The sequence below is a fragment of the Thauera sp. ZXT1-4 genome, assembly GCF_052598215.2.
The window spans coordinates 57672-113153 of the sequence record NZ_JBQWSN020000006.1 but is presented as its reverse complement, the minus strand read 5'-3'; the positions used below and the strand labels follow the sequence as shown (position 1 = coordinate 113153).

55 protein-coding genes and 1 riboswitch (2 of these 56 running past the window's edge) are annotated in these 55482 nt (G+C 67.2%); of the genes, 27 read left to right on the top strand and 28 right to left on the bottom strand.

Translation table 11 applies throughout. The annotated features are described in order from the left end of the window. The 8 genes from ACUH78_RS07125 to ACUH78_RS07090 all read left to right on the top strand — a co-directional run. Positions 1 to 168 carry the 3' portion of a prenyltransferase gene (locus ACUH78_RS07125; RefSeq protein WP_445333071.1) on the top strand. 792 nt of this gene lie to the left of the window's left edge, so 168 of the gene's 960 nt are visible here — the last part of the coding sequence; its start codon lies off the left edge, out of view; the stop codon is at positions 166 to 168. Continuing rightward, entirely contained in the window at positions 165 to 497 is a 333-nt protein-coding gene (locus ACUH78_RS07120; RefSeq protein ID WP_445333072.1) for a hypothetical protein, read from the top strand. The genes ACUH78_RS07125 and ACUH78_RS07120 overlap by 4 nt, the downstream gene beginning before the upstream one ends. Beyond that, positions 460 to 1596 (top strand): ABC transporter permease, encoded by a 1137-nt coding sequence (locus ACUH78_RS07115; protein ID WP_418363843.1) that lies wholly within the window; start codon positions 460 to 462, stop codon positions 1594 to 1596. The genes ACUH78_RS07120 and ACUH78_RS07115 overlap by 38 nt, the downstream gene beginning before the upstream one ends. A gap of 4 nt (positions 1597 to 1600) precedes the next feature. Then, positions 1601 to 2293, top strand: coding sequence for an ABC transporter ATP-binding protein (locus ACUH78_RS07110; protein WP_445333073.1), 693 nt, complete (start codon positions 1601 to 1603; stop codon positions 2291 to 2293). Then, positions 2290 to 3300, top strand: a complete 1011-nt coding sequence (locus ACUH78_RS07105) for a hypothetical protein (RefSeq protein WP_445333074.1) — start codon at positions 2290 to 2292, stop codon at positions 3298 to 3300. The genes ACUH78_RS07110 and ACUH78_RS07105 overlap by 4 nt, the downstream gene beginning before the upstream one ends. Positions 3301 to 3305: 5 nt before the next feature. Further along, positions 3306 to 3809 carry a TlpA family protein disulfide reductase gene (locus ACUH78_RS07100; RefSeq protein ID WP_435749989.1) on the top strand — a complete coding sequence of 168 codons (504 nt, stop codon included), beginning with the start codon at positions 3306 to 3308 and terminating at the stop codon, positions 3807 to 3809. 102 nt (positions 3810 to 3911) lie between these two features. Further along, positions 3912 to 4523, top strand: coding sequence for a nitrous oxide reductase accessory protein NosL (locus tag ACUH78_RS07095; RefSeq protein WP_435749988.1), 612 nt, complete (start codon positions 3912 to 3914; stop codon positions 4521 to 4523). Further along, positions 4520 to 5008: a nitrous oxide reductase accessory protein NosL gene (locus ACUH78_RS07090; RefSeq protein ID WP_418363848.1), complete on the top strand. Its 489-nt coding sequence runs from the start codon at positions 4520 to 4522 to the stop codon at positions 5006 to 5008. The genes ACUH78_RS07095 and ACUH78_RS07090 overlap by 4 nt, the downstream gene beginning before the upstream one ends. A 75-nt stretch (positions 5009 to 5083) precedes the next feature. Here ACUH78_RS07090 and ACUH78_RS07085 read toward each other — a convergent pair whose 3' ends face one another. Next, positions 5084 to 5584, bottom strand: coding sequence for a TlpA family protein disulfide reductase (locus ACUH78_RS07085; RefSeq protein ID WP_418363849.1), 501 nt, complete (start codon positions 5582 to 5584; stop codon positions 5084 to 5086). 262 nt (positions 5585 to 5846) lie between these two features. Between ACUH78_RS07085 and ACUH78_RS07080 the strand changes: the two genes are divergently transcribed. The 3 genes from ACUH78_RS07080 to ACUH78_RS07070 are packed head-to-tail and all read left to right on the top strand — an operon-like array spanning position 5847 to position 6963. Then, entirely contained in the window at positions 5847 to 6158 is a 312-nt protein-coding gene (locus tag ACUH78_RS07080; RefSeq protein ID WP_418363850.1) for an ElaB/YgaM/YqjD family protein, read from the top strand. A 4-nt stretch (positions 6159 to 6162) separates the two neighbouring features. Further along, on the top strand, positions 6163 to 6546 hold the full coding sequence (locus ACUH78_RS07075) for a phage holin family protein (protein WP_445333075.1): 384 nt from the start codon (positions 6163 to 6165) through the stop codon (positions 6544 to 6546). A 15-nt stretch (positions 6547 to 6561) separates the two neighbouring features. Continuing rightward, positions 6562 to 6963, top strand: a complete 402-nt coding sequence (locus ACUH78_RS07070) for a YqjK-like family protein (protein ID WP_445333076.1) — start codon at positions 6562 to 6564, stop codon at positions 6961 to 6963. On the opposite strand, the gene ACUH78_RS07065 is transcribed toward ACUH78_RS07070, so the two are convergent. Further along, positions 6896 to 8143 (bottom strand): uracil-xanthine permease family protein, encoded by a 1248-nt coding sequence (locus ACUH78_RS07065; protein ID WP_445333077.1) that lies wholly within the window; start codon positions 8141 to 8143, stop codon positions 6896 to 6898. The two genes, ACUH78_RS07070 and ACUH78_RS07065, sit on opposite strands and share 68 nt — an antisense overlap. A 121-nt stretch (positions 8144 to 8264) precedes the next feature. After that, on the bottom strand, positions 8265 to 8897 hold the full coding sequence (gene upp / locus ACUH78_RS07060; RefSeq protein WP_445333078.1) for a uracil phosphoribosyltransferase: 633 nt from the start codon (positions 8895 to 8897) through the stop codon (positions 8265 to 8267). 136 nt (positions 8898 to 9033) lie between these two features. On the opposite strand from upp, the gene ACUH78_RS07055 reads away from it, so the two are divergent. Continuing rightward, positions 9034 to 9591, top strand: coding sequence for a hypoxanthine-guanine phosphoribosyltransferase (locus tag ACUH78_RS07055; RefSeq protein WP_418363855.1), 558 nt, complete (start codon positions 9034 to 9036; stop codon positions 9589 to 9591). A 17-nt stretch (positions 9592 to 9608) separates the two neighbouring features. Further along, positions 9609 to 9956 carry a DUF1840 domain-containing protein gene (locus tag ACUH78_RS07050; RefSeq protein WP_418363856.1) on the top strand — a complete coding sequence of 116 codons (348 nt, stop codon included), beginning with the start codon at positions 9609 to 9611 and terminating at the stop codon, positions 9954 to 9956. A 138-nt stretch (positions 9957 to 10094) separates the two neighbouring features. Here the strand turns inward: ACUH78_RS07050 and ACUH78_RS07045 are convergent, their stop codons facing one another. Then, positions 10095 to 11198: an alpha-hydroxy acid oxidase gene (locus ACUH78_RS07045; protein WP_445333079.1), complete on the bottom strand. Its 1104-nt coding sequence runs from the start codon at positions 11196 to 11198 to the stop codon at positions 10095 to 10097. Between the two features lie 223 nt (positions 11199 to 11421). On the opposite strand from ACUH78_RS07045, the gene ACUH78_RS07040 reads away from it, so the two are divergent. Together ACUH78_RS07040 and trxC are read left to right on the top strand one after the other, a co-directional pair. After that, the gene (locus ACUH78_RS07040) at positions 11422 to 11865 is read left to right on the top strand and encodes a putative zinc-binding protein (RefSeq protein WP_445333080.1); all 444 of its coding nucleotides are present in this window, start codon (positions 11422 to 11424) and stop codon (positions 11863 to 11865) included. A gap of 56 nt (positions 11866 to 11921) precedes the next feature. Further along, on the top strand, positions 11922 to 12359 hold the full coding sequence (trxC, locus tag ACUH78_RS07035) for a thioredoxin TrxC (RefSeq protein WP_445333081.1): 438 nt from the start codon (positions 11922 to 11924) through the stop codon (positions 12357 to 12359). Positions 12360 to 12419: 60 nt separating this feature from the next. Here the strand turns inward: trxC and feoB are convergent, their stop codons facing one another. Both feoB and ACUH78_RS07025 read right to left on the bottom strand, forming a co-directional pair. After that, positions 12420 to 14438 (bottom strand): ferrous iron transport protein B, encoded by a 2019-nt coding sequence (feoB, locus tag ACUH78_RS07030; protein ID WP_445333082.1) that lies wholly within the window; start codon positions 14436 to 14438, stop codon positions 12420 to 12422. Next, positions 14435 to 14680 (bottom strand): FeoA family protein, encoded by a 246-nt coding sequence (locus ACUH78_RS07025; protein WP_435749985.1) that lies wholly within the window; start codon positions 14678 to 14680, stop codon positions 14435 to 14437. The genes feoB and ACUH78_RS07025 overlap by 4 nt, the downstream gene beginning before the upstream one ends. A 542-nt stretch (positions 14681 to 15222) precedes the next feature. Here ACUH78_RS07025 and ACUH78_RS07020 point away from each other — a divergent pair. Further along, the gene (locus tag ACUH78_RS07020) at positions 15223 to 15522 is read left to right on the top strand and encodes a DUF3817 domain-containing protein (RefSeq protein ID WP_445333083.1); all 300 of its coding nucleotides are present in this window, start codon (positions 15223 to 15225) and stop codon (positions 15520 to 15522) included. A 13-nt stretch (positions 15523 to 15535) separates the two neighbouring features. Beyond that, positions 15536 to 16561 (top strand): SLAC1 anion channel family protein, encoded by a 1026-nt coding sequence (locus tag ACUH78_RS07015; RefSeq protein ID WP_435749984.1) that lies wholly within the window; start codon positions 15536 to 15538, stop codon positions 16559 to 16561. Between the two features lie 32 nt (positions 16562 to 16593). Here ACUH78_RS07015 and ACUH78_RS07010 read toward each other — a convergent pair whose 3' ends face one another. After that, positions 16594 to 17274 carry a class I SAM-dependent methyltransferase gene (locus ACUH78_RS07010; RefSeq protein WP_418363866.1) on the bottom strand — a complete coding sequence of 227 codons (681 nt, stop codon included), beginning with the start codon at positions 17272 to 17274 and terminating at the stop codon, positions 16594 to 16596. Positions 17275 to 17280: 6 nt separating this feature from the next. Continuing rightward, entirely contained in the window at positions 17281 to 18150 is an 870-nt protein-coding gene (locus ACUH78_RS07005; protein WP_418363867.1) for a hypothetical protein, read from the bottom strand. A gap of 316 nt (positions 18151 to 18466) precedes the next feature. Here ACUH78_RS07005 and ACUH78_RS07000 point away from each other — a divergent pair, with 316 nt between their 5' ends. After that, complete coding sequence (locus ACUH78_RS07000; protein WP_418363868.1) at positions 18467 to 19177, top strand: flagellar brake protein; 711 nt, start codon at positions 18467 to 18469, stop codon at positions 19175 to 19177. A gap of 12 nt (positions 19178 to 19189) precedes the next feature. On the opposite strand, the gene ACUH78_RS06995 is transcribed toward ACUH78_RS07000, so the two are convergent. The 3 genes from ACUH78_RS06995 to ACUH78_RS06985 form a co-directional block, all read right to left on the bottom strand. Continuing rightward, positions 19190 to 20557, bottom strand: a complete 1368-nt coding sequence (locus ACUH78_RS06995) for an FAD-binding oxidoreductase (protein ID WP_445333084.1) — start codon at positions 20555 to 20557, stop codon at positions 19190 to 19192. Between the two features lie 140 nt (positions 20558 to 20697). Continuing rightward, on the bottom strand, positions 20698 to 21738 hold the full coding sequence (gene murB / locus ACUH78_RS06990) for a UDP-N-acetylmuramate dehydrogenase (protein ID WP_445333085.1): 1041 nt from the start codon (positions 21736 to 21738) through the stop codon (positions 20698 to 20700). A gap of 3 nt (positions 21739 to 21741) precedes the next feature. Further along, positions 21742 to 22362: a PACE efflux transporter gene (locus tag ACUH78_RS06985; protein WP_445333086.1), complete on the bottom strand. Its 621-nt coding sequence runs from the start codon at positions 22360 to 22362 to the stop codon at positions 21742 to 21744. Positions 22363 to 22595: 233 nt separating this feature from the next. Here ACUH78_RS06985 and ACUH78_RS06980 point away from each other — a divergent pair, with 233 nt between their 5' ends. Further along, entirely contained in the window at positions 22596 to 24203 is a 1608-nt protein-coding gene (locus ACUH78_RS06980) for an MFS transporter (RefSeq protein ID WP_418363872.1), read from the top strand. Here ACUH78_RS06980 and ACUH78_RS06975 read toward each other — a convergent pair. After that, positions 24142 to 25083, bottom strand: a complete 942-nt coding sequence (locus ACUH78_RS06975) for a sodium-dependent bicarbonate transport family permease (RefSeq protein ID WP_435749978.1) — start codon at positions 25081 to 25083, stop codon at positions 24142 to 24144. The two genes, ACUH78_RS06980 and ACUH78_RS06975, sit on opposite strands and share 62 nt — an antisense overlap. 147 nt (positions 25084 to 25230) lie before the next feature. Here ACUH78_RS06975 and ACUH78_RS06970 point away from each other — a divergent pair, with 147 nt between their 5' ends. After that, positions 25231 to 26160, top strand: a complete 930-nt coding sequence (locus ACUH78_RS06970; RefSeq protein WP_435749977.1) for a LysR family transcriptional regulator — start codon at positions 25231 to 25233, stop codon at positions 26158 to 26160. A 129-nt stretch (positions 26161 to 26289) separates the two neighbouring features. After that, the gene (locus tag ACUH78_RS06965; protein WP_435749976.1) at positions 26290 to 28080 is read left to right on the top strand and encodes an SLC13 family permease; all 1791 of its coding nucleotides are present in this window, start codon (positions 26290 to 26292) and stop codon (positions 28078 to 28080) included. A 42-nt stretch (positions 28081 to 28122) separates the two neighbouring features. On the opposite strand, the gene ydfG is transcribed toward ACUH78_RS06965, so the two are convergent. The 3 genes from ydfG to ACUH78_RS06950 form a co-directional block, all read right to left on the bottom strand. Continuing rightward, positions 28123 to 28869: a bifunctional NADP-dependent 3-hydroxy acid dehydrogenase/3-hydroxypropionate dehydrogenase YdfG gene (gene ydfG, locus ACUH78_RS06960; RefSeq protein WP_418363876.1), complete on the bottom strand. Its 747-nt coding sequence runs from the start codon at positions 28867 to 28869 to the stop codon at positions 28123 to 28125. A 167-nt stretch (positions 28870 to 29036) separates the two neighbouring features. After that, positions 29037 to 30353 carry a tryptophan--tRNA ligase gene (locus ACUH78_RS06955; protein WP_435749975.1) on the bottom strand — a complete coding sequence of 439 codons (1317 nt, stop codon included), beginning with the start codon at positions 30351 to 30353 and terminating at the stop codon, positions 29037 to 29039. A 158-nt stretch (positions 30354 to 30511) separates the two neighbouring features. After that, positions 30512 to 31672, bottom strand: a complete 1161-nt coding sequence (locus ACUH78_RS06950) for an MFS transporter (RefSeq protein ID WP_435749974.1) — start codon at positions 31670 to 31672, stop codon at positions 30512 to 30514. A gap of 220 nt (positions 31673 to 31892) precedes the next feature. Here ACUH78_RS06950 and ACUH78_RS06945 point away from each other — a divergent pair, with 220 nt between their 5' ends. Continuing rightward, positions 31893 to 32513 carry a DOMON-like domain-containing protein gene (locus tag ACUH78_RS06945; protein WP_418363879.1) on the top strand — a complete coding sequence of 207 codons (621 nt, stop codon included), beginning with the start codon at positions 31893 to 31895 and terminating at the stop codon, positions 32511 to 32513. 4 nt (positions 32514 to 32517) lie between these two features. Further along, entirely contained in the window at positions 32518 to 33741 is a 1224-nt protein-coding gene (locus ACUH78_RS06940; protein ID WP_445333087.1) for an exo-beta-N-acetylmuramidase NamZ family protein, read from the top strand. On the opposite strand, the gene ACUH78_RS06935 is transcribed toward ACUH78_RS06940, so the two are convergent. Continuing rightward, entirely contained in the window at positions 33729 to 35336 is a 1608-nt protein-coding gene (locus ACUH78_RS06935) for a SulP family inorganic anion transporter (RefSeq protein WP_445333088.1), read from the bottom strand. The two genes, ACUH78_RS06940 and ACUH78_RS06935, sit on opposite strands and share 13 nt — an antisense overlap. A gap of 218 nt (positions 35337 to 35554) precedes the next feature. Between ACUH78_RS06935 and ACUH78_RS06930 the strand changes: the two genes are divergently transcribed. Together ACUH78_RS06930 and ACUH78_RS06925 are read left to right on the top strand one after the other, a co-directional pair. After that, the gene (locus ACUH78_RS06930; protein ID WP_445333089.1) at positions 35555 to 36499 is read left to right on the top strand and encodes a ribose-phosphate diphosphokinase; all 945 of its coding nucleotides are present in this window, start codon (positions 35555 to 35557) and stop codon (positions 36497 to 36499) included. 133 nt (positions 36500 to 36632) lie between these two features. Continuing rightward, positions 36633 to 38270, top strand: a complete 1638-nt coding sequence (locus tag ACUH78_RS06925; RefSeq protein ID WP_445333090.1) for a methyl-accepting chemotaxis protein — start codon at positions 36633 to 36635, stop codon at positions 38268 to 38270. A 33-nt stretch (positions 38271 to 38303) separates the two neighbouring features. Here ACUH78_RS06925 and ACUH78_RS06920 read toward each other — a convergent pair whose 3' ends face one another. Together ACUH78_RS06920 and ACUH78_RS06915 are read right to left on the bottom strand one after the other, a co-directional pair. After that, positions 38304 to 38393, bottom strand: coding sequence for a hypothetical protein (locus ACUH78_RS06920; protein WP_445333091.1), 90 nt, complete (start codon positions 38391 to 38393; stop codon positions 38304 to 38306). A gap of 147 nt (positions 38394 to 38540) precedes the next feature. Next, positions 38541 to 38948, bottom strand: a complete 408-nt coding sequence (locus ACUH78_RS06915) for a tellurite resistance TerB family protein (RefSeq protein WP_445333092.1) — start codon at positions 38946 to 38948, stop codon at positions 38541 to 38543. Positions 38949 to 39103: 155 nt separating this feature from the next. Between ACUH78_RS06915 and ACUH78_RS06910 the strand changes: the two genes are divergently transcribed. Then, positions 39104 to 40003, top strand: coding sequence for a LysR family transcriptional regulator (locus ACUH78_RS06910; RefSeq protein WP_445333093.1), 900 nt, complete (start codon positions 39104 to 39106; stop codon positions 40001 to 40003). Between the two features lie 73 nt (positions 40004 to 40076). Here ACUH78_RS06910 and trxA read toward each other — a convergent pair whose 3' ends face one another. From trxA to metH, 3 genes are all read right to left on the bottom strand, one after another. After that, complete coding sequence (gene trxA / locus ACUH78_RS06905) at positions 40077 to 40454, bottom strand: thioredoxin (protein WP_445333094.1); 378 nt, start codon at positions 40452 to 40454, stop codon at positions 40077 to 40079. A 119-nt stretch (positions 40455 to 40573) separates the two neighbouring features. Then, positions 40574 to 43081: a TRAP transporter fused permease subunit gene (locus tag ACUH78_RS06900; RefSeq protein ID WP_445333095.1), complete on the bottom strand. Its 2508-nt coding sequence runs from the start codon at positions 43079 to 43081 to the stop codon at positions 40574 to 40576. Then, positions 43078 to 46839 carry a methionine synthase gene (gene metH / locus ACUH78_RS06895; RefSeq protein WP_445333096.1) on the bottom strand — a complete coding sequence of 1254 codons (3762 nt, stop codon included), beginning with the start codon at positions 46837 to 46839 and terminating at the stop codon, positions 43078 to 43080. Before metH ends, ACUH78_RS06900 begins: the two co-directional genes overlap by 4 nt. A gap of 76 nt (positions 46840 to 46915) precedes the next feature. Then, positions 46916 to 46990: riboswitch (S-adenosyl-L-homocysteine riboswitch) on the bottom strand. Between the two features lie 234 nt (positions 46991 to 47224). Between metH and ACUH78_RS06890 the strand changes: the two genes are divergently transcribed. Then, positions 47225 to 49837, top strand: a complete 2613-nt coding sequence (locus tag ACUH78_RS06890; protein WP_445333097.1) for a bifunctional diguanylate cyclase/phosphodiesterase — start codon at positions 47225 to 47227, stop codon at positions 49835 to 49837. A gap of 69 nt (positions 49838 to 49906) precedes the next feature. On the opposite strand, the gene ACUH78_RS06885 is transcribed toward ACUH78_RS06890, so the two are convergent. The 7 genes from ACUH78_RS06885 to ACUH78_RS06855 form a co-directional block, all read right to left on the bottom strand. Next, complete coding sequence (locus ACUH78_RS06885) at positions 49907 to 50521, bottom strand: hypothetical protein (RefSeq protein WP_445333098.1); 615 nt, start codon at positions 50519 to 50521, stop codon at positions 49907 to 49909. 13 nt (positions 50522 to 50534) lie between these two features. Continuing rightward, positions 50535 to 51029: an outer membrane protein assembly factor BamE domain-containing protein gene (gene bamE, locus ACUH78_RS06880; RefSeq protein WP_418363891.1), complete on the bottom strand. Its 495-nt coding sequence runs from the start codon at positions 51027 to 51029 to the stop codon at positions 50535 to 50537. A gap of 268 nt (positions 51030 to 51297) precedes the next feature. Beyond that, on the bottom strand, positions 51298 to 52503 hold the full coding sequence (locus tag ACUH78_RS06875; RefSeq protein ID WP_418363892.1) for an ABC transporter substrate-binding protein: 1206 nt from the start codon (positions 52501 to 52503) through the stop codon (positions 51298 to 51300). Between the two features lie 92 nt (positions 52504 to 52595). After that, positions 52596 to 53540 (bottom strand): branched-chain amino acid ABC transporter permease, encoded by a 945-nt coding sequence (locus tag ACUH78_RS06870; protein ID WP_418363893.1) that lies wholly within the window; start codon positions 53538 to 53540, stop codon positions 52596 to 52598. After that, positions 53540 to 54409 (bottom strand): branched-chain amino acid ABC transporter permease, encoded by an 870-nt coding sequence (locus ACUH78_RS06865; RefSeq protein WP_418363894.1) that lies wholly within the window; start codon positions 54407 to 54409, stop codon positions 53540 to 53542. The genes ACUH78_RS06870 and ACUH78_RS06865 overlap by 1 nt, the downstream gene beginning before the upstream one ends. Positions 54410 to 54424: 15 nt before the next feature. Then, positions 54425 to 55129, bottom strand: coding sequence for an ABC transporter ATP-binding protein (locus tag ACUH78_RS06860; protein WP_418363895.1), 705 nt, complete (start codon positions 55127 to 55129; stop codon positions 54425 to 54427). Then, positions 55129 to 55482, bottom strand: partial view of an ABC transporter ATP-binding protein gene (locus tag ACUH78_RS06855; RefSeq protein ID WP_418363896.1) — the final stretch only. Its footprint extends 486 nt past the window's final position; the window shows 354 of its 840 coding nt (coding positions 487-840); its start codon lies beyond the right edge, outside the window — the gene reads right to left on this strand; the stop codon is at positions 55129 to 55131. The genes ACUH78_RS06860 and ACUH78_RS06855 overlap by 1 nt, the downstream gene beginning before the upstream one ends.

The window sequence follows — 55482 nt, the reverse complement described above, 5'->3', positions numbered from 1 at the left end:
ATCGCCCTGCTGCCGCTGGTGTTCTCCGTCAACGCGGCGCGCCAGCTACTCGCCCATGCGATGTCGCCGCAGCGGCTGGTGCCACCGATCCGCAACACCATCGCCGCCGCGAACCTCAGCGGCCTGCTGCTCGCGCTCGGCCTGGGCGCGGCGCGCCTCCTGGCATGAGCAGACCGTCGAACCGGGTGCTCGGCACGGTGCTCATCGCCGCCGCCCTCTTCGGCGGCACCTTCCTCGACGCAGCGCGGCAGCGTGCCGCACACGAGCCTGCGCTGCAGCACACCGAAGCCCTGGTCGAGCGCCTGCGCCTCTCGGATATCGCGCTGTTCACCGAAGCGCGCTACACGCGCCACCTTACGCAGGCCGATCTGCACTCGCCCTTTCAGGACCACCCCGTGGCGCTGGAACACTTTCCCTCGGGCTCCCTGCTCCCGCCACCGAAGAATCTGCTGAGTCGCCATGAACCCCTGGATCGAGAAGCAGCGCCATCTGATTGACTTCACCGCCAGCTCGCTGGCCCGGCGCAAGTCCCGGAGCCTGGGCCTGCTGTTCGTCTATACCTTGCTGGTGTTCGTGCTCGCCTCGGTGGCGCTGTACACCCATGCGCTGCGCAACGAGGCCACGCGTGTGCTCGCGGGCACGCCCGAGATCGTGCTGCAGCGACTGATCGCCGGTCGCCACGACCTGATTCCGCCTGGCTACCTCGACGACGTCGGCCGCCTGCGCGGGGTGCAGAAGATCGAAGGGCGGCTGTGGGGCTACTACTACGACAGCGTGATGAAGGCGAACTACACCTTCATGGTGGCGACCGACCGCGAGATCGCAGAGGGCGAGATCATCGTCGGCCCTGCGCTGGAGCGCTCTCGCGGGCTGGCCGCCGGTAACGGCATCTCCTTCCGCTCGTATTCGGGCGAACTGCACACCTTCATCATCAACGATGTGCTGCCGCACGAGTCGGAACTCGTCAGCGCCGACCTGGTGCTGCTCAACGAGGCCGACTTCCGCCGCTTCTTTTCCTACCCCGAGGGCCACTACACCGACATCGCGCTGTGGGTGGCGAACCCGAACGAGGTGCGCAACGTCGGTCTCAAGCTGATGGAGAAGCTCCCGGATTCACGCCCCATCCTGCGCGAGGAGGTGCTGCGCACCTATGCCTCGATCTTCGACTGGCGCGAGGGCATGATGCTGGCGCTGCTGTCCGCCGCCATCCTCGCCTTCGGCATCTTCGCGTGGGAAAAGGCGGCGGGGCTGTCCGCCGAGGAGAAGCGCGAGATCGGCATCCTCAAGGCCATCGGCTGGGAAACCGGCGACGTGATCGCGATGAAGTTCTGGGAGGGCTTCCTGATCTCCGTGCTCGCCTTCCTGATCGGCTACATCGCCGCCTACGTACACGTGTTCCACGGAAACTTCGGCTTGCTGCAGCCGGTCCTCAAGGGGTGGGCGGTGCTGTATCCGAGCTTCTCGCTGACACCGAAGATCGACGGCCTGCAGGTGGCGACGCTGTTCCTGTTCACGGTGCTGCCCTACACCGCGGCGACGCTCGTGCCGATCTGGCGCGCTGCGACCACCGATCCCGACACCGTGATGCGGGGCTGAGACCATGCTCGAACTCGCCAACATCCGCAAGGCCTTCAACCAGGGCCAGCACAACGAATTCTGGGCGCTGAAGGGCATCGACATCGACATCCCGCCGGCGCAGGTAAACGTGCTCAAGGGTCCGTCCGGCTCGGGCAAGACCACGCTGCTCACCATTCTCGGCTGCCTCGCGCGGCCCACCGAGGGCCGGGTGCGGCTCAAGGGCGAAGACATCTCAGGCCTGCCCGAGCGCTTCCTGACCGAGATCCGTCGCAGCACCTTCGGCTTCATCTTCCAGCAGTTCAACCTGGTGCGGGGCCTGACGGCGATCGAAAACATCATCCTGCCCGGCTACCCCAGCGGCACGCCGCGCGCCTGTCTGCTCGAACGCGCCGAGGCGCTGCTCGCAGACATGCAGCTCTCCCACCGGCGCGACGCGAAGGTGGAATGGCTCTCCGGCGGCGAGCAGCAGCGCGTGGCGATCTGCCGCGCGCTGATCAACGACCCCGAGATCCTGATCGCAGACGAGCCCACGGCCAACCTCGACAGCAAGCTCTCGGCCGAATTCCTCGTCATCCTGCAGCGCCTCGCCGCAGCCGGCCGCACCGTGATCCTCACCAGCCACGACCCGCTGGTGGTCGAGTCCGATGTGGTGGACCGCGTGTATTCACTGCGCGACGGTGCGCTCATCGACGTGCACGACAAGGCCGCCGCATGATCTTCCAGCCCGCCATCATCGCCCTGCTGATGGCCGCCAGCCTGAGCCTGGTCATGCTGGTGGCAGCCTCACCCTTCGCCGTTAACCTGATCCGCCACTGGGACATCGGCAGCGGCAGCGAGCGCCAGCTCCGGCTCGAGCGTATGACCTACCTGTTCTCGATGCTGGTGGCACTGGTCTGCGGCCTGCAGTTGCTCGCCACCCTGCTGTTCGTCTTCAACGCCGACAAGATGTCGGTGATGTTCGTGGGTGCAATGTGCGCGGTGGGCGCGCTGAACGCCAATGAGTACGGTTTTCCGGCGCTGTACGCACAACTGACGCTGTTCTTCGTCGCCTCGACCTGGCTGGCCGTCAATCGACTGGACAACGCCGCGCGCGACTATCCACTCATCCGCATCAAGTACACGATGCTGCTCGCCTACGCCCCGCTCGCGGCGGTGGTGCTGTGGCTGCAGTTCAACTACTTCATCAACCTCGAGGCCGATGTCATCACCTCGTGCTGCGGCAGCATGTTCTCGGAAGAGGCCGACACCGTGGCCAGCGAGGTCAGCGCCATGGCGCCGCGCAGCGCGATGATCCTGTTCTACGCCGTGCTTTCGCTCGCCACCGCGATCGCCTTCTGGCACTGGAAGAGCGCCGGTCGCCGCATCTGGAGCGGACTTGCGGTGGGCGCAAGTTCAATCGCCGCCTTCTTCGTGGCACTGATGGGCGTGGTCGCGTTCATATCGCTGTACATCTACGAGCACCCCAACCATCACTGCCCGTTCTGCATCCTCAAGCCCGAGTACGATTACCAGGGCTATGCGCTCTACGTGCCGCTGTTCGCCGCGGCCGCAGCCGGCCTGTCGGCCGGCGTGCTCACACTGTTCGCGCATCGACCCAGCCTTTCCGAGCTGGCTCCCGGGGCGAGCGCACGCCTGGCCGGAATCGCCGCAGCGGGCTTCGCCATCTTCCTGGCGGTGGCGAGCTTCATGGTGCTGCGCTCCAACCTGATCCTGCTCGAGTGACGTCCATGCCGATGACGCGCCTGCTTGCCATGCTTGCCTGCACCCTGCTCACCGCCTGCGGCGGCCCCGACGCCGGCCCCGGAACGGGCAGCCCTGCCCCGCGCTTCGAAGCCGTCGACCTCGACGGCAGCGTGCGCAAGTTCCCCGAGGACTACGCAGGGCGTCCGGTCATCCTCGATTTCTGGGCGGACTGGTGCCGTTACTGCGCCAGCCACATGCAGCGCGTGGATGCCCTGCAGCGCGAGCATGCGGACAGCGGCCTGGCCGTGATCGCCATCAACGTCGCACAGGACCGCGCAACCGCCGCGACCTTCATCGAAAAGCTTGGCGTCAGCTACTCGAGCGTGCTCGACCCCGACTCGCGCATCACCCGTCAGTACGGTGTCCAGGGCCTGCCGATCACCTACTTCATCGACAAGGACGGGCGCATCGCCGGCAAGATCATCGGCGAAGCAGACGAGAAACTGCTCCTCAATCAGCTTTCTCTCATCCTTTCTGCACATGAGTAGACAAAGGTCAAGGCTGTTTCAGCCATTCGGAGGGACGATCCTCCGCGCGGCGCCCATTTTCCAATACCGCCGGCATGCACCGGCACACTCGAGGAGTGCAACATGGATCGCAGAGAAGCCCTGAAGATGTCCGTCCTGGCCAGCATCGGCATGGCCGCAGCCAGCAAGACCAGCGCGCAGACAAACTGTCCCGCCGACGGCACCCCGGCCCAGTTCATCCCCAAGACGGCGCCCGATGCCCAGCCCCAGGCCGACGACATCGCCAAGTATCCCAAATGCCCGTACTGCGGCATGGACCGCAAGCAGTACCACCACTCTCGGATGGTCGTGCACTACGCGGACGACCTCGCCGACGGCACCTGTTCCCTGCATTGCTCGGCGATCAGCCTGTCGCTGAACATCGACCGCGACCCGAAGGCGATCTGGGTAGGCGACAACGCCGTCGAAGGTGATACCAAACCGCTGGTCGAGGTCGAGAAAGCCAGCTTCCTGGTCGGCAGCAAGCTGCCCGGCGTGATGACCGCACGCAGCAAGGTCGCCTACGGCTCTGCCGACGCGGCCAAGGCCTCGCAGGCGGCCAACGGCGGCGAGATCACCGATTTCGACGGCGCGCTGCTCGCCGCCTACACCGACATGTCGGCCGACGTCAGCCGCATCCGCAAGAACCGCGCCGAGCGCCGGCGGAAGATGATGGAGAAGCAGAACAAGTCATGAAGACCCTGCTCGCTCTCGTGTTCGCGGCCTGGACGAGCCTCGCGCTCGCCCAGGCCCCCGCGGCGGATCTGCCCAAGCCGGGCGAGAAGGATCTGTGCCCGGTGTGCGGCATGCTCACCGCGAAGTACCCCAACTGGATCGCGACCATCGTCTACAAGGACGGGCATGCGCACTTCTTCGACGGAGCCAAGGACATGTTCAAGTTCTGGCATGACCCTGGCAAGTATGCCGCCGGCCACAGCCGCGACCAGATCGAGCGCATCGCCGTGACCGAGTACTACGGCCTCACCTCGATCGACGCCAAGGCTGCGTACTACGTCGTCGGCTCGGACGTACTCGGCCCCATGGGGCACGAGTTCGTACCGCTGGAAACCGAAGAGGACGCGGCCGATTTCCTCAAGGAGCACAAGGGTGTGCGCATCCTGCGCTTCGACGAGGTCAGCGCCGAATTGCCGGTGATGCTCGACAAGGGACTTTTCGAGTAAGCCCCGACCGGGCGCAAGCGCGCCTCGCGCACCCCAGGCCGGCCGCGAAACCCGTTTTCGCGGCCGGCTTTTTCGTCACTGCAACAGCAACGCGGCGGAAGCCTCCAGGTCCGCCCGTCGCACCACGCCCATCTTGCTGCCCACCGGCTTGCCGTCGCGGCCGATATATACGGTGAAGGGCAGGCCCGCCTGCGCGTTGCCCAGCGCCTTCATGAGCGGGATCCCATCCTTGCCCGCCACCGCCACCGGGTAGCTCATGTCATAGGCCTTGGCAAAGTCGCGCACGCTCTCGAGCTTGTCCTCGGCCTCCACCGAGACCCCGACCACCTCGATGCCGTCCTCGCCCTGTGCCTCGCGCAGCCGCACGAGCTCCGGGATCTCATCGCGGCACGGCCCGCACCAGCGCGCCCAGAAATTGACGATGAGCGGACGGCCGCGGAACTGCGCCATGTCGACCGGCGCGCCATCCAGACCGGTCATCTTCGCCGCGAAGAAGGCTTCGGTATCGATGCCCTCGGTGGCGTTTGCATTCATGAGGAGGCCGAAGCCGAGTACGGCGACAAGCTTGCGGATCATGGCGGGCGTTCCTTGAGTTCGTTCGGGTGAAATGGATTGAATGGCCCCAGCGGGTTGGCATGGCGGGCCTGCCTGCAGGGCAAACATGGCGCGATTGTGCCAAGCATGGTCATGGACCGCCTGGAGCGGGATCAATTCCCGCTAGGTCTTGTCAAAGACGCGTCGCAAGTGCTTACGCCGCCTGCATTGACTTCGGTCGATGCAGAGCGTAGCCTTTGTTCAAGCCTCAGCGCCTCTTTCAATGCAACACAGGAGACTCAACATGAGCACGACCGCCCAACCCTCGAAGGACAAACTCGTCGACGACCTCAAGCTACTGATTTCGGACGCAGAAGAACTCCTCAAGCTCACTGCCGACCAGCAAGGCGGCAAGCTCGACGATCTGCGCGCGCGCATCAACACCCGCGTCGCAGTTGCCAAGGATCGCCTGAGCGACGCCGAAGCCGCCCTCGTCGACTCCGGCAAGAAGGCCGTGCGGGCCACCGACGACTATGTGCACGAGAACCCCTGGCAGTCGGTCGGGGTCGCCGCCGGCGTCGCCTTCCTACTGGGTCTGCTGGTCAGCCGCCGCTGAGTCGATGAGCGACGGACCTCGGCCGCGCCTGGCCGACAGCCTGCACGGCATCCTCGACGCCGGCCTGCAGACGGCGCAGACGCGGCTCGAACTGCTCGCGGTCGAGTTGCAGGAAGGGAAGCTCCGTCTCACCGGCTTGGCGCTGAACACCGTGCTGGCCGGGCTGTTGCTCGGCTTCGGACTGGTGTTCGTGATGATCTTCCTGACCGTGCTGTTCTGGGAGGATCACCGCCTGCTCGCGCTCGGTATTTCCACTGCGATCTGCATCGGCGGCGGGCTGCTGGCCGCGAGCAACGCGGCGCGTGCCTTCCGCGCAGGCACGAAGCTGTTCTCTGCCAGCCTCGCCGAACTCGCACGCGACCGCGCCGCCCTCCGGAAACCGGACTGAGCTCCACGCCCACGCATGGACACCCGCCACCTCGACCTCGCGCTGCGCAAGCAGAAGCTTCAACTGCGTGCCGACGCGCAGCGCGAGGATCTTTCGCGCCGGCTCGACGGCATCGACGGCGCCCTAGATCGCGCCGATGGCCTGCGCGAGCACCTCGCATGGGCCAAGGAGCGCATTCCGGTGCTATCGGTGGCCTTGATCACCGTGCTGCTGGTGCGGCCGCGGTTCACGCTGCGCCTGGCCAAGCGCGCCTGGGTGGGCTGGCTGCTGGTGCGCCAGGTGCGCGGCGGCCGGCTGTCCGCCCTGCTGCCCGCCGCGGTGCCGTTGTTGCGCGGGCTGCTGGCGCTGATCAGACGCCGGCTCGAGCCTTCGGCAGGATCAGGTTCAGCAACACCGCGACGACGCCGCACAGGCTGACGCCCTGCAGCGTCATGCCGTCGAAGTTCAGCGCCAGACCGCCGATCCCCATCACCAGCACCGAAGACACGATCACCAGGTTGCGCGGCTCTTCCAGATCCACGCGCGCCTTGATCAGCGTGTTCAGGCCCACGCTCGCCACCGAGCCGAACATCAGCATCATGATCCCACCCATCACCGGCACCGGAATGGAGGCCAGCAGCGCGTTGAACTTGCCAAAGAAGGCGAGGATCACCGCCAGCACCGCCGCCCAGGTCATGATCGCCGGGTTGAAGTTCTTGGTCAGCGTGACCGCGCCGGTCACTTCCGAGTAGGTGGTGATCGGGGGGCCGCCGATCAGCCCCGCGAACAGCACGCCGGCACCGTCGCCCGCCAGGGTGCGGTGCAGACCGGGCTTCTCGGTGTAGTCCTTTCCGGTCACGCCGCCGATCGCGAGCACGTCGCCGACGTGCTCGATCGCCGGCGCCAGCGCCACCGGCAGCATGAACAGCACCGCAGCAAGCTCGAAGCTCGGGGTGACGAACTGCGGCATCACGAACCAGGGCGCCGCCCCCACCGCAGCGAAATCGACCAGTCCGAACAGGATCGCCGCCACGTAGCCCGCCCCCACCCCGCACAGGATGGGCACCAGCTTCAGGAAGCCGCGCGCGAACACCGCAACCAGCACCGTGGTCCCGAAGGAGATCCCTGCCACGATAAGCGCAGTGGCGTAGGGCACGAGCTCGATCTTGCCGTCGCCACTGCGCCCCATCGCCATGTTGACGCCCACGGCGGCGAGGGATAGACCGATGATCATGATGATCGGCCCCACCACCACCGGCGGCATGTAGCGGTGCACGATGTCGGCACCATGCTTCCACACCAGGCCGGCAAAGACGAAATACATCAGCGATACGCAAGCGAGCGCGCCCATGGTGGCGGGGATGCCCCAGGTCTGGATGCTGAAGATGATCGGCGCGATGAAGGCGAAGCTGGAGCCGAGGAAAATCGGCACCTGACGCCCGGTAATGAACTGGAACAGCAGCGTACCGACCCCCGCGCCGAGCAATGCGAGCGCGGGATTCAGCCCGGTGAGCAGCGGCACCAGCACCAGCGCACCGAAGGCGACGAACAGGATCTGGGCGCCGGAAATGACCTGCCGCCACAGGGGCTCGGCAGACTGGATGGGAATTTCACGCATGAGGGTTCTCCGCCGGACGCACGCGGCCGGGGTGCCGCGCAGCCGGCATGGTTGTCGTTATCGATGAAACGGTGATGATGCGGTGGCGGCAGCCGCACACGCGCCTGCCGTCGCCACAGGCTCAGTTGTGCCGCGTGCCGAAGATCTTGTCGCCCGCGTCGCCCAGGCCGGGGATGATGTAGCCGTGCTCGTTGAGGTGGCTGTCGATGCTTGCGGTGTAGATGTCGACGTCGGGGTGCTTCTCGTTCATCAGTGCGATGCCCTCGGGCGCCGCCACCAGCACCAGCGCGCGCACGTGGGTGCAGCCCTTGCGCTTGAGCATGTCTACGGTGGCCACCATGGAGCCGCCGGTGGCGAGCATGGGGTCGATGATCAGCGCCATGCGCTCATTCAGCTGGCCGACGAATTTCTCGAAGTAGGGCGCGGGCTGCAGGGTTTCCTCGTTGCGTGCGATACCGACCACGCTTACCTTGGCGCTCGGCACCATGTCGAGCACGCCGTCCAGCATGCCCAGGCCGGCACGCAGAATGGGCACCACGGTGACCTTCTTGCCCTTGATCTGCTCGATCTCGACCGGCCCGGCCCAGCCCTGGATCTCGACCGTCTCGAGCGGGAAGTCCTGGCACGCCTCGTATGCCAGCAGACGGGCGAGCTCGGCGGTGAGCTCGCGGAACTTCTTGGTGCTGATGTCGCCTTCGCGCATCAGGCCGATCTTGTGGCGCACGAGCGGATGGCGGATTTCGTGGATGGGCATGGCGGTTTCCGGGCGGCAGCGATGATGCGCCTTCTTTTACCGCGCCGTCGCATGGCGCACAAGCACCCCGACGCTGCAAACGGCTAAAATGCGGGGCCGAATTGAACGCAGCTCGAACGCCTGCAGGATTCAGCCCATGTCTCTCGACCTCGAAGAAATCCGCCGCGCCCTCGACGAAGCCGACTGCCTCGCCGATGCAGGCACCGTCGAAGCCGCCCTCGACCGCATGGCCGTGGAGATCACCGCGCGCCTGGCCGGCACCAACCCGCTCGTCTATGCGGTAATGAACGGCGGCCTCATCCTCGCCGGCCGCATCCTGCCGCGCCTGCCCTTCCCGCTCGAGGTCGCCTACCTGCACGCCACCCGCTACGGCCACGCGCTGCAGGGCACACTGCTCGACTGGCGGGTACGCCCCACGCAGGACCTGCGCGGACGCACCGTGCTGGTGCTCGACGACATCCTCGATGAAGGCCACACGCTCAAGGCCATCATCGAACACCTGAAGGAAGAAGGCGCCGCCGAGGTGCTGTCCGCGGTGCTGGTGCACAAGCTGCACGAGCGCAAGGCCGCCCCGGGCATGCGCGCGGACTTTTCCGGCCTCGACATCGCCGACCGCTTCCTGTTCGGCTGCGGCATGGATTACAAGGGCTACTGGCGCAACGCGCCCGGCATCTACGCCGTCAAGGGCCTCTGAGCCCAAGGGAGATCGATATGCTCGTTACTTTCAAGTCCCACGCCAGCGCAGACGTCATCATGTTCGGCGATGCTGCGAAGAAACTCATCAAGATCGTCGGCAAGGATCCGCTCGACGCCCAGGGCATCATCACCGCCCAGCAACTGCCCGACGCCATCGCACGGCTCAAGGCCGCGATCGAGGAAGACCGCGCCCGTGAGGCCGAGCTCGAACGCCAGCGCAACCCCGACCACGAGCAGACGGAGAAGGAAGCCGGTCACGCGGGCATGGCCGCACCCGTCGGGCTCGCCCAGCGCGCCTGGCCCTTGCTGAACATGATGGAAGCGTCGCTGCACGAGGAAGCCCCGGTGGTCTGGGGCGTCTGAGACTCGCCATCGCACCCACGCGCCAGTGCAAGCAACTGTCCGCGGGAGCCGACGCCCGATTTCACCGTGGGCGCGCCTTGCCTGCGGACATCCACCCTCTTGCGGCAGTTTTCGCGGCCATGGCCGCTCCCACGGACGTCAGCCGCGGCCAACGAAGCGCGCGTCCACCTCACGCATGCGCGCACAGCCGATCAAACCGAGCGTGCGCTCCATCTCGCTGCGCAGGATGTCCAGCCCCCGCGCAGCACCGGCCGAGCCCGCCGCAGCCAGTCCGTAGAGCGTCGCACGCCCTGACATCGCCGCATCCGCGCCGAGCGCGCGCGCCTTGACGAAATCGCTGCCGCGCCGGAAACCGCTGTCCACGATCACCGTCATCTCCGCGCCCACCGCCTGACGCACCGCAGCCAGTGTCTCGATCGGCGCCGGGGCACCATCGAGCTGCCGGCCGCCATGGTTGCTCACCACCACACCGTCCGCGCCCGCCTCTTTCGCCCGCAGCGCATCCTCAGGCAGCAGTACGCCCTTCACCAGCAGCTTGCGCGGCCACAGGGCGCGCAGCCAGCGCACGTCCTCCCAGGTGAGCGAGGTATCCATCTGCGCGGCGAGGAAGGCTGCGGCGTTCTTCGCGCTGTCCATACCGGGCGGCAGGAAGTCGCCCAGGTTGCGAAAGCGCGGCATGCCGTGCGGCACGAGCACATCCCAAACCCAGGCTGGATGCCGGGCCACATCGAACACGTTGCGCCAGCTGAGTTTCATCGGCGCTCGGTAGTTGCGCCGGTCCCACTCGCGGTTACCGAACACCGAAGCGTCGGTGGTAAGCACGATCGCCTCGCAGCCAGCGAGCTCGGCCCGCTTCACTACCGCGGCAAGGTTGTCGCGGTCCTTGAAAGGGTAGATCTGCATCCAGTGGCGCACACCGATCTCGGCGATCTCCTCCAGCGCCACCGTCGATACCATGCTCTGGCAGAACGGAATGCCGGCCACCTTCGCCGCCTCGGCCAGCACGCGGTCACCTGCGTGCGTCAGCAGCCCGTTGAAACCGGTCGGCGCGATGATCGCGGGCAGTGCGATGTCCACATCGAACAGCGGCACTGCGAGGGAGCGCTGCGACACATCGACCAGCGTACGCGGCAAGAGCAAAACCTCATCGAGCGCGCTGCGATTGCGCGCCAGCGTGAGCTCGTCGTCGGCGCCGCCCTCGACATACTCGAGGCAGAAGTTCGGCAGCCGATGTTCCGCCATGGCGCGCAGCTCGGCGATGCTCTGGGCACGTGCAGGGTTTCGCCCGCGATAGAGCTTTCGTCTTGAGGGCACGGATAGGAATGGATGAGCAGATGATGGTCGAATTGTAACCCCCGCGTCGCATGCTGCCTGCCTGCGCCTTGTGGGCCATCCCCAGGCTTGGTACCCACAGCCGGTGGGCGTACACTTCCACCGCATCCAACTTCTCCGCGAGGACTGCCGCATGGCCGGCCGCAAGAAGAACCTTCCGCTCGTCTATGCCTGCTCGGGCTGCTCCAGCGCCGCGCAGATGGCGAACCACGTCGCCCTGCGCCTGGACCATGAAGGCGAGGCGGAGATGTCGTGCATCGCCGGCGTCGGCGGCAACGTGCCGGCGCTGGTCAAGATTGCGCGCTCGGGCCGCCCCATTCTGGCGCTCGACGGCTGTGCGCTGGAATGCACGAAGAGCAGCCTCACCGAGCGCGGCGTGGCACCGTCGATCCACCTGCTGCTCAACGAGCAGGGGGTGAAGAAGCGCTATGCGAGCGACTTCGACCCGGAGGAGGCCGACGCCGTCTTCAAGCAGGCACGTACGCACGCACATGCCCTGCGCATGCAGATGGAGCAGGATGGCGTGGGCACGCCTCCCCAGCGGCCCGCAAAGGCAAACAAGAACGGGACGGCTTGAACTTGCGGCGCCCCGCACCGATATGAGCGAAGGCTGACTTTCACGGAGCGCCTGTCATGTCCGAAGCCCTGCACCTCGTCTGCCCGCACTGCCACGCGGTCAACCGCGTTCCTGCCGCGCGCCTGGGCGAAAACCCCGCGTGTGGCCAGTGCAGGCAACCGCTCTTCACCGCCCAGCCCCTCGAGCTCGACGCCCCCCACTTCGACCGCCACATCGGCCGCAACGACATCCCGGTGCTGGTGGATTTCTGGGCACCCTGGTGCGGCCCCTGCCGCATGATGGCGCCCGCCTTCGCGCAGGCGGCGAGCATGCTCGAGCCACAGTTCCGCGTTGCCAAGCTGGATACCGAAGCCCACCAGGCCATCGCCGCACGCCATGCCATCCGCAGCATCCCGACACTGGCCTTGTTCCGTGGCGGCCGCGAGATCGCCCGCCAGGCGGGCGCCATGGCCGCCGCCGACATCGTGCGCTGGGCGCGCTCGCATGTGGGCTGAGCACCACCGGACCGTCTGAACCGGCAGGACACCGGCCCCGCCGTGGGACCGGCCCGGCCTTCAGGCCGCGGCCAGCGCCATCCACCCCCAATACACCACCATCGCGCCCACGATCGACAACGCGAGATGCAGTGCCACGCTCACCATCGGCCAGCGCCAGCTGCCGGTTTCGGTGCGCATCACGACCAGCGTGGCGACGCAGGGGATGAACAACATGGTCGCGGTGAGGAAAGCCAGCGCCGAACCCACCGGGATACTCGCCGAGAGCACTTCGGCCAGCGCCTGGCCTTCGCCCTCGATACCGTACAGGATGCCGAGCGCGGCGATGGCGTTCTCCTTGGCGACGAAGCTCGCCAGCAGCGCGACGATGAGCCGCCAGTCGAGGCCGAGCAGCTCGCTCACCGGCGCGATGCCCTGGCCGAAGCGACCGAGCCAGCTCTGTTCCAGCCCCTCGCCGGGGAAGTAGGCGAGCGCCCACAGCACCACCGAGAAGATCAGGATCAGGCTGCCCGCATTGCGCAGGAAGGCGATCACGTGCCGGCGCACGAAGCGCCCGATGGTACGCACACTGGGCACGTGATAGAGCGGCATCTCCATGATGAAGAACACGCGCTTGCCGCGGAACAGGGAGCGGTTGAAGAGGCTCCCCGCCACCGCCACCAGCAGCAGGTTCACGCCGATGAAGGCGAGCGTCACCGCCAGCGCCACCTCGCCGAAGAACACCGGTGCGAGAAACGCGAGCACCAGCAGGCGCGCGCTGCACGGCACCAGCGGCGCAAGCAGGATGGTGAGCAGGCGGCCGCTGGGCGAGTCGATCACGCGCGCGCCCATCACCGCCGGCACGTTGCAGCCGAAACCCAGGCACAGTGGGAGGAAGCTCTTGCCGTGCAGGCCCATGCGGTGCATGTAGCGATCCATGACGTAGGCCGCGCGGGCGAAGTAGCCGGTGTCCTCGAGCAGCGCGAGCGCGGCGAAGAATACCGCCAGCAGCGGCACGAAGGTGATCACCGTACCGGCGCCGCCGAGCACCCCGTCGACCAGCAGGCCCGAGACCCAGGGCGGCGCGCTCGCCAGGCGCTCGCCCAGCCAGACGCCGAGCGGCTCGATCAGCCCGCTCTCGAGCCAGTCCTGCACCGGCCCGGCGAGCTCGAAGGTGAGCCCGAAGATGAGCGCGAACACGCCCATCAGCAGCACCAGGCCCCACACGGGATGCAGGGCGACGCGGTCGAGCCGGTCGGTCAGGCTCACCTGGCCGAGGCGGGGGCGTCGCACCGCGGCGCGCGCCATGCGCTCGATCCACTCGTAGCGCCCCGCGGCGATGTCGAGCACCGCGTCCTCGTGCTCGCCGAGCAGGGCCTCGATCTGCGCCCACACTGGCTCGGGCGCCCACTGGCGCGCCAGGTCGATGAGCTCACCGTCGCCCTCGAGCAGCTTCATCGCCACCCAGTGCGCCGGATAGGGAGCGGGCACGTGCCCCTCAAGCAGCGCATGCACCGCGGCGAGCACCTCGCGGTGCGGCGCGGCGATCTCCGGACGCACCGGCTTGCATGCCGATGGGTCAACGGCCAGACGCAACGCGGTGCCGACGAGCACCGCCACGCCTTGCGCCCGCCGCGCAACCAGCGGCACCACCGGCAGGCCGAGCGCCGCCGCGAACACCCCGGGGTCGATGTCGATGCCCTGCGAGGCGGCGACGTCGGTCATGTTGAGTCCGAGCACGATCGGCGTATCGAGCCCGAGCGCGAGCAGCTCGGCGAGCAGATAGAGGCTGCGCTCGAGCGCCGAGGCGTCGGCGATCACCATCACCACGTCGGGCTTCTCGAAGATCAGGAAATCGCGCGCGACACGCTCCTCGGGAGAATTGGCGGTGAGGCTATAGGTGCCGGGCAGGTCCACCAGCGTGGCCTCGACGCCCTCGTGGCGGACGGTGCCCTCGGCGCGCTCGACGGTCTTGCCGGCCCAGTTGCCGACGTGCTGTTCGAGCCCGGTGAGCAGGTTGAACACCGTCGTCTTGCCGACATTGGGCTGCCCGGCGAGGCCGATGAGCACGCGCTCGCGCCCGCTTGCCGCTGCGCTCATGTCGGGCAGGCCTCGACCAGGACCTTGTTGGCCTCGCCCCGGCCGAGCGCGAGCCGGGTGTCGCGCACGCGCACCAGCATCGGGCCGCGGCCGCTGTTCTGCATCACCTCGACCGATGCGCCCAGCACCATGCCCATCGCCGCGAGCCGGCTGGCGAACTCGTTGCCGCCGGACAGCTCGCGCACCACTGCGCGCGCATGCGCCGGCAGCCGATCCAGGGGAGAAAGGGAGATCGCGTTCATTCGTGCTCCGAAGCCGGTGCGATGCGCTCCATCGCCAGCCCGACACATGCGAGGGAGATCAATCCGGCGGCCCGGAAAACGAGGGGTCGAGTGCGCTTGTCGTTCATGTCCGGAGTGAAGCAATTTGGGTGCCACGAAACCCGTGAAAACGTGGCCGGTTTTCAGCGCCTCAGCCAGGATCGCAGCAAACAACTGCCACGCATTGCGTCAGACTGCGTCATGGCTACGTCAAATTTGTCTGCTTTCGGCAGACTGCCATTACTGCCTGCCAGGCCCTGCCACGCCAAACCCCAGCCACGCCATCGTGTGCGAGCGCCGCCCAGGAAAACCTCAACTGCTGGCACGCGGCTTGCGTGTAGAAGCGCGGCAGGAAGCCGACAACATAGTCGGCCCAGCGCAAGGTTTGCGTCTCCGTCCGCACCGCGAGGTTCGGCGAGTCGTGATCCACCGCCCCCACCCCAGGCCGCGCCAGCTGACGGACGTTCCAATGGAACCACACCGCCGGCGATGGCGCGGCACCCATTTCCGTAACAGGAGTACCCGTGTCCACGCATCGCAAACTGATTCACCGACTGGCCTTCGCCGACGGCATCGCCCTGCTCATGCTCGTCTTCGTCGCGGTGCCGGTGAAGTACATGCTGGACCAGCCGATCGGCGTAAAGCTCCTCGGCCCCGTACACGGCGTGCTGTTCCTGTCACTGGCGATCAGCACCATCGCAGCACTCGTTCGCGGCGCGCTCAAGCCTTCGCTCGGTGCAATGCTGCTGATCGGAGCGCTGCTTCCGCTCGGCGCATTCTTCGCCGACGGCCGACTCAGGAAGACCTACCCCGAACTTCGCTAGCCGGAGCCTCACGATGAACGCCCCTGTTCCGTCCGCCATTCCGTCCGCCCCCGCTGCGCCCGCACCATCCACATCTGCAGCCGCCGAGCCCCTTGACCGGCTGACGCATTTTCCGGTCGCCCTGTTCTCGATCGTGATGGGCCTCGCCGGACTCGCTCTCGCCTGGATCAAGGCCCACCACGTATCGGGCGCCCCCGAAGCCATCGGCGACCTGCTGCGCCTGCTCGCTTCAGGCATCTTCCTGTTCCTGCTCGCGGTGTATGCGAGCAAGCTACTGCGCCGCCCTCAGGCGGTGCGTGCCGACTGGATGCATCCGGTGAAACTGAATTTCTTCCCCGCCATATCCATCGGCCTGATCCTGCTCTCCGTGGCCTGGGGGCGCGACATGCCGGGTACGGCCGCGTGGATCTGGGGTCTCGGGGCGGCGCTGCACCTTGCGTTCACGCTCGCCGCGATGAGCAGTTGGATCCACCACCCTCGCTACAAGCTCGAGCACGCCAACCCGGCCTGGTTCATCCCGGTGGTGGGCAACATCCTGGTGCCGATCGCTGGCGTGGGCTTCGCACCAGTGGATGTGAGCTGGTTCTTCTTCAGCATCGGAGTGGTCTTCTGGCTGGTGCTGATGACCATCATCCTGCACCGCCTGTTCTTCAACGAGCCACTGCCGGCCCGCCTCGCGCCGACGCTGTTCATCCTCATCGCGCCGCCGGCTGCCGGCTTCCTCGCCTACGTGGCGCTGATCGACGGCCTCGACGTCTTTGCCCGCGTGCTCTATTTCACCGCGCTCTTCCTCACCCTGCTGCTGGCAAGCAACGCGCTGCGCTTCTTCCGCCTGCCGTTCGCGATCTCGGGCTGGGCCTACTCCTTCCCGCTCGCGGCGATGACGCTGGCGAGCTTCGAGATGGGCGTGCGCAGCGGGCTGGGCTTCTACACCTCGCTCGCCTGGCTGTTGCTCGCGGTGCTCACCGCAGTCGTGGCGCTGCTGAGCGTGAAGACGCTGGCGGCCGCCTCGAAAGGGAAGATCTGCGTTCCGGAGTAAGCGCCCACCCATACCGTAGCGGCGCAACGCGCCTAAACTGCATGCGCCGCGCCGGGTTTCTGCATCAGCACCACATCCTTGCACGGAATCTCGCACTGCCAGCCGAGCAGGCGGGCGATGTGGCGGAAGGTGGCCTCGCGGTAAAACACCACGTGGGTCGGGTCGCGCCGGTAGTGCCAGTTTGCGAAGCGCGCATCGTCGGTCTGGAAGCAGGTCATCAGCGCCAGCCAGCCCCCGGGGTGCAGCATGCGGTCAAAGCGGCTGAACTCGGTCGCAGGATCATGGAAGTGCTCGGCCACCTCGGTGCAGGTAATGAAGTCGTAGCGGCGCATGAGCACGGCTGCATCAGGTGCGAAGAAGGGGTCATAGAGCGCCACCCGATGCCCCGCTTCGCGCAGCATGGTCGCCAGCGCAGGCCCAGGCCCGCAGCCGTAGTCAAGTCCGTCACAAGCCGGCGGCAGGCGCACCAGCAAGGGCTCGGCCAGACGGAACAGGAAGCGCCGGTAGCCGATGTCCTGAAGATCGTTCGCATGCAGCAGGTACTCCGCCCGCTCATCGGCCTGCGCCGGTCGCTGCGCAGGCACGAGGAAGGTTGCCTCGCAGATCTCGCAGCGCCAGTAGTCACGCCCACCCACCGTGATGAAGGGTCGCGGCGCGGGGTCCAGACACACCGGGCAGGCCGGGCAAGACGGAGCGGCGCCAGACACGGACATCGGCGTTCAGAAATGCCAGGCGACCTGCAGCGTCGGCGCGTCGGTGTCGATACCCGGAAGCGGGCGCCCATCGGGATACGTCTGATTGCCGAACTTGTTGCGCCAGTATTCATAGCCGATGCCGACGAGCAGGGACTTCTTCCGGCCCCAGGCCATCTGCCCGACATCAATCATCAGCGCAGTACGCATGAGGGTCTCGGTGCCGGTGCGGGTGCCGGCGTAGTCACGCCCCTTCTCGCCGTTGATGGCGAGGAAGCCTTCGAACTGCAGCGGCACCGAGCCGGCCCGGAACGGAATACCCCACACCAGATTGACCACCCACTGCGGATCGAAGCCGATCTCGCGCTTCGGACAGACCGGCGCGTCGAGCCGGCAGCGGTTCCACTCCTTGCCCACCATCAGGCTCAGGTCAAGGTAGCCGGGCACGTCGAACTTGAAGGTGGGGCCGACCACGACGAAGCGTTTGCGCGGCGAAAACGCGGTGTCCTTGGTGTTGAGGTCGAAGCCAGCGCTCAGGGCCACCTCCTTCACCGGCCCGAACGCGAAGCTGCGCTCGAACGCCTTGCCCAGGTGGAGTTGGTGACGGTAGGCGAGATATACCTCGGTCGCGCCACGGCTGTGCCCTTTCTTCGGGTCGGTCGCGTCGGAGCGAAGGGCCTTGAGGCTGAGAAAATTCTGTCCGAGCGCGTAGCCACTCGCATGGGTGAACTGCACGATGTCCTTGCGCACCTCGCGCCGGTTGCCTGGCTCGGTAAACTCGGTGCCGCGGACGTAGGTGACGGCGTTGTCGTACCAGTTCGCGGCCTGGGTCGCCATCGGCATTCCCGCCAGCACAGCGGCGCATGCGAGGAACAGGGGATAGGGAGCCGTGCTCATGCGGTACCTGCGGTCCAGGGTGATCGTTCAACTGCCCAAAAATGCCGTCCTGCGCAGCGTCTCCAGCCGACGCACCAAACAATGCGAATCGGCGCCAGGCGGAGAGCGGGCACGAAAGAAGAGCGCGGATCATACATCACCGCAATGCACATTCAGATCGCCCGGACGCTCCAGGTGTCCGGCTTTTCCAGCCGCTATCCGCCCGCAGTATCCGAAATGCGCAATATGCACTTGCGCATTCGGGCCTCGACCGATTCAATGCGAGGCGCGGCAAACCTCTGACCTTTCCCGCACTCCTTTCTGCAGCGCGACTACGATGACCGAGCAAACAATCGAAAAAGGACAAGAAGCGAGCAGCAGTTTCAGCTTTGAAGACATGCGCCTGGCGGTTGGCGACCGGCTGCAGATCGAGTGCTCCGCCTCGACCGGGATGCAGCGCGCCTTCGTGCGCGTACTGGGCTACCTGGAAGGCGTCAGCCTGATGGTGACGGCACCGGCCGCGGGGCGGAACCGGATCGCACTGATCGAGAACGACCTGGTCATCGTGCGCGCCTTCTCGCGCCAAAGCGCCTTCGCCTTCCGAGCCTCGGTACTGCGCGCGTGCAAGCTGCCTTTCGATTACCTGCACCTGAGCTTTCCGACCAAGGCCCAGGGCACGCTGATCCGCAAGGCGATGCGGGTGCGCACCAGCATTCCCGCCCAGGTCGGGAAGGGAGACGGCGGCGAAATGGCTCAGGGAACCCTGCTCAACCTCAGCGCCACCGGCGCCCTGATCCACAGCCTCGTCCCGCTCGGCGAGGAGGGCGGGCTGGTGCGGCTGCGCTTCGAGACGAAGCTCCATGATGTGGAGTCGGTCATCGACGTGGCGGCGGACATCCGCAACGTTCAGGAAGGCGCGGCGGAGGGCGAGGACGACGTCGAGTACCAATATGGCGTCGATTTCCGTGATCTGTCACCCACCGACCGCATGCAGATCAAGAGCCTCGTCTATCAGATAGTGATCGAGCACCCCCGCCAGGTCATCTAGCCCCGATCGCGCTCACAGCATCTTGCCCGGGTTGAGGATACCCTTCGGGTCCAGCGTCGCCTTGAGGCTGCGCATCAGAACCAGTTCGGCCTCGTTGCGCGAATAGTGCAGCCAGTCGCGCTTGAGCACGCCGATGCCATGCTCGGCAGACACCGATCCGCGGCGGCGGCGCACTACGCCATAGACCGCTTCCTCGATCGCATGCCGTGTCGCTGCGTCCGCAGGCACACGGCCCACCAGCACATGCAGGTTGCCATCGCCCACATGACCGAAGAACAGCGCGGGCAGCTCCGGCCAGCCGGCCTGCAGGTTCTCGCGCACGGCCTGTGCGCAGGCGCCGATCTCCGCCACCGGCACCGAGACGTCGAAGTTCAGCGTCGGCGCGTAATCGCGCACGATCTCGGCGATTCCATCGCGGATCGCCCACAGCGCCTCGGCATCGGCCACCGACTGCGCCAGCGCCGCATCGAGCAGGAACCCCTCCGCCAGCGCCTCTTCCAGCATTGCCTCGAAACGTCGCGTGTCCGTCTGCGGCTGGCCACCCTGCATGTCGATCAGCACCAGGACCGGGTGGTCGTCCCCGAGCGGTCGCCGGCTACCCGTCGCAGCAAGCGCGGCCTCGAAGTAGTCGCGCCACATGATCTCGAACGCGCTCACCTGCCCGGACAGACTCTGCTGCGCATGGCGCAGAAAGCGTAGCGCCGCATCGAAGTCGGGCACCGCCACCAGCGCGGTGCAGGTGGCGCGCGGCAAGGGCTGCAGCTTCAGCACCGCACGCGTGACGACACCGAGCAGCCCCTCGCTGCCGATGAAGAGGTGCTTCAGGTCGATACCGGCGTTGTTCTTGACCATGCGGTTCATCATGTCGAGCACGGTGCCATCCGCCAGCACGACCTCCAGCCCCAGCACCGAGTCGCGCGTATTGCCGTAGCGGATCACGCGATTGCCGCCGGCGTTGGTCGCCACGTTGCCACCGATCTGGCACGAACCGCGCGCACCGAGGTCGATGGCGAGCAGCGCACCTGCGTCACGGCACGCATCCTGCACCGTCTGCAGTAGCGCGCCCGCCTGCACGGTCACCGTGCCTGAATCCACGTCGATTGCCTCAATCCGGTTCATGCGCTCGAGCGAGATCACGACCTCGCCCCCGCACGGCACAGCCCCCCCCACCAGCCCCGAGAGCCCACCCTGCGGCACCACGGCCTGACCATGCGCGTTACACAGCGCAAGCATGCGTGCAAGCTCGTCCGTGCTGCGCGGGCGCAGCACGGCCAGCGGCTCGCCACCCCGCAAGGCGCTCCAGTCCGTGCGGTGTCGGGGGTCGGCCTCGGCACTGGGGAGCACTTCGGTGCCGAACTCCGCACGCAACGCTGCGAGCACGGGCGCAGAGGCTGGGGGAGAGAGAGAGGGGGAGGCACCGAGGGCGGAGAGTCGAGCGGCGGATTCGTTTTTGGGCATCATCTATACGAGCGGGAAAGTAGCGGGCGGGCGGGAGCCGGGACTGGCGACAACACGCCCTTTCAGACGAAGACGGGTTCGGGCTCGAGGCACACGCCGAAGCGTGCTTCCACATCGGCCATGATGGCCTGCGCCAGACGCTGCACATCGCCCCCCGTGGCGCCACCGTGGTTCACCAGCACCAGAGCCTGGTGTGAATAGCTGCCTACCGGCCCCAGGCTTCGCCCCTTCCAGCCAGCCTGCTCGATCAGCCAGCCAGCAGCGAGCTTCTCCTGCCCGGAGGCCTGGGGGTAGTGTGGCATGCCCGGGTGGGCGGCCAGCAGCCGGGCGCATCGTTCTGCGTCGACCACCGGGTTCTTGAAAAAGCTGCCGGCATTGCCGATCTCGGCGGGGTCCGGCAGCTTGCGGCGCCGGACCGCGATCACCGCGTCCGAGACGGCCCGGGCCTCAGGTGCGCTGCAACCGCGCGCCGCAAGCTCGAGCGCGAGGTCTGCGTAGCGGGTGAGCGGCTGCCAAGGCCGCGGCAGGCGAAAGCGCACCGTACTCACCAGCCACCTACCCGGATTGCGCTTGAACACGCTGTCCCGATAGCCGAACCCGCAGGCCGCCAGGTCGAACATCCGCAGGGCACCCGTATCGAGATCGACCGCATCGAGCGACTCGAAGCGATCGGCCAACTCCAGGCCGTAGGCGCCGATGTTCTGGATCGGCGCGGCGCCGACCGTACCCGGGATCAGCGACAGGTTCTCCAGCCCCGGCCAGCCCTGGTCGAGCGTCCAGCGCACGAAGTCGTGCCAGCACTCGCCGCCCCCGGCCTCGATCGTCCAACCCTCGTCATCGACGCGCAGCAGGCGTCGACCAGGGATCTCGACCTTGAGCACCGTGCCGTCGAAATCGCCGGTGAACACCAGATTGCTGCCCCCCCCCAGCACCAGTCGGCGCCCCGTACTCCACTGCGGCGTGGCGATGGCCGCGCGCACGTCGGCGACACTGCGCACCTTGACCAGGCACGCGGCGCGCGCGCGCAGGCCGAAGGTGTTCAGCCTGCTGAGGTCTGCTGCGGCAACGGCGCCGAGCGTATCCAGACCATTCGATGGAGCCATTTCTCAGCGCTCCGCCGACACCGGGTCCGGCAGCCTGTCCCGGACCGGCTGGATCGGGAAGAAGCGGTCATAGCCGAGGTTGAATACGAAAGCGTAGAGGGTGTAGGTGATCGCCAGCGCGATGTCCGCGATGAGCGCATCGACCCAGCCCATGCCGGTCCACGCGACGATGACCGGCAGGGTCATCACCAGCAGACCCGACTCGAAACCGACCGCATGCAGTACGCGCAGCCGCAACGGACGACGGTCGGCGGTGCGACCCGTAAGTCGACCTTCCACCCAGTCGAAGCTGGTGTTGTAGCAGCCGTTCCAGATCGCGGCGACCAGGGCCAGCAGTGCCAGCAAGCCGATGGAGTCGGTCAGCGGAACCCCGCTTGCCCAGGCGAAGGGCGGCGTGATCAGCACCAGGCCGCCGAGTTCGAACATTGCGATCTGGCGCAGGCGATCCGGGAAGGAGCGAAGCTTGGGTTTGGCAGACAAGGGGAAACCCTTCGGGCGGACGCATCTCTCGCGCACACCCTCATCCAGCGGGTCGTCCCGCAAAAAAGGCCGACGTTCGCCGCGTGCATGCGCATGGCGGGCGGGGTCGTCCCCGCGTCGGTCCGGGTAAAGCAGACGGCGCATGATTGGCGCCGCGCACAATTCTTGCAAGACCCCCGCCACTTGGCAAGATATGCGGCGCCGCAACACCCGCACAATCCCGCGCACCGGACTTGCGCCCACCCCCGCCGGCCACGCTGAAACGGCCCGCGCAGGGGCATGGCTGGGCACGCCTGTTAGAATCCAGACACCGACGACCCTTCCACGGGCGCAGCGACCGCCCCCACACGGGGCGGACAGTCGTGTCCGCAATGCCCATGCTCCGCACCCTGGTCCCCATCGGCGCCCTGCTCACCGGCATCGCCCTCCTGCTGCTCGGCTCCGGGTTGCTCAACACCGTGGTCTCCCTGCGCGGCAGCCTGGAAGGCTTCTCGGACAACACCCTCGGCCTCATCGGCTCGACCTACTTCCTCGGCTTCTTCCTCGGCACCTTCGTCGCGCCGCGGCTGATCCGGCGCATGGGCCACATCCGCGCCTTCGCCTTCTTCGGCGCCACGGTCGCGAGCTGCATCCTGCTCCATGCGGTGGTCGTGGATGCCTGGTTCTGGATGGGCCTGCGGGTATTCACCGGCGTGGGCCTGGTGGGCTTCTACGCCGTCATCGAGAGCTGGCTCAACGATCAGACCGCGCCCGAGCGCCGTGGCCAGGTGTTCGCCATCTACATGGTGGTGAACCTCGCTGCGCTGGCGGCTGCGCAGCAGATGCTGCGCCTGGATTCACCGCAGAACTTCACCCTGTTCGCGATCGCCGCGGTGTTCGTCTGCCTGTCGCTGCTGCCGGTCACGATGACGCGCTTTCCACAGCCACAGATCGGCAGCCGCCCGCGCCTGAATCTGCGCATGATCTGGCGTGCGGCCCCTGCCGCCTTCGTCGGCGCACTCTCGTCCGGCCTGTCGATGGGCGCGTTCTGGAGCCTGACGCCGGTGTTCGGCGAGCGCATCGGCCTGGACGCGGCCGGCATCGGTCTGCTGATGACCACCGCAATCATCGGCGGCGCCGTGCTGCAGTGGCCGATGGGCCGCTTCTCGGACTCCGGCGACCGCCGCCTGGTGCTCGGCGTCGCAGCAGCCGGCGCCGTGGTGTCCGGCACCCTGGTCGCACTCCTCGGCCACATCGAATACGTGACCCTGGCCGGACTCTTCCTGTTCGGCGGCGCTGCATTCGCGGTCTATCCCATCGTGGTGGCCCACCTCGTCGACCACCTGCACCAGGACGAGATCCTGGCCGGCAATACCGGCGTGCTGTTCCTGCACGGCGTGGGCGCGGCGGCCGGCCCGGCCATCGCGGGCGCACTGATGGGCCATTTCGGCGCCATCGCGCTACCGCTGCACCTGGGCCTGGCGTTCGTGCCGCTGGCGATCTTCGCGATCATCCTTTCGCGTCGCACCACCGACGAGATCGTCGACGAACCCGCGCAGTTCACGCCGATGATGCGCACCTCGCCGGAGGTGCTCGAGATGGTCACACCGGACGAGAACGCCGGGAGCGCTCAGGACCCCGAAGCAGTTGAAGACAAGGTCGAGGATCAGGGCCCGCGCACCGCGCAGGACGCCTCCCCGGACGAAGCGCTCACGGCCGACGGCGATACCGAGGAGCCACAGACGATTCTGGCCCCGGAAGCCGCTCCAGCGCCCGGCGCAGCCCAGGCCGCGGCCGCATTCAGCGCAGAGGACTCCGAGGATCGAACCGGGACACCGCCGACGCTCCCGGCTGGCGTCGATCTGGCGCACGAGGGCGCAGACGCCGAAGGCTCAGCGGCGCAGGCCGCGCCGCCATCCGGCGAGCGCGACCCGGGCGCATTGCTCAAACCCCCGCCATCTTCTGCGCCCACCACAGGTATAGCGGAATCCCGAGCAGCAGATTGAAGGGGAAGGTGACCGCAAGCGCCGCGGCCACCCCGAGTGCGGGATTGGCCTCGGGCACGGCGATGCGCATCGCGGTCGGCGCCGCGATGTAGGAAGCGCTGCCGGCGAGCGTCATCATCAGCACCGTTCCGCCCACCCCCAGGCCCATTGCCTGCGCCACGGCCCAGCCTCCGAGCGCGAGCACCGGCGGCAGTGCAAGCCCGCAGGCCACCAGGAAGAAACCAGCGCGACGCAGGTCGGGCAATCGGTCGGCCGCGATCAGGCCCATCTCGAGCAGGAACAGGCACAGCGCGCCCTTGAACAGATCGACGAACAGCGGCGACAGCGGCTCCAGCCCCTGTGGCCCGGCGATCCAGCCGATCAGGATGCCGCCGCCAAGCAGCACCACGCTCTTGTTTGCGAACACCTCATGCACGAGCGCGCCCGCGGTGGAACTGCCATCCGCGGATTTCACGCCCCAGCGGGCGATCAGGGTGGCGACGATCAGGGCTGGCGCTTCCATCAGCGCGGCGAGCAGGGCGAGATGCCCCTCGACCTCGACCCCGCGTCCGGCCAGCACTGCTGCGCCAACCGCAAAGGTCACGATACTCACAGAGCCGTAGTGCGCAGACAGCGACGCCGCATCCGCACGCGAGAAGCGCATGCGAAAGAGCGGGAACACGAACAGCGGAATCGCTGCACCCAGGCCGATCGCGAGCAGGGCATCCAGCCACAGGGTCGCGCTCTCCGAGCGCGCAATCTCCACGCCCCCCTTCAGACCGATCGCCAGCAGCAGATAGATCGACAGGGTTTCGAAGACCGCTGCAGGCAGGCGCAGCCCGGAGCGGGCCAGGGAGGCGACGGCACCGAGGGCAAAGAAGAAGGGAACTGCATCGACCATGTGGGATTCCTTGCGGGGAGGTTCTTGCGACGGGGCCTTTACGACCGGACGCGTAGATTCTGCCGCAGCGCACACATGCAGAAAAATGATTTATTGTTGTAATGTAAATAGACTTTTCTCTATATCACCACTTTTACCTCTCCATCGATGCGTCTCACCTTCCATCAGCTGCGCCTGCTGCTCACCGTGTCGCGCGAAGGCACCGTCTCCCGCGCGGCGCAGCGGTTGCACCTTGCCCAGCCCACCCTGTCCGCACAGCTGCGCCAACTCGCCGACCAGGTCAGGCTGCCGCTGTTCGAGCGCATAGGCCGGCGCCTGCACCTGACGGCCGCAGGCAAGCTCGTGGTGGAAACCGCGGAACGCCTGGAGCAGGAGCTCGAGACCCTCGACGAACGCCTCGCCGGCTTGCGCGGTGACGTGGTCGGGCGCCTGCGCCTGGCGGTGGTGAGCACCGCGGAGACCTTCATCCCGCGCCTGCTCGGGGACTTCCGCCGCGAACGACCGGCCGTCGAGGTCTCGCTCGTGGTTCTCAACCGCGACGCGGTGATCCGCCGCCTGACCGACAACCTCGACGACCTGTACATCATGAGCCGCCCGCCCCAGGCGCCACCGGTGGTCGCCACGCCCTTCCTGTCCAATCCCCTCGTCGTCGTCGCGGCCGCCGATCATCCGCTGGCGAGCCGCGAGCGGCTTCCAATCGAGGCGCTCGCAGCAGAAGAATTCGTGCTGCGTGAGCACGGCTCGGGCACGCGCCAGGCCGCAGAGCAGTTTTTCGCAGCGCACGGCCTCGTGCTACGCCCCCGTCTGGAACTCGGCAGCAACGAGGCGGTGAAACAGGCGGTGGCCGGCGGGCTCGGGCTCTCCCTGCTATCCGCCCACGCCCTTGCCCATGCTGCAGACGAAGGCATCGCCGTCCTGCGCGTGAAGGAGACCCCCCTGCAGACACAGTGGCAGGTGGTGTACCCGGCGGGCAAGCAGCTCACCCCGCTCGCCGGAGCCTTCCTGGGCTTCCTGCGCGAGCGCGCCGCCGAGCTGGACCGCACCGCACAGGCGCGGCTGGCCGCTGCACGGCGCTAGGCCCTGGGTTTCACGTCGAGCGCGCAACTGCCTTCAAATTACCTTTTTGAATAACCTCTGCGCAATTTAGTCTTTGTGAAGCATAAAGGCCGGGATAAGCTGCGTCTTCTGCAAACCTCTCCCCGTCTCATGCTGATCCCGGAGATCCACGCCCCGCTTCTTGTCGGCCTCGTACTCATCGCCCTGTTCGCAGCCTTCGTGCGCGAATGGGTGAAGCCCGACGTGGCAGTGATGACTGCGGTCGCGGTGCTGCTCGCCGCGGGCGTGCTGGGGACGAAAGAAGTGCTCGGCGTGTTCTCCAACAGTGCGCCGATCACGATCGCCTGCCTGTTCATCCTCAGCGCGGCGCTGTCGCGAACCGGCTGCGTCGACCAGCTCGGCGAGTGGCTGGCGGCGGCAGCGGGCGGTGGAGAGCGCCGGCTGCTGCTGGCCCTGATCGTGGCCTGCGTGGCGGTGTCGCCCTTCATCAACAACACACCGGTGGTGATGGTGATGATCCCTGCGGTGATCGCTGTAGCGGCCCGCCAGGGCCTCGCGCCCTCGCGCCTGCTGATCCCGCTCTCCTACGCCACCATCCTTGGCGGGCTGATCACCATGGTCGGCACCTCGACCAACATCCTGGTCGACGGCGTAGCGCGCGAGCAGGGGCTGGCGCCGTTCTCGATGTTCGAGATCAGCCTGCCCGCGATCCTGATCGCACTCGTGGGCAGCGTCTTCATGCTGGTGTTGGCCCCGCGCGTGCTCCCGGTGCGCGAAACCCTGAGCCAGCAGTTCGGCAGCGCAGAGCGCTGGTTCATGACCGAGCTCTTCGTACCCGAGGGCTCACACCTGGCCGGCAAGACGTTGCGCGAAGCGCGCCTGTCCAATGGAACCATCAAGGTACTGAACCTGGTGCGCAACGACATGGAGCTGAAGGATCCGGCGCCTGAGACCCGGATCGCGGTCGGCGACCGCGTTGTGGTACACAGCCGTAGCGACGCAATGATCGCGCTGCGCTGCACCGACGCCGTCGGGCTACAGGCCGACGCGGGGCACGACATCGAGACGCTGCGCCGCCATGGCGTGGTGATGGTCGAGGCCATCGTCGGCCAGACCTCGCGCTACATTCAGCGCCCGATCCGCGACCTGGATCTGCTTGCGCGCTACGGCATCCATCTTGTCGCCGTGCACCGCCGCGACGCCTCGTTCGCGCAGATCGGCGACGATTTCCAGCTCCTGAGCGGCGACGTGCTGCTGGTGGAAGGCACGCCTGCGCAGATCAAGCGCTTCTGCGACAACGGCGACCTGTTCGCGATCACCGAGGGCCGCCAGATGGCGAGCCGCCGCCACAAGGCGCCGATCGCGCTGGCCACCCTCGCCGGCGTGATGCTGCTCGCCGCGCTGAACGTGATGCCGATCGAGGGCCTCGCGCTGATCGGTGCCGCGGTGGTGATCGCCACCGGTTGCGTCACCAGCGATGAAGCCTACAAATCGATCGAGTGGCCGATCCTGGTGCTGATCTTCGGCATGCTCGCGATCAGCATCGCGATGCGCAACTCGGGACTGGACCAGATGCTTGCCGGGCAACTCGCACAGTTCGGCGACGGGCTGTCGCCGTGGATGATGCTCTCACTGATGATCCTGATCACCTCGATCGCGACCGAAGCGCTGAGCAACAACGCGATCGCGGTGCTCTTCACCCCGGTGGCGATCGGGCTGGCGCAGCAGATGGGCGTGGACCCGCGCCCCTTCGTCGTCGGTGTGATGTTCGCCGCCAGTTGCAGCTTCGCAACCCCGATCGGCTACCAGACCAACACCCTGGTGTACAGCGCAGGCAACTACCGTTTCACCGATTTCGCGCGCCTGGGCCTGCCGATGAACCTTCTCACCTGGCTACTGTGCAGCGCACTGATCCCGCTGTTCTGGCCCTTCCACCCCTGAGCACGGGGCGCCCCTTTCGACACCCCGCCCCTGCCCCGACTCTCAGCCGCGGTGCACCGGCAGCGCACCGAAGGCCTGCGCCACCGGCATCAGCTCGATGGTGTTGATATTGACGTGCGCCGGCCGGGTGGCGATCCAGTACACCGAGTCGGCGATGTCCTCGGCGGTCAGCGGCTGCACGTCGGCATAGACTTTCGCCGCCTTGTCGTCGTCGCCGTGAAAGCGCACGTTGGAGAACTCGGTGCCGCCGCACAAGCCCGGCTCCACGTCGGTCACGCGCAGCGCGGTACCGATCAGGTCCGCGCGCAGGTTGAGGCTGAACTGGCGCACGAAGGCCTTGGTCGCGCCGTACACGTTGCCACCCGGGTAGGGCCAGCGCCCGGCGATGGAGCCGAGGTTGAAGATGTGACCACGATTGCGCGCCACCATGCCGGGCAGGAAGGCCCGCGTCACCTGCACCAACCCCGTGCAGTTGGTATCGATCATGGTGTGCCAGTCGTCCAGCGAGGCCTGGTGCGCCGGCTCGAGGCCGAGCGCGAGCCCGGCGTTGTTGACCAGCACATCCACCTCGGCGAAACCCGCCGGCAACGCCGCCGGCACGGCAGCGACCGCATCAGCGTCACGCACATCGAGCTCCACCGCCAGCAGCGCGTCGCCGAGCTCGGCGGCGAGCGCATCCAGTCGATCCTTGCGGCGGGCGGTGGCGACCACGCGGTGCCCTCCCTGGACGAAGCTGCGCGCGATGGCGGCGCCGAAGCCGGCAGAGGCGCCGGTGACGAAGACGATCATGAGTGGGACTCCTCGACGAATGCGATCAAGACTGTGCCACGCCCCTTGCGCGGAGCGGCACACGAACCGCCGATGGTAACGAAGCCGGGCACCGATGCCAAAGCTGGGTGCCCGGTGAGTCGGACACCCGGCAAACGGGTTTCCCGCACGCGGGACTGCACGACCCGCTACGCGCCTCCGTCGGCGAACGCCGCCAGCGCAGCGCGCAGCGCCGCCTCGTCCACGTCGTCCGCAAGCGCCGCGACCTGCGCACCTGCCAGCCACAGCGCCGCCTCCTTCATCTCGAAGGCGTCGCCCGCCTTGAGCGCGGCCACCACCGCACCCGCCTCGCGCGGCGAGGCGAAGCCCTCGCCCTGCAGCAGCAGGCGGCCATCGGCGTCGACGAGCTTGAAGTGGAAACGCCCATCCGCCTCACGGTACTGCTTGAACTGCGGCAGTGCAGCCTTGGCCTTTTCCGCCTTCGCCGCGCCGGCGACTGTGGAGAGCCGGCGCAGGCCGACGGCATGGCGCAACTCGGCAAGGAAGGGCGTGGCGATCGTGCGTGCCTTGGCGGCCCCTTCGTGCAACAGCTTCTCGATGCGCTCGGGCTCGGCAATCAGGGCCTCGTAGCGCGTGCGCATCGGCGCGACCGTGGCCTCGATCCTGTCGAACAGCGCCTGCTTGGCTTCACCCCAGGCAATCCCTTGCTCGAAGGCAGTGCGCATCGTGCGCGTCTCCTCCGCGCTGGAAAAGGCCTGGTAGAGCTGGAACAGCGCCGAGCCGTCGGCGTCCTTGGGCTCGCCGGGCGCCCGGGAGTCGGTGACGATCGAGAAGATCAGTTTCTTCAGATCGGTGGTGGGCGCGAACAGCGGGATGGTGTTGTCGTAGCTCTTGCTCATCTTGCGGCCATCCAGCCCGGGCAGGGTAGCGACCGAAGCGTCAATGGCGGCCTCGGGCAGCACGAAATGCTCGCCGTACAGGTGATTGAAGCTGCCCGCCATGTCGCGTGCCATCTCGATGTGCTGGATCTGGTCGCGTCCGACCGGCACGGAGTGCGCCTTGAACATCAGGATGTCGGCCGCCATCAGCACGGGATACATGTACAGGCCCATGTTCACTCCGGCATCCGGGTCGACGCCCTCGGCGGTGTTGCGGTCCACCGCCGCCTTGTAGGCATGGGCGCGGTTGAGCAGGCCCTTGCCGCAAACGCAGGTGAGCAGCCAGGTGAGCTCGGGGATCTCGGGGATGTCGGACTGGCGATAGAACCACACGCGATCGGTGTCCAGCCCGGCGGCGATCCAGGTGGCGGCGATCTCCAGCGTCGAGCGCTGCACGCGCAGCGGGTCGGTGGTCTTGATCAGCGCATGGTAGTCGGCCAGGAAGTAGAAGCTCTCCACCCCCGGCTGGCGGCTGGCAGCGACCGCCGGACGGATGGCACCGGCGTAGTTGCCGAGGTGGGGCGTGCCCGAGGTGGTGATCCCGGTGAGGACGCGCTGGACAGTCATGGATCGCTCCGGCTCAAACTGGACAAGGACCGCGAGTTTAACGACTTCGGCGAGCAGGGATAAGACGCAGATCGCTACGAAGCAGATCGTTATGCCCGTGCTGGACGCGCCGCAGCCCGCCATCGACGCGGGATCGGCTTCCGGAGCCGCATGCGGACCTACGATGACCGCAACAGCGGGCGCAAGGCCAGCAGGCCGAGCAAGGGTCCGGGCAGCAGCACCCAGGCAACGCGGTCACCGATCAGCGGCCACAGCCCGGTGGTGAGCTCGATCGAGGCCATGGTGATCGCGAATCCGATCGCATTCTGGAAGGCAAGCGCGCTGCCCACGCTTTCCTGTGGGCAGGCGCGCGCGGAAAGGGCGGAGAAGTGCGGCGAATCGGCCACCACACTTGCGCCCCACAGCAGCATCAGTCCCGCCAGCGCCAGCGGCGGCCAGGCGGTGGCAAAGGGATACAACGCGCAGCACAGCGCCGACACCGCCAGTGCCACCGCGGCCACCCGCGCGCTGCCGATGCGCCGGCTGAGCCAGCCACCGAGCACGCAGCCGACGGCACCGATGCCGATCACCGCGAAGGCCGGCCCGGAAGGCGCCCCGGCCTCGCCCCCCCGCGCTGCGCTCACCAGCAGCGGCACCAGCGTCCAGAAGGCATACAACTCCCACTGATGCCCGAAGTAGCCGAAGGCAGAAGCACGGAAGTCCGGTACCCGCAGCGCGTACAGCCCTTCACCCAGGCGCAGCTTCGGCGCACCGGCACGGCGGGGGAGATGCGGGCCGTCCCCGAGCGAGAAGATCATTCCCGCCGCCAGCAGCGCGAGGAGCGAGGACACCAGCAGCGTGGCTTGCCAGCCCCAACCGGAATCGAGCATGTGCACGCCGTGCGGCAGCGCCGTGCCCAGGGTCAACATGCCGACCAGCCACGCCAGCGCAGCCCCCGCCTGCTGAGGCACCCAGCTCACCACCAGCTTCATTCCGAGCGGATACACTCCGGCGAGCGCAAGTCCCACCGCAAAACGCCATACCAAGCCCTCGCCCAAGCCCTGGGCAAGCAAGGCAAAGCCGGCGTTGGCCATCGCCCCCGCGACCGCACAGACGGCGAAGATACGGCTCGCCGCAAAGCGGTCGGCCAGCCCGCTGAGTGAAAAGCCGAGCGTGCCGGCGATGAAGCCGAGTTGCACCGCGATCGTCAGCCGGCCAATGTCGGCTGGCTGCAGCCCCCAGGTGTACAGGAGATCCTCGCCGGCGGCGTTCGCGGAGAACCACAGCGAAGTGCCGAAGAGCTGGGCGAGGACGATGAGGAGAAGCGGAGGTGCACGCATGGCACCGCAGTGTGCGATGCCGGGTGCAGGGGCTCAAGCGGGGAAATCCCTCGCGCGGGACACCCAGGCCAGCACGCGGCGCGGCGCGCCCGAGCGGCGGCACCATGGGCGCGGCCGCCCGAACCGGTTAACATCGCACCTCCCATGCCGCGTGCGCGCCCCACCCCGTCCGGCAGCCGTACCCGCCCCCATCGTCAGCCCTCCGTTGCCAGCCCAGATCGTGATCCAGCCCCTTACCGAACGTCCCCGCGTCCCCGTCATCACCGTCGGCCTGCGCCCGCACCCCACCAGTCCGGATGCTGGCACGCCCGGCCAGGGTCCGGTGGGACGTCTGTTGGCGACGATGTACGCGCTACCGGAAGGCGGCGCCGTCTTCGAGTTCCGTATCGAAGGCGGCGCCCTCGATCAGCTCGTCATCCCGGCACCGCGTCGCCCCGCCGCAGCCGAGGCGTTGTGGGAGCACACCTGCTTCGAGGCGTTCCTCGGCCGACCCGGCGAGTCCGCCTACCGCGAGTACAACTTCTCGCCCTCGGGACAGTGGGCGGTATATGGGTTCCGGGCACCGCGCGAGCGCGATGAGGCCTACCGCCCCGCCACCCCACCGGAGATCCACTGCACGCAGGACGATGGAACGCTGCTGCTCGAAGCCCATGTCCCGGCAGCGCTGCTGCCGGACACAGGCGATGGCAGCGACCTGCAAGTTGGCCTCGCCGCGGTGATCGAGCGCCGGGACGGCCCGCTCGAGTACTGGGCGCTGCGTCACACCGCAGACCAGCCCGACTTCCACGCCCGGGATACGTTCGTCCTGAGCCTGACGGTCGGCGCAGACAAGGCGGATTGAAGGCATGGCCTCCCCTGTCCGCTTCGGCCTCGACCGTCTCCTCGCCGAGCCTGCCCTGCGCCGCCCGCTGGCCGGACGCCGGGTCGCGCTGCTTGCGCACCCGGCCTCGGTCACGCGTGACCTGACCCACTCCCTCGATGCGCTCGCCACCCTGCCGGACATCCGCCTGTCTGCGGCGTTCGGTCCCCAGCACGGCCTGCGTGGTGACAAGCAGGACAACATGGTGGAGTCGCCCGACTACACCGACCCGCTGCTCGGCATCCCGGTGTTCAGCCTGTACGGCGAGGTGCGCCGCCCCACCGCGGCGATGATGGACAGCTTCGACGTGCTGCTGGTCGACCTGCAGGATCTTGGCTGCCGCATCTACACCTTCATCACCACGCTGCGCTACGTGCTGGAAGAGGCGGCGCTGCATGGCAAGTCGGTGTGGGTCCTCGACCGCCCCAACCCCGCCGGAAGGCCGGTCGAGGGCACGCTGCTGCGCGAAGGCTGGGAGAGTTTCGTCGGTGCCGGCCCGCTGCCGATGCGCCACGGCCTGACCATGGGCGAACTCGCACACTGGTTCGTGGCCACGCTTGGGCTGGATGTGGACCTGCATGTGATCGACATGGAGGGCTGGCAGCCGGGCGTCGCGCCCGGACATGGCTGGCCGCTGGGCGAGCGGACCTGGATCAACCCCAGCCCCAACGCGCCCAACCTGTGGATGGCGCGCGCCTACGCAGGCACGGTGATGCTGGAAGGCACGACATTGTCCGAAGGCCGCGGCACCACCCGCCCGCTGGAGCTCTTCGGCGCCCCGGACCTCGACGCGCGCGCGCTCATCGCCGAGATGCGCGCCCTCGCCCCGAACTGGCTGAAAGGCTGCCTGCTGCGCACTTGCTGGTTCGAGCCCACCTTCCACAAGCATGCGGGCAAGCTGTGCGCAGGCGTGCAGATCCACGTCGAGGATGCCGCGCACTACGACCACGCCACCTTCCGCCCCTGGCGGGTACAGGCGCTTGCGTTCAAGGCCATCCGCCGCCTGTGGCCCGAATATCCGCTGTGGCGCGACTTCGGCTACGAGTACGAGTTCGACCGGCTCGCAATCGACCTGATCAACGGCTCGCCGCTACTGCGCGAATGGGTGGACGACCCGCACGCACCTGCGGAAGCGCTCAACGAAGCAGCGCGCGCCGACGAAGCGGCGTGGGAGCAGGCCCGCGCCCCCTTTCTGCGCTATCCGGCCTGAGCCGCCACGCGCTGTCGCGCCTCGGCGAGCGCACTGGGCAGATCGTCGCGCAGGATCGCCACCGGCAGGCAGGGCGCGCGCAGGCGTTGCAGCTGCGGGAGAATGGCCGTGGGCACCACCACCAGCGTCTCGATGTCCTGCGCGCGCAGACGCTCGATCATCTCCTCGAGCGCAAACTGCGCCGACAGATCCATGAAGGGCACCCGACTGCAGTCGAAGAGCGCAATGCGGGTTCCGATGACCTGATCCACACGGTCAAGCAACTGGCTCGCCGACCCGAAAAAGAACGCACCGTCGATCTCGATCACCCGGATACCGCTCTCCAGGTCCGCGCCACCGTCCCCCTCGAGCACGCGTTCGGCATGCGGCAGCGGACGCACATTGAAGCGGGCCTGGCGAACGAGCTGATGAATGATCAGCGCCATCGACAGCACCACCCCCACCCCGACCGCCACGATCAGGTCCACCAGCACGGTGAGCACGAACACCGCAAGCATCACCGCCACGTCGGTGCGCGGGGCGGTGCGCAGCAGGCGCAGCAGGCGGTAGTCGAGGATATCGATGCCGACCTTGATCAGGATGCCCGCCAGCACCGCGAGCGGGATCTCGCTCGCGAGCGGCCCCAGCCCCAACAGCAGCGCGAGCAGGAAGAGTGAATGCATCACCCCCGATGCGCGTCCACGGCCACCGGACTTGATGTTGACCACGGTACGCATGGTCGCCCCTGCCCCCGGCAGGCCACCGACGAAGGCGCACAGCAGGTTGCCCAGTCCCTGTCCGATCAGCTCGCGATTGGACTGGTGGCGGGTGCGCGTGATCGAGTCGGCCACGAGCGAAGTGAGCAAGCTGTCGATCGCACCCAGCATGCCGAGTGTGATACCGAGCACCAGCACGGTCGTCCACGTCTCCAGCGAAACAGAGGGAAGCATGAGATCGGGCAGCCCGGCGGGGATGTCTCCAATCACCGGCACGGAGAAACCGGCGGCGACCGATAGCGCCGTCATGGAGATGAGCGCCACCAGAGGCGCCGGCACGATCCGGCTCACCGCCATCGGCATGCGAAAGACCACCAGCAGGGTGAGGAAGCCGAGCAGCAGCGCCTGCCCGTTGAACGCCGCGATCACTTCCGGCAGCGCGAGTGCGGCGCCCAGGGGCGAGGGTTGCGGTGTTGCCCCGAGCAGCGGCGCGGTCTGCAGCAGCACGATGATGACGCCCACGCCACTCATGAAGCCGGAAACCACCGGGTAGGGGATGAAGCGGACCATGCCGCCTGCGCGCAGCAGACCGAGCGCGATCTGGACCAAACCGCCGACGAGGACCGCAGCCATGGCCAGCCCGATGTCGCCCCCGACGGCCAGCAGCGCGGACGCGAACACGACCGTCATCGGCCCGGTTGGCCCCGAGATCTGCACGCGCGTACCGCCGCACAGGGCCGCAACCAGACCGAGCACGATCGCGCCGTACAGCCCCGCCGCAGCGCCAGCCCCGGAGGCCACGCCGAAGGCGAGCGCCAGCGGCAACGCGACCACCCCAGCCGTCAGGCCGCCGAAGAAATCGCCGCGCAGGCGCCCGAACGCCTTACCCAGATCTCCCATGCACGTCTCCCGGTGTGGCGACGGAGGCCGCGGCGCATTCTATTGTGCGTCGTCTCGCCGATCCGCCGTCAGACCGGAAAGATGTGGGAAAAAACCTTGCCGCGCAAGCGGTCAGGAGGCGCCTGCACGCGGAAACTTCCCGTAGCATGAGGGCTGCGCGCGAGCGGCGCACGCCCTCCCTTCCGCATGCAGCCCCCGAGCACAGGAGACACGCCCCGATGATCAAGCATGGCCTTCAGATCTTCGCCTGCAACGCCAGCCGCGACCTTGCCTGCGACATCAGCCAACGCCTGGGCTTGCGCCCTGGACAGATCGATATCTCGCGCTTCTCGAACGACAACCTGCGCGTACAGATCCACGAGAACGTGCGCGAGCGTGACGTCTTCGTCGTGCAGTCCTTCACCGAGCCGGTGAGCGAACACATCATGGAGTTGCTGATCACGCTGGACGCCCTGCGCAGCGCCTCCGCACAGCGCATCACCGCGGTCATCCCCTACTACTCCTACGCGCGCTCGGACAAGAAGGACGCACCGCGCATCTCGATCACCGGCCGGCTGATCGCAGACCTGCTGCAGACCGCAGGCGCGAACCGCGTGCTGACCATGGACCTGCACGCCGACCAGGTGCATGGCTTCTTCAGCGTACCGGTCGATCACCTGACCGCCGTCTCCATCATCGCCGAACATTTCCGCAGCAATTACGATCTTTCGAACATGGTGGCGGTCGCCACGGACGCCGGTGGCGCCAAGCGCACCGGCCGCTTCTCGGAACGGCTCGGCATTCCGATGGCGATCATCGACAAGCGCCGGGTGTCGGACACGCAGGTGAAGCAGGGCTACGTGGTCGGCGAAGTTGCAGGTCGCGACATCGTGATCTTCGAGGACGAGATTGCCACCGCCGGCACGCTGGTGTCCTCGGTCGACACGCTCCGCGCGGCCGGCGCACGCAGCATCCACGCCGCAGCCACCCACGGCGTGCTGTGCGGGCCGGCGATCGAGCGCCTGCGCGAGGCCGCGATCGATTCGATCGTAGTCACCAATACCGTGAACCTGCCGGCAGAGAAGCGCTTCGACAGGCTCACGGTACTGAACGTTGCCCCACTCTTCGCCGCCGCAATCGAGCGCATTCACAGCGGCCAGAGCGTGGGCGCCCTGTTCGAATAAGACAATCGCATCCGAAGGGCAGGCCCCATGCCGACCGGCCATGTTCGAATTCTCTCAAGGCTGAGGGGGGACGGCCGTTAAACCAGGTTCACTCTTTGTACGATAACTAAAAAAATAACCTCTGGAGACCGAGATGAGCTGGTTCGACAATCTCAGCCTGCGAGCAAAGCTCGTGGTGAACTTCTTCGTATCGGGCAGCCTGCTGATTCTGGCGATTCTGGTCTGCTACGTTCAGATCGACGGGCTCCAGCAGCGCACGACCGAGATAACGGCGCAAACGATGCCCGCGCTCGCGCTGGCTGGAACGCTCAGCGAAACACGGATGCGCTACCGAATCCGCAGCCTCGAGTTCATGCTCGCAGAATCCGACGCCGAAAGGGAGAAGACCGAGAAATCGCTCCAGAGCATCGCCGCGACCTTGTCGGAGAAGATTGCCGAGTACCGGGGCTTCGTCAGCACGGCAGAAGAAGCTTCCCTGCTGGAGGCATTCGTCGCTGCGACCACTGCGTACGAGAACTCGGTCACGAAGGCGGTGGATCTTGTGCGCCAGGGGAACAGGTTCGAAGCCGACCGGCTCCAGAAGGAGGAATGGCTCGCCGCAGGCACCAAGGTGGCCAACGCCACATCCGCACTGGTCAAGCAGCAGAACGAACGCGGCAAGCAGATCCGTGACGCGAGCACGGCTGCAGCCGAGCAGGCGAAACAGATCGCGATCACCGCGCTGGTGGCCGGCAGCATTCTTGCGGCACTGCTGTCGATCTTGCTGGCGGGGCGAATCAGCGGGCGGCTTCGGCACGTGGTTTCGGCCGCCAACGATATCGCGGAGGGGCGCCTGGTCCCCACATCCGGGCCGGCGATCGCGCGGACCCGCGACGAAATCGGCCAGTTGCTCCAGGCGGTCGAATCCATGCGCAGTTCGCTGCGCGACACGATCGGCCAGACGCGCACCTCCTCCTCGACCCTTGGCGATGCTGCGAAAGACCTGGGCGACGGGATCGGGCAGCTCGAGCGAAGCGCAGACGCGCAGAGCAACGCGGCGTCCAGCATCGCGGCGAGTATCGAAGAGTTGACCGTCTCGATCAACGAAGTCTCCACGCGCACGGGCGAAGCCTCGAAGGCGGCCGAGGAGTCGGATGCGAAAGCGCGCACGGGACGCAGCGTACTGAAAAAGCTCGAACAGGAAATCGACCGGGTTTCGGTAGTCGTCAACACCGCATCCGAAGGCATCCGCAATCTCGCCGACGAATCGCGAAAGATTTCCGAGATCGTGAACGTGATCAAGGAGATCGCCGACCAGACCAACCTGCTCGCACTCAATGCGGCAATCGAGGCTGCGCGCGCGGGCGAGCAGGGGCGCGGCTTCGCCGTCGTGGCGGATGAGGTCCGCAAGCTCGCGGAACGAACCGCTCAGTCCACCGGGGAGATCACCTCCATGGTGGATTCGATCCAGCACTCCACCACACAGGTCGTCACACGAATCGATGAAGGCGTATCCGCGGTCGGTCGTAGCGTAGAGCATGCCAACGAAGCCGGGCAGAGCATCGAATCGTTGCTGGAGATCGCGCGTCGGGTCGCCGAACTCATCCACGACATCGATCTCGCCCTGAGCGAGCAGTCGACGGCCTCGACCGAGGTCGCCCGCAGCGTGGAGGGGATCGCCGGAAGTGCCGACGACATACACAACGTCACGAAGGAAACCTCTGCGGCAACGGGACGGCTGATGGAGATGTCAGCGCGCATGCAGGAACAGGTCAGCCGCTTCATCCTCTAGCGGATCGGGGCTTTCGGCCCCGTCCAGAGCGGCCTACTCGGCAGGCCGCGCAGAAACAAGCCAGTAGGTCACGCCGAGCGCGAGCACGATTACGCCGATCGCGAACAGGTACATGGCCTCCATGTGTGCTGAGGTCGAGGACGATCACCTTGCGCGCGATCGCCATCAGTGCGGTCGCGATCGCTTGATCCCGCTGCAGTCCATCCTGGCCTCCCTTGCCGCAGGGCTGGCGGTCACGCCCTAGTCCCGAACCTGGCCGCCAGCCAGCCATCAGTTGAGCGCCCGCGCGTGCGGGCGCCTGCTCCACTTCTCGAGTGCCCTCGCCAACACTTCGACCTCAGTCGAGGTTTCCACACCGTCGGCGCTGACGATCTCCTGCATCGCGCGCAGCATGGCCTGCTGCAGCGCCGGGTCGGTGATGTCCTCCAGCAGGAGGTCGAGGACCTCGTCGGCCAGCTTCAGGCGCAAGCCGTCCATGTGGTGGGCGCTCGCCAGCAGGTCTTCGCAGTACTCGCGCAGGATGCGTTCGAATTCGACGCTGCCGATGCCGAGTCGGCGGGCAAGGTCGGTGTGCATCATGGCCTCGATCTCGTCACGGTCCAGCCCGCCGTCGGCGAGCACGGTGAGGGCGAGCAGACGGGCTGCCGCCGGGGTGCTGTCGGTTTCGTAGTGGCGCATGGCGTGGTCTCCTTTGGTATGCGGTCTCTTCGTTCGCCACCAGGCCCTGGATCGGGAGCACTGCGGCGACGGATGCAGACTACGGCAACTCGAATGCTTTAAAAAGTCGACTACGATTAGTTGAAAGATCGATTTTTTGGATGGAACTACTACCCATGACCGCTACCGAACTCAACTTCAAGCACCTGCGCTACTTCTGGACGGTCGCCCGCGCCGGCACCATCGCCGAGGCCGGGCGCCTGCTCGGGCTGGCACCACATTCGATCAGCGCCCAGCTCGCCACCTTCGAGGGCGCGCTCGGCGTCACGCTGTTCCGGCGCAGCGGGCGCCGCCTGGTGCTGACCGAGGCTGGCGAACGCATCTTGGGCGACGCCGAGCGCATCTTCGCGCTCGGCGACCACATCCTCGAGAGCGTGCGCGAAGACAGCCTGCGCCGCAGCCTGCCGTTCCGCATCGGCATTCCCGACTCGATGCCCAAGTCCGTCGTCCATCGGTTGATCGAACCCGCCTTGCACACCGAGCGCCCCGGCCGCCTGGTATGCCGCGAGGCACCGCTCGCCGAACTGCTGGCCGAGCTCGCGCTGCGCCGGCTCGACCTCATCATCGCCGACCGGCCGATCCCGCCTACCGTCAGCGTGCGCGGCCACAGCACCCTGCTCGGCGAGAGCACGCTCACGGTGTTCGCCGCGCCCGCGCTGGCCGCCCGCCTCGCGGACGGCTTTCCGGCCTCGCTCGACGACGCCCCCTTCCTGCTGCCGGGCGAGGACGTCACCCATCGCGCCGGGCTGCTGCAGTGGTTCGATGCGCATGGCGTGCAGCCTTCGGTCGTGGCCGAATTCGACGACAGCGCACTGATGAAGGCCTTTGGCCAGGCCAGTGCCGGCGCTTTCGCAGCGCCAACGATGATCGCCGACTATGTCTGCCGGCAGTACGGCGTACAGGCGCTGGGGGAGGTCGCCGGCGTCACCACCCAGGTGTATGCGATCACCACTGAACGCCGTCTGTCGCACCCGGCCATGCAGGCGATCCACGAAGCGGCCGGGAAAATGGGCTGACCTTCAAACGCGCATGCCGTCGACATCCGCGTTGGTACAGACTCCGCCGGCGCACTAGCCGGCGCGCACCGGATCAGCCGGCCTGCTGGCCCGCCTGCTGCTGGGCGATCTCGGCACGGACCTGATCCATGTCGAGGCCACGCACCCCCTCGATCACCTGGGTCAGCGCGCTCGCCGGCAACGCACCCGACTCGCGGAACACCATCACGCCCTCGCGGATCACCGCAATGGTGGGGATGGAGCGAATCTGGAAGGCGGCTGCGAGTTCCTGCTGCGCCTCGGTGTCGATCTTGGCGAAAACGATGTCAGGATGGACGTCGGACGCAGCCTCGTAGGTCGGCGCGAAGTTGCGACAGGGACCGCACCAAGCCGCCCAGAAGTCCAGAAAGACGATCGGATTCTTCTCGACGGTTTCGTTGAAGTTGTCGGAGGTCAGTTCGAGGGTTGCCATGTGTGCCCCAGGGAAATATTAGTGACGGCTCATGATACACCCGGTACCGCACGCTGTCCCGGCGCGGTCACCGCCCGCGCCAACCTTGCTGCCAGGCCCCGACAGGCCCTGCGGTGCGCTCACGCAGCCCACCGGCGCACGCGCTGTCGCCGCCACACCCAGGCCACGAGGGCGAGCGCGGACAGGTACAGCCACTGCGCCGAAGGCCCATGCCGGTCGCGTTCGAGCGCAACCAGGCGATCGCCAGCCAGCACCCCGATTCGCTCCGCAGTGCTGCCGAAGCTCACCTCCGCCACGCGCGCACCCGAGGCCTCGGTGACCAGCCGCATGCCGATCGCCTCGAAGCGCAATGACCAGCGCGCACCCGCCGCGATGGGCAGCATCACCACCCGCTCCCCGGGCGTCGCCTCACGCACACGCACGAAGACGAGTCGCAATTGCTCGCCCGCTGGCGCCGCCTCGATCGCGGCCGTCATTGCCTCGCCGTCGACGCGCTGGTGGGGAGGCCAGAACGGATTCACGAACATCGCCGGGTTGAACAGCATGAACGAGGCCACGAGCAGGGTCAGGCGCTCCGGAAGCGTGGTCTTCATCAGCAGCCAGGCCTGGTTGAAGCAGATGAACACGAAGCCCCCCGCGGTGGCGGCCGCGACGGTCAGCACCGCATGCAGCGGATGATCGACGCCGATCAGCAGCAACTGCGGGTTGAACACGAACATGAAGGGCAGCACCGCCATGCGCATCGAGTAGCGAAACGCGCGCACGCCGGTCTGCAGCGGATTGGCGCCCGCGATGCTCGCCGCGGCATGCGAGGCAAGCCCGCCCGGCGGCAGCACGTCGGCAAGCAGGCCGAAATAGAACACGAACAGATGCGCGGCGATGAGCGGCACCGGGTGGCCGTATTCTGCGCCCAGGGTCACGATCACCGGCGCCATCAGCGCGGACACGACGATGTAGTTCGCGGTGGTCGGAAGACCCATGCCCAGGATCAGGCAGACCAGCGCCACCAGCGCGAGCATCGCCAGCATGGAGCCGCCCGCGAGCACGCCGACGACCTCGGTCATCACCAGCCCGATGCCGGTCAGCGACCCGACCCCGACCACCACCCCGGCCGCGGCAGTCGCCACCGCCACCACCAGCATGCCGCGCGCACCCGCATACACGCCGTTCGCCAGGTCCTCGACGCCCTGCCGCCACGCCGGCCGCAGCGCCGCGCGGGGCTGGCCGCGCAGCCAGACCAGCAGCGGACGCTGCGTGAGCACGATGAAGGCGAGGAACACGAGTGCCCAGAACACCGCGAATGCGGGCGCGTCGTGCTCAACCATCAGGTTCCACACCAGCAGCCCGACCGGGAGCAGGAAGTACAGGCCGGCCCGCAGTACTTCGCCCGGCCGCGTGCGCAGCCCCGAGACCAGCCCCGCGCCGGGGTCCTCCAGTGCGCTCGCCGCACCGAAGCGCAGCAGCAGCAGATAGGCCAGCACCAGCAAGCCCCCCACCACCAGCGGCCCCACCGCCGGCACCCACACCCTGGCCAACGGCACCAGCGCCGCGAGCAGCGCCAGCACCGCCGTCATGCCTACCAGGCCGCGCAGAAGGCGGCGCAGCGACGCCTGCCAGCGCACCGGCTCGCGGGGCAGGCCCTCGATGCCCGCCTTCACCGCCTCGAAGTGCACGATGATCAGCAGCCCGACATAGGCGACCAGCGCCGAGATCAGGGCGTGGCGCAGCACATCGGTGTAGGGGATGCCCACGTACTCCACCATCAGGAAAGCCGCTGCGCCCATCACCGGCGGCATCACCTGGCCATTGACCGAGGACGCCACCTCGATCGCCGCGGCCTTGTCGGGGGCATAGCCGATGCGCTTGATGAGCGGGATGGTGAGCGGACCGGTCGACACCACGTTGATCACCGACGCCCCGGAGAACAGCCCCGTCGCCGCAGACACGCCGACCGCCGCCTTCGCCGGCCCGCCGCGCATGTGGCCGACGAGCGCAAGCGCACTGCGCACGAAATACGCCCCGCCGCCCCCGCTCTCGAGCAGCGCGCCGAACAGCACGAAGAGGAAGATGAACTCCGCCGAGATGCCGAGCGCAACACCGAACACCGCGTCCGTTCCCAGCCACAGCCGGTCCATCATGTGCGCAAGCGAGGCGCCCTTGTGCGCGATCAGGTCAGGCGCGAGCGGCCCGAGCAGGACATAGGCGAGCAGCACGAGCAGGAAGATCACCAGCGGCCAGCCGAGCAGGCGGCGCGCGGCCTCGAACAGCAGCAGCAGCCCGGCGAGCGAAATGGCGACGTCGATCGCCCACGGATCACCTGGCCGCGTGGAGAGCTGGGCGTAGAAAATGAAGGTATAGCCCGCACAGAAAGCGGCGAGCACGCCGAGCATCGGGTCGACCAGTCGCACCACCCGCTCGTGCCCGCGCCACGTCGCGGGCACGAGCAGGAAGCACAGCAGCAGCGCGAAGGCCAGATGGATCGAGCGCGCCTGCCCCACGGCGAACTGGCCGACGCCGAGCGCCACCGGCAGCGGCGACGCCACCCACAGCTGAAACAGCGTCCACAGGATCGCGACCCGGGCGGCGACCACCGTCCTCGACGGCGTGCCCCGGGTCGCTCCGGTCACAGCAGCGGAGCGAGCCAGCGCGCCGCTTCACCCACCTCCATGCCGGTGCGACGGGCCCAGTCCTCGAGCTGGTCGCGGCCGATCTTCGGGATGGCGAAGTACTGGCTTTCGGGGTGCGCGAGGTAGAAACCGCTCACCGCCGCAGCCGGCGTCATCGCATAGCTCTCGGTCAGATCCATGCCCGCATTGTGCCGCGCATCGAGGAGCTCGAACAACGCCCCCTTGACCGTGTGATCCGGGCAGGCCGGGTAGCCCGGCGCCGGGCGGATGCCGCGGTAGCGCTCGGCGATCAGCGCCTCGTTGTCGAGCGCCTCGTCGGCGGCGTAGCCCCAGCACTCGCGGCGCACGCGCTCATGCAGCCATTCGGCGCAGGCCTCGGCGAGGCGGTCGGCCAGGCTCTTGAGCATGATCGCGTGGTAGTCGTCGTGCGCGGCCTCGAACTCGGCGAGCTTGGCCTCGATGCCCAGGCCAGCAGTCACCGCGAAGGCGCCGATCCAGTCCGGCACGCCCGACTCCTTGGGTGCGACGAAGTCCGTCAGGCACCAGTGCGGTTTGCCCGCCGGGCGTTCGTGCTGCTGACGCAGGCCGTGCCACACCATGGCAAGGTGCTTGCGGTCCTCGCCGGTGTAGATCTCGATGTCGTCGCCGACCGCGTTGGCCGGGAACAGACCGAACACCGCCTTGGCCTGCAGCCAGTTCTCGGCGACGATCTTGTCCAGCATGGCCTTGCCGTCCGCGAACACGTTGCGCGCCGTCTCGCCCACCACTGCGTCGTCGAGGATGGCGGGGAAGCGGCCGGCGAGGTCCCAGGTCTGGAAGAAGGGGCCCCAATCGATGTAGCTCACCAGCTCGCCCAGCTCGACATCGATCGCCTGCACGCCGAGCATGTTGGGGCGCGGCGGCTGGTAGGGCGTGAACCCGGCCTGGTGGGCAGTGCTGCACGCCGCCACACGCTCGGCAGTCCAGTCAGTGCGGAAAGCGTTGGCACGCGCTGCCTCAAGGCCGACCAGCTGCATGCCCTTCTTGCCGGCGTGCAGGACGCGGATCTTCTCGTAGTCGGCGGCGACCTCGGCCTTGAAGGCTTCGCTCTGGCCCTCCGACAGCAGTGCGGTGACCACGCCCACCGCGCGTGAGGCGTCGGGCACGTACACGACAGGCTGGTCGTAGTGCGGGGCGATCTTGATCGCGGTGTGGTTGCGGCTGGTGGTGGCACCGCCGATCAGCAGCGGCACCTCGAAGCCCTGGCGCTTCATCTCTGCGGCAACGTGGGCCATTTCCTCCAGCGAAGGCGTGATCAGGCCCGACAGACCGATCGCCTGCGCGCCGTGTTCCTTCGCCGCCTCCAGGATCTTCGCTGCCGGCACCATCACGCCGAGGTCGATCACCTCATAGCCGTTGCAGCCGAGCACCACGCCGACGATGTTCTTGCCGATGTCGTGCACGTCGCCCTTGACCGTGGCCATGATGATGCGGCCCTTGCTGCTGGCGCCGGTGCGCAGCTTCTCGGCCTCGATGTAGGGGATGAGGTGGGCGACCGCCTGCTTCATCACCCGCGCCGACTTCACCACCTGCGGCAGGAACATCTTGCCCGCGCCGAAGAGGTCGCCGACGACGCTCATGCCCGCCATCAGCGGGCCTTCGATGACCGCGAGCGGCGGCTTGCCCTCGGCCTCGAGCCTGGCACGTACCTCCTCGGTATCGGCGACGACGAACTCGGTGATGCCCTTGACCAGCGCGTGGCTCAAACGCTCCTCGACCGGCCACTCGCGCCAGGCCAAGTCCTGGGCGGACTCCTTCGCCTGACCCTTCACCGTCTGCGCGAACTCAACCAGGGCCTCGCCCGCGCCGGGCCTGCGGTTCATCACCACGTCCTCGACCTTCTCGCGCAGTTCGGGCGCGAGCTCGTCATACACGCCGAGCTGGCCGGCATTGACGATGCCCATCGACAGGCCAGCCTTGATCGCGTGGTACAGGAACACGGTGTGGATCGCCTCGCGCACCGGATCGTTGCCGCGGAAGCTGAAGGACACGTTCGACACCCCGCCCGAGGTCTTGGCGTAAGCCAGGTTCTCCTTGATCCACGCCACGGCGTTGATGAAATCGACCGCGTAGTTGTCGTGCTCCTCGATGCCGGTGGCGATGGCGAAGATGTTGGGGTCGAAGATGATATCTTCGGCCGGGAAGCCGGCGCCGCCTTCGGCCACCGGCTTGGTGAGCAGCTTGTAGGCGCGCTCGCAGATCTCGGTCTTGCGGCGGAAGGTATCGGCCTGGCCCTGCTCGTCGAAGGCCATCACGATCACCGCCGCGCCGTAGCGGCGCGCGAGGCGGGCCTGGCGCAGGAACTCGGCCTCGCCTTCCTTCATCGAGATCGAGTTGACCACGCCCTTGCCCTGGATGCACTTGAGGCCGGTCTCGATCACCGACCACTTCGACGAGTCGAGCATGATCGGCACGCGCGAGATGTCGGGCTCGGTAGCGATGAGCTTGCAGAACCGCTCCATGGCGGCGACCGAATCGAGCATCGCCTCGTCCATGTTGATGTCGATGACCTGGGCGCCGTTCTCGACCTGCTGGCGCGCCACCGCGAGCGCGTCGTCGAAGCGGCCCTCGAGGATCATGCGCGCGAAGGCCTTGGAACCAGTGACGTTGGTGCGCTCGCCCACATTGACGAACAGCGCGTCGCCGCCGACGTTGAAGGGCTCGAGGCCCGACAGGCGCAGCTTCTTCTCGATGGTGGGCACGACGCGCGGCGCGAGGCCCGCAACGGCTTCGGCGATCGCCGCGATGTGCGCCGGCGTGGTGCCGCAGCAGCCGCCGACGATGTTCACCAAGCCACTCTGCGCCCACTCGCGGATCTGGCCGGCGAGATGCTCGGGCGTCTCGTCGTAGCCGGTAGGCGACAGCGGGTTGGGCAGGCCGGCGTTGGGGTGGGCGGACACGTGGGTGTCGCAGGCGTTGGACAGTTCCTCGACGTACTGGCGCAGCTGGTCGGCGCCGAGCGCGCAGTTGAGGCCGAAGCTGATCGGCTGCGCGTGGCTGAGTGAATTCCAGAACGCCTCCGCGGTCTGGCCCGACAGCGTTCGGCCGGAGGCATCGGTGATGGTCCCAGAGATCATCACCGGCACGCGCTGGCCGCCGCTTTTCTCAATCTCGTCGAACAGCTTCTCGATCGCGAACACCGCGGCCTTGGCGTTGAGCGTGTCGAACACCGTCTCGATCAGCAGGATGTCGGCGCCGCCTTCGAGCAGGGCCTTGGCCGAGTCGTAGTAGTCGTCGGCCAGCGCATCGAAGCTGATGTTGCGGAAGCCGGGATCGTTCACATCCGGCGAGATCGACAGCGTGCGCGAGGTCGGCCCGAGCACGCCGGCACAGTAGCGCGGCTTGGCGGGGTTCTTCGCGGTGTACTCGTCGCACAGCTCGCGCACCAGGCGCGCGCCCTCGACGTTGAGTTCGTAGGCCAGCGCCTCGAGCCCGTACTCCGCCTGCGACACGCGGGTGGCGTTGAAGGTGTTGGTCTCGATGATGTCCGCGCCGGCCTCGAGATAGGCGCGGTGGATGCCGACGATCACGTCCGGGCGCGTGAGCACCAGCAGGTCGTTGTTGCCCTTGAGGTCTTTCGGGTGGTCGAGGAAGCGATCGCCGCGGTAGTCCGCCTCGCCCAGCTTCTCCTGCTGGATCATGGTGCCCATCGCGCCGTCGAGGATCAGGATGCGGTCGGCGAGAAGCTGGCGAAGTTCGGTACTGCGATCGGATTGCATGGCTGGGTCCTCGGTCGTTCGACGGTCGCCGGGCAACGCCACGCACAAAAGCGAACGGCGCCACAAACCGGCTGAAGGTTTGTGAGCGCCGTTGATCGGTTGCCGAGCCTGGCCCGCACAGGTTCGGTGGGTCGCAGCGCTCCTCGGCAAGCTTTGGATTCTAGTCCCTGCGCAAAACGCTGCCAAGGCAGAATGGCGAGGAAATCTCGCCACACGGAGACGCCCCAGGCCTCGTCCGGACGAGCGTCACCACCGCACGGGCACGCTGTCAGCGCGGATCCGCACTGTTCGTTCTGCCGTCCGCAATGACGAATGTCACACACCACACTACGCTCAACTGGCAGCATAGAGCGCCACGACCGCACCCGGAACACCCATCCTCGAGATGCAGCAACGCACCACACTTCGCAGCGTCCTCTTCACCCGCCTGATGATGCTCGTCGGCAGCGCGGTGGTAGCGCTTGCGCTCGGGTTCGCGATCTTCGGCCTGCAGCCCCTGCACGACACCCTCGCCTCCAAGGAATTCACCCGGGTGGCCGATGGCGTGCGCAATGCCCTGCAGCAGACGGTTGCGCTCCCTGCCGCCCTGCTCGCACCGTCGACGAGCTGGATCGCGGATCTGCCGCCCGAACTCGACGACCCGCTCAAGATCGAGCGTCGCTTCAAGGCGTTGCTGACCCATGTTCCGAACCTCAGCTCGGTCGTGCTCGGCACCGAAGACGGCAGGGGCTGGGTGCTGATCCGCCTGCCGGATGGCAGCTGGCGCAGCCGGGTCACGAATCGGGCGAACTGGGGCGACATGCACCTGATCATCGAAGAGACGCCGGAAGGCGAGCGCAGCGAGGCGCTGGAGCGCTTCGACTACGATGCCCGCACCCGCCCCTGGTACATCGGCGCGAAATCGAACGCGGACGGCGCGGCGCACTGGACAACCCCCTACACTTTCTTCACCACGGGAGACCCGGGGGTGACCACCTCGCGGCGCTTCCAGCTTGGCGACGGGACGCAGGCGGTCCTCGGCCTGGACATCATGCTGCGCGACCTGTCGATCTCCACGCAGCAGGCGCGCGTCGGACAGAGCGGGCTGGCCCTGATCCTCACCAGCGACGAGCGGGTGCTCGGCCTGCCCCGGCGCCCCGAGGACGTTTCCTCGGACGAATGGCTCGGCAGCCTGCTCCTGCCGGCGAGTGCACTCGGTCTAGACAGCGTGAACAAGGCGCTGGTCGCGTGGCGGCAAGCCGGACGCACCGCGTACTCGGAGCGGCGCATCGACAGTGGCGGCGAGTCATGGCTCGCCGCCATGCACGAGCATCGTCTTGGAGAACAGCGCCTGTGGGTGCTCACCCTGGCGCCCGCCGCCGAGTTCGCTGCGCCCTGGTCACGCGTGCTGCTCGGCACGGCACTCGCCCTCACCGTGCTGATGATCCTTGCTGCGGCCGTGGCGCAGCGCGTTTCGCGCCGCATCGCCGCACCGCTCGAAGCACTCGCCGCCACCGGCAAGCGTATCGGCAAACTGGACTTTTCGCCGACACCCCCGCTATCCACGCACATCGAAGAGATCGCACAACTCGATCGCGTCCTTGGCGACATGCGTGCCCGGCTCGCCAACAACCAGGCTTCACTCGACCAGCAGTCGATCCGTCTGCAAGCCCAGGTTGAGGAGCTGCGCACAGCGGAGCATCGCATCCACGCGCTCGCCTACTACGACCCGCTGACCCATCTGCCCAACCGGCGCCTGATGATGGACCGGGTGAATCACGCCATCTCGAGCAGCCAACGTCGGGGCACGCACTGCGCACTATTGCTGCTCGACCTCGACAACTTCAAGACCCTGAACGACACCCTGGGCCACGACCACGGCGACGAACTGCTGCGCGAGATCGCGGAGCGCCTCGCCCGCAGCACACGCAAGTGCGACACCGTGGCACGTCTGGGCGGGGATGAGTTCGTCGTGGTGCTCGAGGACCTGGGCACGGACCCCGAGGAAGCACGGGCGCAAGCCGAGGCCATCGGGCACAAGATCCTGCTCGCCGTGGAGCATGCGTACCGCTCGGGCCATTTCGAGACGCGGATCTCCGCCAGCATCGGCGTGACCCTGTTCGGTAGCGCCCCCGACAGCGCCGATGCACTGCTCAAGCATGCCGACATGGCCATGTATCGGAGCAAGGCGACTGGCCGGAATTGCATGCATTTCTTCGGCCCCGAGATGGAGCAGGCGCTCTCCGAACGTACCCAGCTCGAAACCGAGCTACGGGCGGCACTGCCGGGCAGGAGTCTCGCGCTGCACTACCAGCCCCAGGTCGACGCTTCCGGCCGGATCGTCGGCGCCGAGGCGCTGCTACGCTGGACGCATCCCCAGCGCGGCCCCATCTCGCCTGCCGAGTTCATCCCCATCGCGGAAGAAAGCGGCCTCATCATCGCGCTCGGCGCCTGGGTGCTGGAAACCGCATGCGCGCAACTGGCCGCATGGGCGAGCGATCCACGTCTGCCGCCGATCGAGATCGCCGTCAACGTCAGCGCCCGCCAGTTCCGCCACGAGGGCTTCGCCGACATGGTGTCCAGCGTCGTACGCCACGCAAACATCCCGCGCGGACGCCTCAAGCTCGAGCTGACCGAGAGCCTGCTGCTCGAAGACGTGGAATCGGCGATCACGCGCATGGAGGCGCTGAAGGCGCTCGGGGTCGGCTTCGCGCTCGACGACTTTGGAACGGGCTATTCTTCCCTGACCTACCTCAAACGCCTGCCGCTGACGAATCTGAAGATCGATCAGTCCTTCGTGCGCGACGTCATGACGGACCCCAACGATGCGGCGATCGCACGTACCGTCATCGCGCTCGGCCGGACCCTGGATCTGATCGTGATCGCCGAAGGCGTCGAGCAGCCCGCGCAGTTCGCGTTCCTTGCCGACGCCGGGTGCGACCGATTCCAGGGCTACTTCTTCGGCCGCCCGGAGCCTGCCGAGGCTTTCCAGCAACGGCTGCTGGACGCACCGGGCTGACGCGCCACAGTCCCCGCGCTGCCGCCTCCGCTCCGAACGCAATCCGGACACGGGGAAAGCGGGGTGGCCCTACCAGAACCAGGGGTGCGCGAAGGGGTGCGGATAGAAGGGGCGCGGATAGCCCCAGAAACCCGGCCCCCAGCCCCAGGGGTAGGGAGGATAGGCTCCCCAAGCGCCCCATCCCGGGCCCTCGCGCGGATAGACGTAGGTCTGGCTGGTACGGACCACCTTGTCATCGATGAAGTGAACGTTGAACAAGGTTGCGATGCCCGGGCCGTCATTGCGCACATTCCAGTCCCAGACCTCTTCGCCCGAGTTTCTGAAGCGCTGCTCCGAACGGTGGGCGCCGAGCAGGCGGGAGACTTGCTCCTTGTCCATTCCACGCTCCACACGCGCCAGGTTATCCGGCGCCAGCGCATCCCACTGGCGCAATACGATGCCGCCCTGATCGACGTGTACCATCAGGCAACTGCGGCCATTCGGCTGGGTGGAATACTCCAGCGTCGTGGTGCCGTCATCGTTGCTCCAGCGCCGGGTCGGCTCCCCCCGCGCAGCCAGGGCCTCGGCTTCGGTGGCGAAGGGCCGTGGCGGCTCGAAGCTGGCACAACCCTGAAGCTGCAAGGCTGCGAGCACCAGTAGCGCAGCCGCCAAAAGCCGCCAGCGATGCGAAATCGGATACGTCATGACCGCCTCCGTATCAACGGCCGCGGTGAAGGGTGTATCGCCCGGTCCCCGTCACGCGGCCATCGACGTTGAACGACACGGTGAAATATTCGGGCTCGTTGGTGCCGGCGAATCCGTGCGAGTACTTCCAGTCCCAAACGGTTTCCTGCTTGACGGCGAAGAACTGGCTGGACGCAGGTTTGCCGAGCAGTCGCCGGACCTGATCGGGATCCATGCCCTTTTCGACCCTGGCAAAGGTCTGCTCGTTCAGTACCTGGTCGATGCTGCGCAGGATCTGGTCCGAGCCGATGGTGATCATGAAGCATTCGATCCCCTCGGGCTGACGGCTGAACTCCCAGGTCAGGGATCCATCCTCGTTGCGCCACTCCATGTGCGGCGGACCAAAGCGTTCGCGCACCTCGGCAGCGGTCGACACCCCGGGCTGCAGTTCGCGCATGTTGATGTAGTCGCAGGCGGTGATGCCGATCGCCGACAGCAGGCCACAAAGCCAGGCAATGAAGCGTTTCATGTCCGTCCCTCCCGAGCACCGCACCATGAGCGCGCAATACAACCACCGGACTGCGGCGACAGGGCCGATCCGCGGCGCGCGCGGCATGCCCCGAGGATCCGCCATGGCCGCCGGATTTGCAATGCCCGAAGCGTGAGCGTTTGCAATGCGCCGAGGCACGCGGCGGCGGCGCATCATCAAAGCAAGAAGGACCGGACAGGAAGCGTCCTGTCCGGCCCTTCGAGTTACAGCGGCAGGCCGGCACGCGGCCGGCCACGCACACTCTCCATCACTGCATGTCGCCGATCGCCTCGTAGCCGCTGCCGCTGACCTTGAAGAAGGCATAGCTGCCCGGCACGTCACCGGCTGCATCGAACTCGTGGTCGCCCCCGGCACCCTTGTAGTCGATGTCCTTGCCTTCAGCGATCAGCTGCTTGGCCTTGGCCCACTCCCCCGCCATGATCGGCTCACCCGGCGCACTCGCCACTGCGCGCAGCGACTCCGACAGCTTCGCCTTGTCCCCGCCCGCCTTCTCGATCGCCAGTGCGACAAGGAAGGCTGCGTCGTATGAGGTGGTGGCGAACACCGCATCGGTGTTCTCGCCAGCCGCCTTGAACGCGGCATTGAAATTGTCCAGCGATGCCGAGGCCTCACCCACCGGGGCGGAGACGAAGTAACCCTCGAGGTTCTGCGCACCGATCGCCTTCACCAGGCCTTCGGACTTCATGCCGTCGGCGCCGACGAAGGTCTTGAAGAAGTTGTTCTCCAGCGCCTGGCGCAGGATCGTCAGGCCGGTGCCGTCACCGTAGTCGAAGATGATCAGCGTATCGGCGCCGCCGCGGGAGAGCGCGGCCAGCTCGGAACGGTACGAGGCCTTACCCTCCTCATGCCCCGAGTAGCCGGCGATGGTGCCGCCATTGGCTTCGTACTCCGCCTTGAAGGACTCGGCCAGGCCCTTGCCGTAGTCGTTGTTCAGGTAGGCGACCGCGACCTTGTCGATGCCGCGCGCCTTGAGCGTGCGCGCCAGCGCCCGGCCCTGGTAGTCGTCGGACGGGAGGGTGCGATAGACGAGATCCTTGTCAGCGAGCTTGGTGATCTCGGGAGAGGTCCCCGAGGGCGTGATCATCAGCACGCCGGCCGGGATGGCGACCGAGTTGGCCGTAGCGAGCACCGCACCGGAGCAGGCCGGGCCGACGATGGCGACCACACGGTCGATGTTGACCGCCTTGGTGGCTGCATCGGTCGCGTTCTGCGGGTTGCAGGCACTGTCGCCGAGCACGGCTTCGAGCTTGCCGCCCTTGAGGATGCCGCCCTGTTCGTTGACATGCGCCACCGCCAGCTTCGAAGCGGCTGCCATCGGCGGCGCAAGCGCCGCGATCGGCCCGGAGATCGCCGCCATCAGGCCGATCTTGACGTCCTGCGCATGGGCCGGAGCCGCAACGACCGCGGCGCCCAGCACCGCACCCACCACACCTGCGATTGTCTTCTTCTTCACCTTGTCACCTCCTGAATGTGCCGAAGCACCTGATGGTTGAGTCGGGCCCTGCGGGCCCTTGCCGGATTCTCCCGTGTCCGCGCTACGAGCCCTCAGCGATGCGGCGGCGAACCCACCCGGCGCTCGGGCAGGATGCCCTCCGGGCGGAAGCGCAGCACCAGCTGCAGCGTAAGGCCGATGATGAACACGCGCGCGTACTTGGCCTGCACCGCGATCTCGGTGGGCAGACGATCGGTGAGCAGTTCGGACACCGACCAGATGATCCAGATCACCGCTGCGCCGAGGATCGCGCCGCGGTTGTTGCCCGAGCCACCGAGGATCAGCATGATCCAGATCAGGAAGGTCGCAATCATCGGATCGATCGCCTCGGGCGTGACCGAGCGGTTGAAGTGCACGAACAGTGCACCCGCCAACCCCATCAGCGCGGAGCCGAATACGAAGGCCTGCAGCCGGCGCGCCTCGACCTGCTTGCCCATCGCCGCGGCGGCGAGTTCGTTGTCGCGGATCGCACGCATCATGCGTCCCCACGGCGCCTTAACCTGACGCTCCACGAGCAGGTAGGCAATCAGCACCAGGGTGGCCACGATCGCGAGGTAGGCGACCTGCGACGGCATGTAGTCGAGGTCGCCGAAAGGGCGCGGGATGCCGGTCACGCCACGCACGCCGCCGGTGAGCCAGCCTTCGGTGCGGATCACCAGGCGGATGATCTCCGCGATGCCGATGGTGGCGATGGCGAGGTAGTCGGAGCGGAAGCGCAGGCAGACCTTGCCGATCGGCCACGCGATCGCTGCCGCGGCCGCCATGGACGCCGCCCAGCCGACCAGCAGCGGCAGCTCGTAGCCGCCCAGTCGTCCGCTCGCAGGCAGGCTGGTGAGGATGGCCGAGGTGTAGGCACCGATCGCGAAGAAGCCTGCGATGCCGGCGTTGAAAAGGCCGGTGAAGCCCCACTGGATGTTCAGCCCGAGCGCGAGCAGCGCATAGATGCCGATCAGGATGGCCATGAAGACCGCGTAGTTGGCGAGTCCGAGCAGATCCATCAGAGTACCTTCCCGTTGAGCAGGCCACGCGGGCGGACGAGCAGGATCAGCAGCAGCAGGGCAAAGGCAGTGGCCGCCTTGTACTGCGCCGGCAGAATGAAGATCGACATCTCCTCGGCGACACCCACGATCAGGCCGCCGAGCACCGCACCCTCGACCCGTCCGACCCCGCCGAGGATGGCGGCAGCAAACATCGGCAGCAGCACCTGCCAGCCCATCATCGACTGCAGTTCGTTGTTGATCCCCAGCATGAAGCCCGAGGCCGCACACAAGGCGCCGACGATCGCCCAGGTCAGCATCGTGACCTTGCGGTTATCGACGCCCGAAAGCCTTGCCAGATCGGGGTTGTCCGACATCGCGCGCATCGCCTTGCCCCAGCGCGAATGACGCAGGAACAGCGTGAGCCCCACGACGATCAGCACCACCGCGGCGAGCGTGTACAGCTCGCGGTCGCGCAACAGGATGCCGAAGTAGTCGTCCGGACGAACGATGCCGCTGGCGTAGGTGCGCGGATCGACGCCGAAGACGACCTGCACCACCGCGCGCAGCATCAGCGCGACACCGAGCGAGGCCATCACGGTCATGATCTTGGGCCGCGCCTTGAGGTAGTCGTAGAACAGCTTGTCGATCACGATCGCGACCACCGCGACGACCGCCATCGCGATCGGCAGCGCGGACCACGGCGTCATCCCGGCGGTGACGAGCGCAAGCGCGACGAAGGCACCGAGCGTGGCCATGTCGCCATGGGCGAAGTGGGCGAAGCGCAGGATGCCGAACACCAGCGTGATGCCGATCGCACCCACCGCGTAGATCGAGCCGAGCACGACACCGGGCACGAGATGGAAGTTGAGGAAATCCATGAAACTCATGTGTGCCGGGCTCCCTTAGCCGCCGAGGAACATTTCGGCCACCTCGCGATCGGCGAGCAGGGCCTGGCCCGTGCCCTCGTGGCGATTGGCGCCAGTGGCGAGCACATAGCCGCGGTCGCAGAAGGCGAGCGCCTGCTTGGCGTGCTGCTCGACGAGCAGGATGGAAACACCGGCGTCGCGCACGTCGCGGGTGATCTGGAAGATCTGTTCCATGTATTTGGGCGACAGGCCTGCGGTCGGCTCGTCGAGGAGGAGGAGTTTGGGATCGAGCATCAGCGCGCGGCCCATCGCCACCATCTGGCGCTGGCCTCCGGAGAGATCGCCGGCGAGATTGCGTCGCTTGGCCTTCAGGTCGGGGAAAAGCCCATACACGCGGTCGTAGGCCGCAGAGAGATCGCCACGGCGCAGGAAGGCGCCCATCTCGAAGTTCTCGTGCACCGTCATCTCGCGGAACACGTTGTCCACCTGCGGTACGTAGCAGATGCCGCGCTGCACGATGCGGTCGGGCGCCCAGCCGGTGATGTCCTCGCCGTCGAACACGATGCTGCCGCCACGGATGGCGAGCAGCCCGAACACGGACTTCATCGCGGTGGATTTGCCGGCGCCGTTAGGGCCGACGATCACCACGATCTCGCGCGCGCCCACTGTCATCGACACCCCGTGCAGGATGTCGGCGTCGCCGTAGCCGCCACGCACTTCCTTCATGTCGAGCAGCGCCATCACAGATCCTCCCTGTGCAGTTCCTGCTCACGCAGCGCCTCGACCTGGGGATCGTGCTCGGCGGCCTCGCGCTCGATCGCGGTCGGCGTTTCGCCAAGGTAGGCCTCGAGCACCCGGGCGTCCGAGCGCACACGCAGGAAGTCGCCCTCGATCAGCACCTTGCCCTCGGCCATGCACACCACCGGATGGCACAACTTCTCGATCATCTCCATGTCGTGCTCGATCAGGATGAAGGTATAGCCGCGCTCGCGGTTGAGGATGAGGATCTTTTCCTCGAGCTTGCGCAGCAGCGTACGGTTGACGCCGGCTGCGGGCTCGTCGAGCAACACCAGCTTTGCATCGGTCATCATGGT

Bases quoted from the DNA above. Each gene is read 5' to 3' on its own strand.
- ACUH78_RS06925 (WP_445333090.1), top strand. From the start codon at position 36,633: ATGAGCTGGTTCGACAATCTCAGCCTGCGAGCAAAGCTCGTGGTGAAC.
- ACUH78_RS07105 (WP_445333074.1), top strand. From the start codon at position 2,290: ATGATCTTCCAGCCCGCCATCATCGCCCTGCTGATGGCCGCCAGCCTG.
- ACUH78_RS07095 (WP_435749988.1), top strand. From the start codon at position 3,912: ATGGATCGCAGAGAAGCCCTGAAGATGTCCGTCCTGGCCAGCATCGGC.
- ACUH78_RS06910 (WP_445333093.1), top strand. From the start codon at position 39,104: ATGACCGCTACCGAACTCAACTTCAAGCACCTGCGCTACTTCTGGACG.
- ACUH78_RS07050 (WP_418363856.1), top strand. From the start codon at position 9,609: ATGCTCGTTACTTTCAAGTCCCACGCCAGCGCAGACGTCATCATGTTC.
- ACUH78_RS06930 (WP_445333089.1), top strand. From the start codon at position 35,555: ATGATCAAGCATGGCCTTCAGATCTTCGCCTGCAACGCCAGCCGCGAC.
- murB (WP_445333085.1), bottom strand. From the start codon at position 21,738: ATGGCTCCATCGAATGGTCTGGATACGCTCGGCGCCGTTGCCGCAGCA.
- feoB (WP_445333082.1), bottom strand. From the start codon at position 14,438: ATGAGCGCAGCGGCAAGCGGGCGCGAGCGCGTGCTCATCGGCCTCGCC.
- bamE (WP_418363891.1), bottom strand. From the start codon at position 51,029: ATGAAACGCTTCATTGCCTGGCTTTGTGGCCTGCTGTCGGCGATCGGC.
- ACUH78_RS07065 (WP_445333077.1), bottom strand. From the start codon at position 8,143: ATGCGTGAAATTCCCATCCAGTCTGCCGAGCCCCTGTGGCGGCAGGTC.
- ACUH78_RS07005 (WP_418363867.1), bottom strand. From the start codon at position 18,150: ATGAGCACGGCTCCCTATCCCCTGTTCCTCGCATGCGCCGCTGTGCTG.
- ACUH78_RS06975 (WP_435749978.1), bottom strand. From the start codon at position 25,083: ATGGTCGATGCAGTTCCCTTCTTCTTTGCCCTCGGTGCCGTCGCCTCC.
- trxC (WP_445333081.1), top strand. From the start codon at position 11,922: ATGTCCGAAGCCCTGCACCTCGTCTGCCCGCACTGCCACGCGGTCAAC.
- trxA (WP_445333094.1), bottom strand. From the start codon at position 40,454: ATGGCAACCCTCGAACTGACCTCCGACAACTTCAACGAAACCGTCGAG.
- ACUH78_RS06935 (WP_445333088.1), bottom strand. From the start codon at position 35,336: ATGGGAGATCTGGGTAAGGCGTTCGGGCGCCTGCGCGGCGATTTCTTC.
- ACUH78_RS07120 (WP_445333072.1), top strand. From the start codon at position 165: ATGAGCAGACCGTCGAACCGGGTGCTCGGCACGGTGCTCATCGCCGCC.
- ydfG (WP_418363876.1), bottom strand. From the start codon at position 28,869: ATGATCGTCTTCGTCACCGGCGCCTCTGCCGGCTTCGGCGCCGCCATC.
- ACUH78_RS06940 (WP_445333087.1), top strand. From the start codon at position 32,518: ATGGCCTCCCCTGTCCGCTTCGGCCTCGACCGTCTCCTCGCCGAGCCT.
- ACUH78_RS06985 (WP_445333086.1), bottom strand. From the start codon at position 22,362: ATGCGCCGTCTGCTTTACCCGGACCGACGCGGGGACGACCCCGCCCGC.
- ACUH78_RS07025 (WP_435749985.1), bottom strand. From the start codon at position 14,680: ATGAACGCGATCTCCCTTTCTCCCCTGGATCGGCTGCCGGCGCATGCG.
- ACUH78_RS07045 (WP_445333079.1), bottom strand. From the start codon at position 11,198: ATGGCGGAACATCGGCTGCCGAACTTCTGCCTCGAGTATGTCGAGGGC.
- ACUH78_RS07085 (WP_418363849.1), bottom strand. From the start codon at position 5,584: ATGATCCGCAAGCTTGTCGCCGTACTCGGCTTCGGCCTCCTCATGAAT.
- ACUH78_RS06885 (WP_445333098.1), bottom strand. From the start codon at position 50,521: ATGACGTATCCGATTTCGCATCGCTGGCGGCTTTTGGCGGCTGCGCTA.
- ACUH78_RS06865 (WP_418363894.1), bottom strand. From the start codon at position 54,409: ATGAGTTTCATGGATTTCCTCAACTTCCATCTCGTGCCCGGTGTCGTG.
- ACUH78_RS07090 (WP_418363848.1), top strand. From the start codon at position 4,520: ATGAAGACCCTGCTCGCTCTCGTGTTCGCGGCCTGGACGAGCCTCGCG.
- ACUH78_RS07080 (WP_418363850.1), top strand. From the start codon at position 5,847: ATGAGCACGACCGCCCAACCCTCGAAGGACAAACTCGTCGACGACCTC.
- ACUH78_RS06965 (WP_435749976.1), top strand. From the start codon at position 26,290: ATGCTGATCCCGGAGATCCACGCCCCGCTTCTTGTCGGCCTCGTACTC.
- ACUH78_RS06890 (WP_445333097.1), top strand. From the start codon at position 47,225: ATGCAGCAACGCACCACACTTCGCAGCGTCCTCTTCACCCGCCTGATG.
- ACUH78_RS06950 (WP_435749974.1), bottom strand. From the start codon at position 31,672: ATGCGTGCACCTCCGCTTCTCCTCATCGTCCTCGCCCAGCTCTTCGGC.
- ACUH78_RS06860 (WP_418363895.1), bottom strand. From the start codon at position 55,129: ATGGCGCTGCTCGACATGAAGGAAGTGCGTGGCGGCTACGGCGACGCC.
- ACUH78_RS07000 (WP_418363868.1), top strand. From the start codon at position 18,467: ATGACCGAGCAAACAATCGAAAAAGGACAAGAAGCGAGCAGCAGTTTC.
- metH (WP_445333096.1), bottom strand. From the start codon at position 46,839: ATGCAATCCGATCGCAGTACCGAACTTCGCCAGCTTCTCGCCGACCGC.
- upp (WP_445333078.1), bottom strand. From the start codon at position 8,897: ATGCCCATCCACGAAATCCGCCATCCGCTCGTGCGCCACAAGATCGGC.
- ACUH78_RS07015 (WP_435749984.1), top strand. From the start codon at position 15,536: ATGAACGCCCCTGTTCCGTCCGCCATTCCGTCCGCCCCCGCTGCGCCC.
- ACUH78_RS07110 (WP_445333073.1), top strand. From the start codon at position 1,601: ATGCTCGAACTCGCCAACATCCGCAAGGCCTTCAACCAGGGCCAGCAC.
- ACUH78_RS06920 (WP_445333091.1), bottom strand. From the start codon at position 38,393: ATGGAGGCCATGTACCTGTTCGCGATCGGCGTAATCGTGCTCGCGCTC.
- ACUH78_RS07075 (WP_445333075.1), top strand. From the start codon at position 6,163: ATGAGCGACGGACCTCGGCCGCGCCTGGCCGACAGCCTGCACGGCATC.
- ACUH78_RS07040 (WP_445333080.1), top strand. From the start codon at position 11,422: ATGGCCGGCCGCAAGAAGAACCTTCCGCTCGTCTATGCCTGCTCGGGC.
- ACUH78_RS07070 (WP_445333076.1), top strand. From the start codon at position 6,562: ATGGACACCCGCCACCTCGACCTCGCGCTGCGCAAGCAGAAGCTTCAA.
- ACUH78_RS07010 (WP_418363866.1), bottom strand. From the start codon at position 17,274: ATGTCCGTGTCTGGCGCCGCTCCGTCTTGCCCGGCCTGCCCGGTGTGT.
- ACUH78_RS07100 (WP_435749989.1), top strand. From the start codon at position 3,306: ATGCCGATGACGCGCCTGCTTGCCATGCTTGCCTGCACCCTGCTCACC.
- ACUH78_RS06955 (WP_435749975.1), bottom strand. From the start codon at position 30,353: ATGACTGTCCAGCGCGTCCTCACCGGGATCACCACCTCGGGCACGCCC.
- ACUH78_RS06980 (WP_418363872.1), top strand. From the start codon at position 22,596: ATGCTCCGCACCCTGGTCCCCATCGGCGCCCTGCTCACCGGCATCGCC.
- ACUH78_RS06915 (WP_445333092.1), bottom strand. From the start codon at position 38,948: ATGCGCCACTACGAAACCGACAGCACCCCGGCGGCAGCCCGTCTGCTC.
- ACUH78_RS06970 (WP_435749977.1), top strand. From the start codon at position 25,231: ATGCGTCTCACCTTCCATCAGCTGCGCCTGCTGCTCACCGTGTCGCGC.
- ACUH78_RS06870 (WP_418363893.1), bottom strand. From the start codon at position 53,540: ATGGATCTGCTCGGACTCGCCAACTACGCGGTCTTCATGGCCATCCTG.
- ACUH78_RS07055 (WP_418363855.1), top strand. From the start codon at position 9,034: ATGTCTCTCGACCTCGAAGAAATCCGCCGCGCCCTCGACGAAGCCGAC.
- ACUH78_RS07115 (WP_418363843.1), top strand. From the start codon at position 460: ATGAACCCCTGGATCGAGAAGCAGCGCCATCTGATTGACTTCACCGCC.